This window comes from Verrucomicrobiota bacterium (assembly GCA_034440155.1).
Lineage (GTDB): Bacteria > Verrucomicrobiota > Verrucomicrobiia > JAWXBN01 > JAWXBN01 > JAWXBN01.
In genome coordinates this window covers 1-41461 of sequence record JAWXBN010000120.1, presented here as the reverse complement: position 1 = coordinate 41461, position 41461 = coordinate 1, and the positions used below count along the sequence as shown (strand labels likewise).

General features: G+C 50.1%; 37 protein-coding genes. 13 read left to right on the top strand and 24 right to left on the bottom strand.

Features of this window, described 5'->3' with window-relative positions; all coding sequences use genetic code 11:
* The first annotated feature begins 161 nt into the window (after window positions 1–161).
* Genes SGI98_12450 through SGI98_12440 form a run of 3 tightly spaced genes read left to right on the top strand, consistent with a single transcriptional unit; the run spans window position 162 to window position 2276 of the window.
* Complete coding sequence (locus SGI98_12450; GenBank protein ID MDZ4744212.1) at window positions 162–629, top strand: hypothetical protein; 468 nt, start codon at window positions 162–164, stop codon at window positions 627–629.
* A gap of 7 nt (window positions 630–636) precedes the next feature.
* The gene (locus SGI98_12445) at window positions 637–1299 is read left to right on the top strand and encodes a hypothetical protein (protein ID MDZ4744211.1); all 663 of its coding nucleotides are present in this window, start codon (window positions 637–639) and stop codon (window positions 1297–1299) included.
* Between the two features lie 29 nt (window positions 1300–1328).
* A complete protein-coding gene (locus SGI98_12440) occupies window positions 1329–2276 on the top strand; it encodes a TraB/GumN family protein (protein ID MDZ4744210.1) in 948 nt (315 codons plus the stop codon).
* A gap of 19 nt (window positions 2277–2295) precedes the next feature.
* Here the strand turns inward: SGI98_12440 and SGI98_12435 are convergent, their stop codons facing one another.
* The 4 genes from SGI98_12435 to SGI98_12420 are packed head-to-tail and all read right to left on the bottom strand — an operon-like array spanning window position 2296 to window position 5093.
* Window positions 2296–2802 (bottom strand): hypothetical protein, encoded by a 507-nt coding sequence (locus SGI98_12435; protein ID MDZ4744209.1) that lies wholly within the window; start codon window positions 2800–2802, stop codon window positions 2296–2298.
* A 16-nt stretch (window positions 2803–2818) separates the two neighbouring features.
* Window positions 2819–3238, bottom strand: coding sequence for an acyl-CoA thioesterase (locus tag SGI98_12430; protein MDZ4744208.1), 420 nt, complete (start codon window positions 3236–3238; stop codon window positions 2819–2821).
* Window positions 3239–3249: 11 nt separating this feature from the next.
* Window positions 3250–4179 carry a uracil-DNA glycosylase gene (locus tag SGI98_12425; GenBank protein MDZ4744207.1) on the bottom strand — a complete coding sequence of 310 codons (930 nt, stop codon included), beginning with the start codon at window positions 4177–4179 and terminating at the stop codon, window positions 3250–3252.
* Window positions 4176–5093, bottom strand: a complete 918-nt coding sequence (locus SGI98_12420) for an RluA family pseudouridine synthase (protein MDZ4744206.1) — start codon at window positions 5091–5093, stop codon at window positions 4176–4178. The genes SGI98_12425 and SGI98_12420 overlap by 4 nt, the downstream gene beginning before the upstream one ends.
* A gap of 56 nt (window positions 5094–5149) precedes the next feature.
* On the opposite strand from SGI98_12420, the gene SGI98_12415 reads away from it, so the two are divergent.
* Both SGI98_12415 and SGI98_12410 read left to right on the top strand, forming a co-directional pair.
* A complete protein-coding gene (locus tag SGI98_12415; protein ID MDZ4744205.1) occupies window positions 5150–6961 on the top strand; it encodes a serine/threonine-protein kinase in 1812 nt (603 codons plus the stop codon).
* Between the two features lie 5 nt (window positions 6962–6966).
* Window positions 6967–7452 (top strand): DUF4149 domain-containing protein, encoded by a 486-nt coding sequence (locus tag SGI98_12410; GenBank protein MDZ4744204.1) that lies wholly within the window; start codon window positions 6967–6969, stop codon window positions 7450–7452.
* Here SGI98_12410 and SGI98_12405 read toward each other — a convergent pair.
* From SGI98_12405 to SGI98_12380, 6 genes are all read right to left on the bottom strand, one after another.
* Window positions 7385–7972, bottom strand: a complete 588-nt coding sequence (locus tag SGI98_12405; GenBank protein MDZ4744203.1) for a transcription termination/antitermination NusG family protein — start codon at window positions 7970–7972, stop codon at window positions 7385–7387. The genes SGI98_12410 and SGI98_12405 overlap by 68 nt on opposite strands.
* Window positions 7973–7975: 3 nt before the next feature.
* Window positions 7976–8497, bottom strand: coding sequence for a hypothetical protein (locus SGI98_12400; protein MDZ4744202.1), 522 nt, complete (start codon window positions 8495–8497; stop codon window positions 7976–7978).
* Window positions 8498–8561: 64 nt separating this feature from the next.
* Entirely contained in the window at window positions 8562–9929 is a 1368-nt protein-coding gene (locus SGI98_12395; protein ID MDZ4744201.1) for an MBL fold metallo-hydrolase, read from the bottom strand.
* Complete coding sequence (locus SGI98_12390) at window positions 9929–10318, bottom strand: VOC family protein (GenBank protein ID MDZ4744200.1); 390 nt, start codon at window positions 10316–10318, stop codon at window positions 9929–9931. Before SGI98_12390 ends, SGI98_12395 begins: the two co-directional genes overlap by 1 nt.
* A gap of 38 nt (window positions 10319–10356) precedes the next feature.
* Complete coding sequence (locus tag SGI98_12385; GenBank protein ID MDZ4744199.1) at window positions 10357–10713, bottom strand: tetratricopeptide repeat protein; 357 nt, start codon at window positions 10711–10713, stop codon at window positions 10357–10359.
* Window positions 10714–10784: 71 nt separating this feature from the next.
* On the bottom strand, window positions 10785–11888 hold the full coding sequence (locus tag SGI98_12380) for a fatty acid desaturase (GenBank protein ID MDZ4744198.1): 1104 nt from the start codon (window positions 11886–11888) through the stop codon (window positions 10785–10787).
* A gap of 225 nt (window positions 11889–12113) precedes the next feature.
* Here SGI98_12380 and SGI98_12375 point away from each other — a divergent pair, with 225 nt between their 5' ends.
* Complete coding sequence (locus tag SGI98_12375; GenBank protein ID MDZ4744197.1) at window positions 12114–13019, top strand: AraC family transcriptional regulator; 906 nt, start codon at window positions 12114–12116, stop codon at window positions 13017–13019.
* Here the strand turns inward: SGI98_12375 and SGI98_12370 are convergent.
* Genes SGI98_12370 through SGI98_12360 form a run of 3 tightly spaced genes read right to left on the bottom strand, consistent with a single transcriptional unit; the run spans window position 13016 to window position 18119 of the window.
* Window positions 13016–14503 carry a deoxyribodipyrimidine photo-lyase gene (locus SGI98_12370; protein MDZ4744196.1) on the bottom strand — a complete coding sequence of 496 codons (1488 nt, stop codon included), beginning with the start codon at window positions 14501–14503 and terminating at the stop codon, window positions 13016–13018. The genes SGI98_12375 and SGI98_12370 overlap by 4 nt on opposite strands.
* Window positions 14504–14526: 23 nt before the next feature.
* A complete protein-coding gene (locus tag SGI98_12365) occupies window positions 14527–16239 on the bottom strand; it encodes a hypothetical protein (protein MDZ4744195.1) in 1713 nt (570 codons plus the stop codon).
* A gap of 5 nt (window positions 16240–16244) precedes the next feature.
* Window positions 16245–18119, bottom strand: a complete 1875-nt coding sequence (locus SGI98_12360) for a hypothetical protein (protein MDZ4744194.1) — start codon at window positions 18117–18119, stop codon at window positions 16245–16247.
* Between the two features lie 80 nt (window positions 18120–18199).
* Between SGI98_12360 and SGI98_12355 the strand changes: the two genes are divergently transcribed.
* Window positions 18200–19135 carry a GDP-L-fucose synthase gene (locus SGI98_12355; GenBank protein MDZ4744193.1) on the top strand — a complete coding sequence of 312 codons (936 nt, stop codon included), beginning with the start codon at window positions 18200–18202 and terminating at the stop codon, window positions 19133–19135.
* 674 nt (window positions 19136–19809) lie between these two features.
* The gene (locus SGI98_12350; GenBank protein ID MDZ4744192.1) at window positions 19810–20523 is read left to right on the top strand and encodes a PEP-CTERM sorting domain-containing protein; all 714 of its coding nucleotides are present in this window, start codon (window positions 19810–19812) and stop codon (window positions 20521–20523) included.
* A gap of 500 nt (window positions 20524–21023) precedes the next feature.
* On the opposite strand, the gene SGI98_12345 is transcribed toward SGI98_12350, so the two are convergent.
* On the bottom strand, window positions 21024–23231 hold the full coding sequence (locus SGI98_12345; GenBank protein MDZ4744191.1) for a RecQ family ATP-dependent DNA helicase: 2208 nt from the start codon (window positions 23229–23231) through the stop codon (window positions 21024–21026).
* A 72-nt stretch (window positions 23232–23303) separates the two neighbouring features.
* Window positions 23304–23678 carry a carbonic anhydrase gene (locus tag SGI98_12340; GenBank protein MDZ4744190.1) on the bottom strand — a complete coding sequence of 125 codons (375 nt, stop codon included), beginning with the start codon at window positions 23676–23678 and terminating at the stop codon, window positions 23304–23306.
* Window positions 23679–23855: 177 nt separating this feature from the next.
* On the opposite strand from SGI98_12340, the gene SGI98_12335 reads away from it, so the two are divergent.
* From SGI98_12335 to SGI98_12325, 3 genes are all read left to right on the top strand, one after another.
* Window positions 23856–26999, top strand: coding sequence for a response regulator (locus SGI98_12335; GenBank protein MDZ4744189.1), 3144 nt, complete (start codon window positions 23856–23858; stop codon window positions 26997–26999).
* Between the two features lie 118 nt (window positions 27000–27117).
* On the top strand, window positions 27118–27357 hold the full coding sequence (locus SGI98_12330) for an AbrB/MazE/SpoVT family DNA-binding domain-containing protein (GenBank protein MDZ4744188.1): 240 nt from the start codon (window positions 27118–27120) through the stop codon (window positions 27355–27357).
* Window positions 27357–27761, top strand: coding sequence for a type II toxin-antitoxin system VapC family toxin (locus tag SGI98_12325; protein MDZ4744187.1), 405 nt, complete (start codon window positions 27357–27359; stop codon window positions 27759–27761). Before SGI98_12330 ends, SGI98_12325 begins: the two co-directional genes overlap by 1 nt.
* Before the next feature lie 92 nt (window positions 27762–27853).
* Here the strand turns inward: SGI98_12325 and SGI98_12320 are convergent, their stop codons facing one another.
* On the bottom strand, window positions 27854–28300 hold the full coding sequence (locus SGI98_12320; GenBank protein MDZ4744186.1) for a hypothetical protein: 447 nt from the start codon (window positions 28298–28300) through the stop codon (window positions 27854–27856).
* A 22-nt stretch (window positions 28301–28322) separates the two neighbouring features.
* On the opposite strand from SGI98_12320, the gene SGI98_12315 reads away from it, so the two are divergent.
* Window positions 28323–29114 (top strand): HNH endonuclease, encoded by a 792-nt coding sequence (locus SGI98_12315; protein ID MDZ4744185.1) that lies wholly within the window; start codon window positions 28323–28325, stop codon window positions 29112–29114.
* Window positions 29115–29213: 99 nt separating this feature from the next.
* On the opposite strand, the gene SGI98_12310 is transcribed toward SGI98_12315, so the two are convergent.
* The 6 genes from SGI98_12310 to rpsU form a co-directional block, all read right to left on the bottom strand.
* On the bottom strand, window positions 29214–31118 hold the full coding sequence (locus SGI98_12310) for a 3'-5' exonuclease (GenBank protein ID MDZ4744184.1): 1905 nt from the start codon (window positions 31116–31118) through the stop codon (window positions 29214–29216).
* Window positions 31119–31338: 220 nt separating this feature from the next.
* Window positions 31339–32292: an EamA family transporter gene (locus tag SGI98_12305; protein ID MDZ4744183.1), complete on the bottom strand. Its 954-nt coding sequence runs from the start codon at window positions 32290–32292 to the stop codon at window positions 31339–31341.
* Window positions 32293–32312: 20 nt separating this feature from the next.
* Complete coding sequence (locus tag SGI98_12300) at window positions 32313–33620, bottom strand: CCA tRNA nucleotidyltransferase (GenBank protein ID MDZ4744182.1); 1308 nt, start codon at window positions 33618–33620, stop codon at window positions 32313–32315.
* On the bottom strand, window positions 33598–34596 hold the full coding sequence (locus SGI98_12295; GenBank protein MDZ4744181.1) for a lysylphosphatidylglycerol synthase transmembrane domain-containing protein: 999 nt from the start codon (window positions 34594–34596) through the stop codon (window positions 33598–33600). The genes SGI98_12300 and SGI98_12295 overlap by 23 nt, the downstream gene beginning before the upstream one ends.
* On the bottom strand, window positions 34593–35507 hold the full coding sequence (locus SGI98_12290; protein MDZ4744180.1) for a TIM barrel protein: 915 nt from the start codon (window positions 35505–35507) through the stop codon (window positions 34593–34595). Before SGI98_12290 ends, SGI98_12295 begins: the two co-directional genes overlap by 4 nt.
* Window positions 35508–35608: 101 nt before the next feature.
* Window positions 35609–35800: a 30S ribosomal protein S21 gene (gene rpsU / locus SGI98_12285; GenBank protein ID MDZ4744179.1), complete on the bottom strand. Its 192-nt coding sequence runs from the start codon at window positions 35798–35800 to the stop codon at window positions 35609–35611.
* Between the two features lie 351 nt (window positions 35801–36151).
* Between rpsU and dnaE the strand changes: the two genes are divergently transcribed.
* Complete coding sequence (gene dnaE / locus SGI98_12280) at window positions 36152–39799, top strand: DNA polymerase III subunit alpha (GenBank protein ID MDZ4744178.1); 3648 nt, start codon at window positions 36152–36154, stop codon at window positions 39797–39799.
* Window positions 39800–39806: 7 nt separating this feature from the next.
* On the opposite strand, the gene SGI98_12275 is transcribed toward dnaE, so the two are convergent.
* Both SGI98_12275 and SGI98_12270 read right to left on the bottom strand, forming a co-directional pair.
* Window positions 39807–40907 (bottom strand): dienelactone hydrolase family protein, encoded by a 1101-nt coding sequence (locus SGI98_12275; GenBank protein MDZ4744177.1) that lies wholly within the window; start codon window positions 40905–40907, stop codon window positions 39807–39809.
* A 56-nt stretch (window positions 40908–40963) separates the two neighbouring features.
* On the bottom strand, window positions 40964–41461 hold a 498-nt coding region (locus tag SGI98_12270; GenBank protein ID MDZ4744176.1), incomplete at its 5' end, for a hypothetical protein.

The following is a 41461-nucleotide window of genomic DNA, read 5'->3' as shown; positions in this document are numbered from 1 at the left end:
TGACTCCTTTGTTCCGGTGTCATTTCTTTTGAGTCAACGTTCTTTTTGACCCCGCCCACCTTCCCTCTCCCCGGTGTCATAACTTATGAGGCAATTCGCGGGGGCGAATTCTTCATTATTTCGACTTGTTCAAGGAGGTGGGAAGTGTTAGCTTGTCCCCCGTGTTAGACGCATCCACAGCCCAACCCCAGTTTTTCGATATCAACGATAAATCCGCCCTTGTCTGCATGGATAATATGGAGTGGCAGAATGTCATCCTCGGGGCACTCACTGATCTGGGCTTTAAAATCCACACGGGAGTCTTTATTGAAGACATTATTAATAAAATCCAAAGCCAAACTTATAATGTGGTGGTGATCGCGGAGAATTTCACCGGGGCGAATCTTGAAGATAACCAGATCCTGAAAGTTTTCCAGAAAATGCCCATGAGCCAAAGGCGTAATCAAATGATTGTCCTTGTCGGGGATTCGATTTCCTCAGCCGACCGGATGAGCGGGTTTATTTTTAGTGTAAATCTCACCGTGTTTTCGGGTGATTTGCCCCAGTTCCAGACCCTGATTAAACGGGCCTTGATCGAGCAAGAGGAGTTCTACCAGTCTTACGCGGCAGTATTAAAAGAAAAACGATAAAGACTCCATGCTGCCGCCCGTCCTCCGTTTGATTCTCGATGGGCCACAGTCGCACGCCACTAATATGGCGGTAGATGAGGCTTTACTGAGTCAGGCCCTCCAGCCAGTCCTACGGGCCTACGAATGGGACCAAAAATGTGTGAGTATCGGTTATTTCAGTAAAAAAGCCCAAGTCCCCCCCGGCGTTGATTTTGTCAGGCGCAGTTCAGGCGGGGGCATCGTCAGCCACGGGGATGACTTCACCTTTTCTGTGGTTTTTCCGGTGGCGCATGATTTTGCCCGGACTAGTGCGGAAGAGGCTTACGAGGGGATCCATGATTGCCTCAGGTGTGCTCTGGAGGAGGTGGGGGTGAAATGTGTGCTGGCCGATTGTTGTGTGAAAGGTGGCACGGGGGAATGTTTTGTCGGATATGAGAAGTATGATGTATTAGCCGGTGGTGTGAAAATAGCGGGGGGCGCCCAGAAGAGGACATCAAAAGGGTTCCTCCATCAGGGGAGTGTGCATTTTGCCGGGGAGAGGATGAGTCTGGCCCTTGCCTTGTCGAAACAAATTGCGCGGCGTTTTAGTCTGGAGATCAGAGATTCCTCACTGACACCCGCCGAAAAATCGATGGTACAGGATTTGGAAAAATCGCGGTATGCGAATCCTGCTTGGAATGATAAATTTTAAAATCATGATACATGGTGTAAGATAATCCTATGTTAAAGAATTTGAATCGACTCGGACTGGTCCTGACACTTTTAATGGTTTGTGCCCCTGTGAATGGTGCCGGCACAGACGCCGCTCCGACAGATGGGACGAGTAAACTCGCCGCACCCCAAATGAATTTTATGCGGATCGCGACCGAGGGAGGTCGCCGTCACCTGCAAATGTCCGTCACGGAGTATGAGATTCACGAATACAAAGCCCGTATCACATTTTATGCGGCGGTGCATATTGCTGATCCTGAGTTCTACAGCTTTTTACAAAAAAGCTTTGAAAAGTATGATGCTGTATTAATGGAAGGAATCGGGGCGGGTGATAAATACGGGACACGCTCACTCCGGACTCCGCCCTTTCCGGCAAATCTCCTTGCCCAGCAGGAGTCCAAGCGGGCGAGCGTCGAGGAGGTCCATGATTTGTATGACGCACTTGCCACGGGACTCGGCCTCAAAGGGCAGATGGATGAAATTGATTTCCGGAAGCGAAACTTTGTTTATCCGGATATGAGTTATCAAGAGCTTGAAAAACACCTCGACACGGCCGGGGTGGATTACCTTTTGCCTGAGGAACAATTCATCCGCCCGGTGATCCCGATGCTCCAAGGATTTGTCAGAGGAGTAAAGTCCGGTAAGGAAGAGTCCTCCGTGACCCGCAATATCATCAAGAATCTCATGGCCGAAATGATTATCCGTATGGACCTAGATGCGGCCTTGGCCGGTGAGGATGATGTCGCGAAAAAAAGGCGCGAGTATTTCAGGATTATTCTGGAGGAAAGAAATCAGAAGGTGGTCGAAGCGATTGAAACTGCCTTAAAGTCCGGGAAAAAGAATATCGCCGTTTTTTATGGGGCGATGCATTTGCCCGGTATCCAGGAAAGCTTGATCAAAGATTTCAAAGCCAAAGAAACGGGTAAAGTCTGGGTGAATGCCTGGAAGTTGAATTAGCCCAAACAAATTGCGCCCGTTAATCGCCCATGAGATTAAGGTAATCGGTTTCGTTTTTAAGCGGGAGGAAGTCGGGGTCTTTTTGGGCGAGGCCACGGTATTGTGGATCGAGGTCAATCGCGGACTCCAAGAGTGTGATTGATTCGGCAAATTGTCCCAGCTGCGCTTGGTAACAGGCGAGGTTATAATGGATGAGGGGTTCCTTAGAAAACCGGGTGAGGGAATCTTCGAGGATCCTTTTGGCTTCCTCCAAGGAGTGTGCCCGACGGGTCGCGTAAGCCAGTAAAATAGGGTATTCCTGCGAGTCCGCGCAATTTGCTGCGTATTGGCGCAGGTGCTCGACAGACCGGGGATATTCACCGAGGGCATTTAGGATCTGCGCCCGGAAAAGGATCAGTCCCGTGGTTTTTTGCTCGAGGGCATTTACCTGATCGAGCTCGGCCAAGCTGTCTTCGTGGAGTCCGAGCTCATGGTAACCGAGCGCGCTTTGGACATATTTTTGAGTTTCAAATGAAAGGGGGTCCATAGGGGGGGGGATCCGGTTATTCCTTTGGGCTAAAGAATCCGACCCAATCTTTCGGTGCCGGCAGGACTTTACCCTCAGGCATTTTCAAGAGGGCCAGGGTTTGATAACAACGGATGATTTTTTTCCCGTCGGTAGGTCTGAAAATCTCTGTGGTGATGTAGAAACGGACACGGTCGGCGCCCGAGAGTGTCGAGGTAATGGTGAGGGATTCGCCGAGTTTAGCCGGTTTGATGTAGTCGATTTCCGTGCGCACGACGACGGCGAAAATATTTTCTTCGGCACATGTCTTGATATCGTGGCCCAGCTGGGCGGCGAGTTTTGTGCGCGCATATTCCACAAAACGTAGGTAAGCGATATTATGCACGACCCCCCCGGCGTCAGTGTCGTAGAACATGACTTCGATCAGGCCATTGTAGAGGGTGTTTGAGGAGTCCATAGGGGTTTGGGCTAAAGGGCGTTTAAAAAGTAATTTTTTTGTTTTTCGGAAATGGGCATTTCGAGCTTTTCCATGACAATCATGAGATCCTCCCAAGCTTTTCTTTTTTCGGCAATTCCTGAAGGTCCCGCTTTCCTGAGCAAATAACTCGGGTGATAGGTGGGCATGGTAGGAATACCCCGGAAATCCAGCCATTTCCCGCGCAATTTGCCTATCCCGGTGTCCAGGCCCAAGAGTCCTTTGACGGCGGATGAACCCAAGGCGACAAGTGCCTTTGGCCGGATGATGTCGATTTGGGAAAGGATATACGGACGGCAGTTCGCGATTTCATCGACGGTGGGCGGGCGATTCCCTGTCGACCCTGCCGGCATGTCGGGACGGCATTTGAGGATATTGCCGATATAAATGTCATCCCTCTGGAGGCCCATGGCCTGGATCATTTTAGTGAGTAAGTGTCCCGCCCGGCCAACGAAGGGCTCCCCTTGTTCATCCTCATCGGCCCCGGGGGCTTCGCCGACGAACATGAGTGCCGCATGGATCGTGCCGGTACCGAATACAGCCTGTTTACGGCTTCTGGCTAGGTGCGGGCAGATTTGGCAACTCAAAACCCGTTGTTTTAATTTTTCGAATTCGATTTCCTTTTCACCCGGGGGAAGTATGGGGCCAAATGTTTCGGCGGGCTCCGGTGATTTCGGAGTCGGGGCAGTGCCCGCTGTTGTCTTTGAAAGGGAAGGAGGGGTGATGCTGGTTTTTAACTCCGGACGCGTGGTGTCCACAGGGAGGGCGGAGGGTGTGCCTGAGGCAGGCGCCGGAGCTGCCGGGGCGAGGGAAAGGGATTTCAGCGTCGCACGCGAGACTTCCACATGTGTTTCACCTTCGTTTTTGAGTTTCTGCAAATAATCAATGACGGCATCGACACCGCGGGAGAAAGGTTCGCTCATGACAAGTCGCCTAATATAGTCAAAAAATCTCCCGGCAGTGGAGCGATAAATTCCAGCTTTTTTCCGGTGCGTGGATGGTCAAAAGCTAGCCGGAAAGCGTGAAGCATTTGCCTGTCGGGATTTGCATAAGGATTATTCAGCTTGGCTTTCCCGTAGAGCTTATCGCCCAGGACCGGGTGGGATTGTGATGACAGGTGGACTCTGATCTGATGGGTGCGCCCCGTCGATATCCGGCACTCCAAGTAGGAATAATGGGTGAATCTTTTCAGGACAGAGACGTGGGTGAGGGCGTTCTTACCGCCGGATTGGGCGATCGCCATTTTCTGGCGGTTATTCGGATGCCGTCCGATGGGCAGGTCAATATCGAAACGGTCAGGATTTACCCGGCCCCAGACCAAGACACGGTAAACTTTTTCGAGGCTCCGGGATTGGAAGGCCTTGACCAGGTTTTGATGGGCCAGATCGTTTTTGGCCACGATCAGGCAGCCGCTGGTGTCTTTATCGAGCCGGTGGACGATGCCCGGTCTTTCGACTCCCCCGATTCCGGATAATGATTTTCCGCAATGGGCCAGCAGGGCGTTTACCAAGGTGTGTTCCCAATTTCCCGCACCCGGATGGACCACCATGCCGGAGGCTTTGTTAATCACGATCAAATCAGAGTCTTCATAGAGGATCTCCAGGGGGATAACCTCCGCCTGGATAGAAAGGGGCGTGGGATCAGGGATTTTTGTGCAGACACGGTCTCCCGTGGAGAGCATCCGGCTGGCCGTGCAGGGTTTGTCATTGATCGTGACCAAACCCTGTTTGATACATTTCTGGAGAAATGAACGGGAATAGGGGATTTTCGAAGGTAAGAAGATATCCATTCTTTGCCCCCCTTGGCCTTGCTCGACGATGATTTCGAATATCTTCACTTTTCTCCAAATAGATGATTGTACGACACAGGTGCAATTGTTAGCTTATTTCCTACATGGCGCAACACGTTACTGAAATAAATTGTATCCAGTGTAATACCTTGCTGTCGGTGGAAGGGATCGAACCCCTTTGCCGGGTGGCCTGTCCGATTTGTAACCACGAAAACCTCGTACCTTTAATCATCGCCAACTATAAAATCATTTCCATTATCGGAGCAGGTGGACAAGGAACGGTCTATCGTGCCGTAGATACATCATTACAGCGTGTGGTCGCGGTAAAGCTCCTCAAGGTGGAGCTGGCTACTGACCAGCAGTTTATTACGAATTTTGCCCGTGAAGCACGGGCGGCAGCCATGGTGACCCACCCGTATGTGGTGCAGATTTATTCATTCGGTGAGGATGAGGGGCAATATTACCTAGCCATGGAGCTCATGGAAAAAGGTAATCTGGACGAGAGGATCGATAAGGAAGGGCGGATCACTGAGATAGATGTCCTCCTGATCGGCGCGCAAATTGCATCGGGCTTGCAGGCGGCATTTGAGAAAGGCTTGATCCACCGGGATATTAAACCGGGGAATATTCTTTTCGACGATCACATGCAGGCAAAGCTCGTGGATTTCGGTCTGGCCACAGTCGTGGGGGGGAATACTTCCCAGGAGATTTGGGGTACACCCTATTACATATCCCCGGAAAAACTCAGCGGGGGACAAGAGGATTTCCGCAGTGATATCTATAGTTTAGGGGCGACACTTTTCCATGCTATCGCAGGTCGTCCTCCTTTTGAAGGGGAGGATGCTGCGGAGATCGTCTCGAAGCATATGAAATCCCAAGCAGTGTCTTTACACGCTTTCGCCCCGCATGTAGCTGACGAGACGGCTTATGTGATCAATAAAATGCTCAATAAAAACTCGTATGAACGTTATAATAGTTACGACGAGCTCATCCAGCACTTGAACTACGCACGGGAACAAATCGAGCACCGTTTCCAAAATCCCTTGGCGACTGTCAAAGCAGATTTTAAATTAAACGACGAACTCGATAAAAATCCTTATATATTATGGGGGGTTATCGGAATGTTTGTTATTGTGGTCGGGTTGATTGCTTTTGTCGGGTTGAATTATAAAAAACTTTTCGGAATTGAATCCCCGACAAGTGAGGTCAAACCCTTGATGGTGACGCAGAGTAAAATAAATGCCGAACAACAGGAAACCTGGGATAAATCGAATCAATATCTTTCCGAAGGGCAATTTGCCGAGGCTTTGGAGGAGCTTGGACGATTACAGGCCCAATTACCCGTTGATCCGGCTAATCCCATTTCCCAGTGGATACCACTCCAGATGATGGCTGCTGGTTATGGCTTGGCCGATCAATCCAAAGTGGATGCCCTGATCAAAACGTATAATGCCGGCAACGAGGCGACCCTTCCCTCAAAAGTCACCATGCCAAACCTGACGAGGGAAATGATTAAGGCAGTGACCACGCGGCGTCCGGTCCAGGACGAGAATAACTGGATACTCCAACAGAATAAGGATATCGCACACATGAGCGCCTATTATCTGGCGATGAAGGCGCTGGCTGTATCAAATTACGACAGGGCTCTGGAGCTTTTTAAATTGTCCCGTACTTTTCCGGTGAATGAGGGCTGGATGAAAGAGATCGATAGTTACGGCAAAAAATTTGAAGCAGATTCCACCCTCTTTGATTCAATCAAGAAAAAGGCTGCGGCAGTCTCTGATGCCGATTCTGCACAAACTGTATTGTCTGAAATCAGAAGTGCCAGTACCAAGGTAAAATTCCCCGCTTTTGTCGATGCCCTACAGGCATTAGAATATGACTTAAAAACAAAATATCCTGCGGCCACTCCCTGAGACCAATGAAAACAAAGGCTGCACAATTCTTTTATTTAGTTTTGGCCTGCTTGGTCACAGGCAGCGGGTTGTTCATGAGTTTTATTGTGGCTCCCGTGGTTTTTTCCAAATTCCCTAAAGAAACGGCCGGGGAGATTACAGGTTCCCTTTTTCCGGCTTATTTTGCGGTGCAAATCCTCTCACCCGCCCTCATTCTCGTGATTCTCGTTTTGGTGTTACACAAAAGAATTTTGTTCCAGAAAATGACCTTGTTATTTTGTTTTTTACTGATGTTCTCAGGGCTCGTGAATTATTTTTATATTCTGCCAAAGGCCAAGGCTTACCGGGTGGATCCGCTGCGGAAGGAGGAATTCCGCAAAGTGCATGGGCAGAGTATGATATTAAACCTAGTGGCGGTTATCTCATCGCTGGGGATGGTCTGCCTTATTCCGAATGTATTGTCAGGCCTTCAATCCGGGAAGAGTCCCCTTCCTCGGATAAAGGATGAATAAAACGGGCCGTGACTTCGCGGGTGGGAACTTCGACCTCCATCGGGCGGCCTAAGAACTCAAAAAGAATCCGTATCCTGTCCTTAGCAGGGATCAGAGACGAGACTAAGGCCCGGCAGCTTTTGAAAGCCCCTTCATTAATCGTTACTTCATCACCGATCTGAAAGGATGACTCCACTTGCTTGATTTCGGTGGTGCCGATATGGAGCCGCAGCTCCTCGATAATCATCGGGGAGACTGTCGCGTATTTCCCTCCGAAATGGACGATACCAGACACCCCGTGGCCGCTTCGGATCATCGTCAGTAGCGGGGCCGGATCAAACTGGGCAAAGATATAACCCGGGAAAAGAGCCTCGACAAAAACCCGTGCGCCCCGGCTCGTGGCTTTGCGGTATTGAATGCGCGGGGCAAACACCTCCACCCCGGAAATGGTTTTGAGGAATCCCGCGGCAATATGCTCATGTTTATTCTGCGTTCTCAGGCAGAACCAAGGCAAATCGTTTGTAAAATTAAAGGCGACCATGGTTTAGACCTTGAGAAATTTTAAAACCCAGGGCATGAGTTTGCCTGCCCTGCTGTGCCAGCCACGAAGCCTCTCGATTTTGTGTTGGTAGAATTTTCTTTCCTGCGCGGGGGCTTCTTTGACCAGTTGATCCAGGCGGGCCAGTTTTGATTCGGCCCCTTCCACATGGGGTTGGAGCTGTTCCTTGAGGAATCCGGATACTAGCTTTTTGAGCTCTGTCTCGGGGGTGTAATGGTCCCGGCGGTCTCCGGGGATATAAACCGCACGCACGGCCCCGAAATTTCGGAGTTCCTTGAGCCCCTGGCTCGTGGCTCCTTTGCTCAGGCTGAGGCGGTCCATAATCGTGTCCATGGCCAGTGGGTCTTTGGAGATGTAAAGGAGACCATAGATTTCCCCCAGAGATTTTGGTAATGCGGCCACCTGGGCGAGTTTGACAAAAACCTCCACTACTTCTTTTTCGAGGTCGCTTAAGGCAATGCGGGCACGCTCGACAGGAGGAGGGGTGATTCTGTTCAGGGCCGCCATGACCCTGAGCCTATCAGTTTATTCGATTTGTTCAATAAAAAATGAACAAAATATTCCCAGCCGGTTAGAATTCCAGGCGTTTGGTATTTTCGGGAAGGGTCGATGGTAAACCGTTGGCCTTAAGTTCCTGCTCGAACCATTGAAGGGAGCGCAGGTCGCCGTGGACCAGGATGGTATTACGCGGTTTGAGCGTCTTGATGAGTCCCATGATATCATTCCGGTGGGCGTGGGCCGTGAAATCAAATTGATCTACATGGCAAAGGATGTCTTGGGGTTTGCCTCCGGCCTCACCGAGGATCACGGGTTGTTTATTTTTTGATGCCTTTAAAAGTATGCCTCCCGGGGTTTCGGAATCGACGTAACCCACAAAAAAGATGGCGTGGTCGCGCTGGGTAATAAAATATTCCGCCGCCGTATAAGCAGGAGTCATTTCCGTGAGCATGCCCGCTGAGATGGCGAAGATCGTGGGGCGATCGGTTTTCCACCAGGTGGTGCGGTCCCGGGGGATGATCTCCGGCTGGAAATGCTCAAAAATCGAGAAGGAATCCATCAGCCGGGTTTCATGTTCCCGGTATAAGTCATAAACCAGTGAGATTTGTTTACCCATGCCCCCGATCATGACCGGGTAATCCGGCAATGCTCCGGAGGTCATGAGTGTCTGCAGGATGCCGATGACTTCCTGTTGTTTACCTAGGGCGAAACACGGCAGTAAGACATTGCCGCCTTTCTCGAGGATTTTGTTCAGGGCTTGTGCCAGTCGTTGGATCTCCCCTTCACGGTAATTTTCCCCGCTTGAGTCCGTGAGACCGCGGGTACCCTCGATGATTAATGTATCCAGAGGGCCGACCCCGGACAAGTCAGCCTTTTTCATGAGCGATTGATCGGCGAGATTAATATCGCCCGAATAAAGCACGCGTTCGTGACCCGACTCAAAAAGAAAGGAGGCTGAGCCAAGGACATGCCCTGCATTGAGGGGGGTTACCTGGATTACTTCGTTCCGCCCCCGCCTCTGGAGGTCCCAAGAGCGATTCATGCGTAGTGGCCGCCATGATTTTTCCTGACGGTCGATCTCCCGGTGAGTGAAAAGGGGATAGTCAGTGATCCCGCTCCTCTGCCTTTCTTTCATCATGATATTGCAGGAATTATGCAGCATGATCGAGGAAAGTTCGGCGGAAGGTTCCGTCATATATACTTCAGCCGATGGGAAGATGCGTTGGGCCACGGGTAATGCCCCCAAGTGGTCCATGTGACAATGGCTCATGAATATATAGTCCAGATCATCGGCATCCGGAATATCGAACCTGGGCAGGGCTTGTTTTCCGTCTTTTTTAGGATGCAGCCCGCTGTCCAAAAGGATATTCACCCCTGACATCTCTAGGAGATAACAATTTGACCCGATTTCATTTCCGCCAGTGAGATTTGTGAAATGCATTAGGCAACGACCGCTTTTTGGATGATTTCGACTTCATAACCCTCCGGGGCATCCAGAAAAGCGAAGATTGTCCCTGTGGAAGATTGTGTCGGGCCGTCAGAGAATTGATAACCCTTGGCATTAACCTCTTTTTCAAAGGCGACGATATCATCCACATTAAAAGCCAGATGGGTCAGGTCGGCTTGGACTGCGACGGGGCCACTGGCGGGGAAATAACATAATTCGATTAACTCTTCGCTATGCGGGGCTTTCAGGAAACATAACTCGGAGCCGCGTGGGGATTTATGGCGGTGGGTCTCGATCAGGCCTAATGCATCTTTGTAGAAGTGAACGGTTTTTTCCAGGTCATTGACGCGGTAACGCGTGTGATTGAGTTTTGTCACGGGCATGGGATGATCCTTTGATTAAATATTTTTTTTTAACTTTTTTAAAGTTCGGCTAAAGGGAAATGTTCCCCGTCCTGGGCGACTTTCCCGCCCCAAGAGATGACTTTTGCTTTGGCCCCGGCCATTTCGGCTTTTTCAATATTCCCATCTTTATTATAGGCAAGGGAGAGGGTGGTCCAAGTTACTTGGGTATTTGGGTCTAGGTGGGCGGCCATTTTAGCGGCTTCCACTGCCTCTTTGGGGCGGTTGGTTTTAATATAAGCCATGGCAAGGGATTGCCATCCGTCGATAAACCCGGGATTTAACTCCACGGACTGGCGGTAAAGGGTGGTTGCCTGCTCCAGATTTCCTACGGCCACTTCGCCATTGGCTTCGTCGTAAAGTTCCTCGTAATTCATTAGTGCGCAATTTGCACGGGATTACGGGCTATGTCGATTTTTTTTCTTCCCCAGAGCGGGCGGGGATCGGCTTACGCGGTCAAAGAGGCCTCATTTTCCAGAACTAGGTCGTCCACGAATTCTCCTTTGCTTTGGGGAAGGCGGGGAATGAATTGATAAGAGGGATCGGTTTTTGTTTTTTTATGGATGTCGAGGATTCCTTGCCAGGTCGCCCAAAGGCCGTGCGGGGCGGGAGGCAGATCGTGCTCGATGGCCTTGCGCAGTTTGGGCAGGTTATAAAAAGGGACTCCGGGATACATGTGATGCTCGATGTGGTATTGCATATTCCAGTAAAGGAAACCCGGGAGCCAGGAACAAGTGTAAGTGCGGCAACAGAGGCGGAAGTCGGGAACATTTGGGGACATACCATAATGTTGGGGCGATCCACATAAAAATCCCAGCCACGTGCAATACATTGAGCCGAAGTTAAAAACGAGGATCAGAAACCAATTCCCCGTGGCGATAAAGAGGGTGGCTAAAACAAGGTGTCCAATCAGCTGGAACCGGGCCCAATTTGCATAGTCCTTGCGCATTTTTTTATCTTCCTCTGGCAGGACGAAATTATTCCAATCCCCGTCCACAATTCCCTTTGCCCGGCTTATCGTTGCTTTAATGATATTGTAGGGGGTGCGGGGATCGATGGCGAGGATGCCTAACCAGAATGGCCAGTTGCGGAAGTTAAAAGACTGCGGAAGCGTAACCTCCCCGTCGTAGTCACTATGTACGGTGACTTGGTGGTGTTTGACATGGCTGGGGCGGAACCAAATAGGGTCGCTCCAGCTGAGGAAGGAATAAACCTTAAGGAAAAATTCATTCCATAATTTTGATTTGAAGGGGGTCTTATGGCAAAGCTCGTGAATAGCAACCAAGCCCAAAAAGGGCCCTTGGGTCCCGTGGACAAAAAGAGCCAATAAGAGGAGGGGGATAGCCCAATACCAATTGGTCATTTGGATATTCAGGAATGCCGCGTATGCCAAGAGCCCTGTGGCGATAAAAAAGCCGAGTTGCAAGCCGACTTGCATGAAGCCATGCCAGTTATCTTGTTTTATGAGTGCGCTCATGACCTTTTTATCGACCTTGGTCCTGTACCAGTTGATTTTAGCGTTTTTTTGGTATTTTGGTTTAATCGTTTCCATAGAATAGTTTTTTTAAAAAAGAGTGTTTGTTTAGTGAAAAGTTTTTCGGTGCGGAGTTTAGCCCAAAAGACAGATGATCATTTGGCAGCAGGATGAGAAGGCACCCGCGTCCGGATTTTTGGAGTGTATTTGGTTCATGGTTTTTTGAGGGATGATACAAGATATAATCAGGAAAATTTTTTGGAATGGCAAAAATACTCAAAAACATATATAAAATATTCATTAATGTCAAAATCTCCCTCTACGATTAAAAAAAGAATCCCCGAGTTTGATATCCAGACGTATGGAGCGGGAATCGCTCTGTACCAGCCGGGTGATGTTTTCGGGCCCCATCTTTTCACGAACTATGAATTTGTCTGGATTATGGAGGGAGACGTGGTTTGGGAGGTCGACGGGATAAAATATAAAACGCCGGAGAATAGCCTTTGCTTGATGAAACCGGGGACGGTGCAGTCGTTTTTTTGGGATGAGAAAAAGCAGAGCCGCCATGCCTACTTTATCTTTTCATTTGCGCACGGACGTGAATATTTCCCCCCCGATAAGGATATCCCTCTGATCCGTACGATGGAGGAAAATGATATTTTCAAACCTTTTTTCCGGCATATCCTCTGGATGATTGGTCAAGGCGACAAAAAGAACCCAAAGCAAATCTCAATGGCAGTGACATATCTTATGGCACTTTTTATCTCGGGGGTGGCTGATGCCGCCGAGGATGTCGGGCAGGCGTATCCTGATGCGATCATCTCGACCTTGCGTTATGCCCGCCGCAAATGGGAGGATGGGGTTTTGCATTTGCCGAGCTTGGAAGAGCTCGCCAGGCATTCGGGTGTTTCACGGGCCCAGCTTTACCGGCATTTCATGAAGCATTTCGGGATGGGGCCATTGACGGCGATCCGCCATATCCGCCTCGAGGAAGCATCCTTGCGCCTTGTTCGTAATACACACAATATCAAACAAATTGCCGAAGAGACCGGGTTTTCAAGTGCCTACCATTTTTCAAAAGCCTTTAAGGATGCCTATGGTCTCTCCCCTAAAGATTTCAGGAAGAGGGTTCTTTCAGGGCAGACGGTCAGGCCACTGCCGAAGCTCGTCCAAGTCCGCCATATGAAACGGATTTTGCTGGAGAACTAAACCGCGCGACCGTTTTTGCTGGCTTTTTTGAAGCGTTCAAGGGCGATAAGCCGCTCCCGGTCGTGATCAACGATGGGGAACGGGTAATCTTTGCCGATCGTGCAATTTGCTTCCACTTGAACGGATAAAGAAGCTTCCCAAGGGCAATGAATATATTTGTCAGGCAATTTGCCCAGTTCGGGACAATATTGACGAACGAATGTCCCCTCGGGGTCCCACTTCTGACCTTGGCTCACGGGGTTAAAAATGCGGAAGTATGGCTGACCATCCGCCCCGGTGCTCGCACTCCACTGCCACCCCCCGAGATTCTGGCTCAGATCGTAGTCGAGTAACTTGCGTGCGAAATAACGTTCCCCCTGTTTCCAGTGGATATGCAGGTCTTTAGTGAGGAAACTCGCTGTAATCATGCGTAAACGATTATGCATGAACCCGGTCTGGTTCAGCTGGCGCACCGCTGCATCCACAATGGGGTAACCCGTCCGGCCTTCGCACCACGCCGCAAATTGCGCGGCGACCGCCGTGTCTTGATCCGGATCGTTCCATTCGACAGACTCGAATTCCGGGCGGAAGGCGTGCTGCTGGGTTTTAGGGAAAAAATGAAGGATGGCGTTATAGAATTCCCGCCAGACGAGTTCATCCACCCATTTTTTTGCGCCCGCACTGTCACGGGCGAGGGCGGTGCCGACGAGTTCACGAATCGAGAGGGTGCCAAAACGAAGATGGGTCGAGAGGGTGCTGACCCCTTTTTTGGCTGGCCAATCACGCAGTTCCCCATAACGGTCGATCCGGGCCAGAAATTCCGTAAAAAGTTTTTGTCCTTCAGCAGTTCCTCCCTTGAGCTGGAGGTCAGTGGGCTCGAACCCGATGTCATGGAGTGTATTGTAAGGGCTGCTCTCGGGGAGTGATTGAATAGGAGCTAAGGCATTCGAGAATTTTTCCAAGGTAGGATAAGCCTTTAGGAAAAAACTTTTATTTTCATCAAGCTTCATATACCAAGCATTTTTATAAGGGGTATAAACCCGCTGGGGTGTTCCAGCCTTGGTCAGGACTTCCTCCTTCTCAAAGATGACATGGTCTTTGTAAGAGAAAAATGGAATTCCGGCGCCCGTACAATATTCCCGGATATGTTTGTCGCGCTTGATCCGGCGCGGTTCATAATCATGATTTGTGTGGATGGAGAGGATTTTGCCTTTCTGCGCAAGTTGCGCGAGGAATGCCGGGACTGCCTCGGAGGCCTTTCCATAACGGACAACAATTCCGCTGTGGTGTTTTTTGAGGGTTTCCGTCATTTCTTGGATGGATTGCCAGATGAACTCCACCCGGCGGTCGGCGCGGTCGGGTAATCGGTCGAGTATCTCCCGGTCGAAGCAGAAAAATGCGACACAATTTGCCCCGGCCTTTGAGGCGGCACGGAGTGCATGGTAGAAAGCGGCATTGTCATACAGGCGTAGATCGCGCCGGAACCAGCAAACAGTAAAATCCATAGTTTCCAAATTAACGTGGATTTTCACTTATGCAAATTGCCTGAGGGCAAGTATGATTCATCCCGGATTTTATAAATCAGAATATTCGGAGAGGGTGCACCGGCCTGTTTTTGATACCAAGGGCTGGACTCGATCGCGCTGAGTAATGACGGGCTGATCAGGTTTAATCCCGCTGGCATGTTTTTGGGGATGGATGCAGATGGTACGGTAATAAAATAAACTGGGCGTTTGGCTTTGATTTGCCTGAGTAATCTGGGCAGGTCATTTTCACCGAAGTCATAAGAAAGGATAAGGGTATCCTGAGCCCGAGCAGATTGATTTTGGAGCAGGTAATAATTCAAGGTACTCCGGCTCAATGATGGCACCGAGCAACCGACCATAATCCACCGCTTTGCACATTCAGGCTGGGCGGCGGTCATATTGATTAACTTGATGATTTCCTTTTTCTTTTCGTCGCTGCGCTCGAGTCTCAAAGGGTATTCGCCTACCCCTTTTGACCCAGGATATTGATTAAAGGAATAGGCTTGGATGTAGATGTATTGGATGAAAAACAAGGCCAGCAGGCAATAGGCGGGGAGACGGCCCTTGAGGAAGTACACAAATCCTGCAATCAAAAAGCAGGCATAGGGAAGGATAGGTGTCAGGAAACGGCTCATTTCATTGGCCTGTGAAGAGTGGGTCACAAGCGCGAATAAAAAGGAGGCCATACTCATCATCCAAACTCGAAAAATAGGAGAGGATGCCGGGGATTGATGGTTTTTCCAGCGCTTGTGGAGTCGTGACTTTATATTTTTACGCTGGAGAAAGATCAAAATGATAACGAGCAAAACAAAGATGATTATCGTATTTCCGGTGAAGTAACATTTGCCAATGGCATTCAACCAAAAGCCTGTTTTATCCAGGAAAGATCCGGCTGACCCGTAGATAGCACCCGTTTCTGCCTGAGCGGTGATCTGGACAAATAACCATAAACTTTCGAGATTTTTGGTTATCCAGAAAGCACCGAGGAATCCGGTTAAGACCGTAAATATCATCACGGCATAATCAAGGGCGTAAAGCTTTCCTTGCGACCATTGCCGGGGGTTTCTACGAATGACCGAAAATAAATGATACGCAATAGAGATGAGGGGAATAATCGAATAAACAGGGAAAGTGACTTTCATCAGGCATCCCCAGAGGGTGGCTGCGGCGGTGTGCCAGAAAATGCGGCGGATGGGCCATTGATCCATGCGGCTCAAGATATAAATGAGCCAGCATACGGCCATCATTTGGGGGGCCTCCACCAAAAACTGCTGGTTCATCCCGAGAAAAAGCGGGCTGGCGGCGACGATCAAAGGGCAAAGGAAGACCAGAGGTTGGTTTCCGGGGAAAAGGGTGCGGGCGCTCGACCAGATAAAATACAGGGAAATACCCGATATCAAAATGATGATGGTGAGGAAGACATGATCATGGTTTCCCGTGAGGTCGCCGAGGGGTGTAGCAAATTGCGCAAGCCAAGGAAGTCCTGGCGTTTTCAGGCGCAGGGTCAACATCATGGCATCCCACCAGTCTAAAGGGGAGGTGATGAAATATTTCCAGAGCCAGATCGAATAATACCCGTAGTCAGCCTGGTCCCAAGGCCATACCCTCCGGTCAAGACAAACCCAAATCCATGGAGGCAAAAGTAGGAAAAAACAATAAACAACCCCGGTTTTTTTTGTGATGGAAATATCCGGCGGTTGTCTGAGCGGGTGCATGCGGTCTAGGTATAGGGCATGAAGGAGGAAAGTACCGTAGGGGGAATATCCTGTAGTTTATAATCCTTCGCAGAGACAAACATCAGGGACTGTTCACCCTTGCCGATAGTATGACCTTCCGTATCCACGATCTGGTGCTCCATCGTGACGAATTTCCGATTGAAACCCGAGACACGGATTTTGACAAAAACTTTCATGAATTCTTTGGTCTCGCGCACGAACTTGTGGTTGAACTCACGGGTCAGGATGAAATACTCCGTATTCTTAACATCGAACTCCGGCATGACATAGGCAAAGAAAAGCTCCCGTGTCTTACCCACCCAGATGGCGTAATACGCAAAATAGACATTACCCACGGAATTTGTGTCCGAGTAAGTCGTGGTGAAAGTGTAGCAGAACCATTTCCCGTCGAAGAATGTCGATGAACCGGGTGTGCCAACGGGTGTGACGACACCGGTATTGACGGGGGCGGAGGGCGTAAGAGTCTGGGTGGCCAAGGTAGCGACCTCCTTGGAAACGTTCTCTTTAAACTCCACGAGTTTATCTTTCATTTCCCCGATCGGGATCAATTGGTTTTTCGCCACGAGGATCAATCCGACAACCAGTGGCAGGGCCGAGGCCACAATCATCAGCCAGGCATGTTGACCCCCGCTAAAGTAGCCTAGGGCAAAAATCGCTATGGCCACTAATCCAACGGAGAAAACCGGCATCAGGGATTTCTGCAGGTGGAAATTATTATAGATGGAAGCAAAAAAGATCACGGTGAACCCCACAAAAAACGTGGCGTAAAGAACTATGAAATATTCCAGCTCGAAAGGGGGAATATCCGGGACGAGGTTTGGCGCCACTGCCGTAGTGACCCCCGCGATCCCAGCGAGAAGAGCGAGGGGAATCGGTGAGGTGAAAAGACTTTTTGGAAGGAAATTTAACAGGATATTCTGGCTGGTTTTGATATTTTCCGAGAGGTACCACTTTGTGGCTAGGTAGGCGCTGTCCAAGGTCGATATAATCGCGAGAGCGATGAATCCGAGGTAACACCACAAGCCAAAGGCCAAAGAACCTTTGGAGTTAGCGACAAAATAGGAGGTGATTATTGATTTCGCCTCCACGAGTCCGCTGGACATGGGCGGGATAAAGTCCGCACCCATTTGGGATTTTACCCAGAGGGCCAGGAGTCCGTGGAGAATGATTAACCCGAAAAAGATGATCCCGCCACCGATGTAACATTTGAAGATCGAGCCACCCTCCCGGTGGATCTGGATCGCCCGTTGCCACTGCTGCAGGTCCAGCCATGGCCCCGCCATCAGCCCGATGACAATCGGGATAATGTAACTCAGGTAAAAGACCGTATTCAGCGGGTAAACCCCTTCGGAAAAACTTCCAGAACTAAAGGCATCCGAGTCAGGCATGACCCGGAAGAGGTAAATAGCCCCTAAAAGCAGCAGGATCACCAGTAAATAAATCCCGTGAATGAATTTTATCCCGGCAATGTCGAACTCGTCACCCACCCATAAGGCGATTCCTAAAAAAAGAATGGCGACAACGATCAGAGAGACTTGCACCGGCAGGATGGCGTATTTGAGTAACGCAAAAACACAGAGCGCGACCGCGACGACCTGGTAAAAGAGGAAAATGCCCCGGAATTTTTTTGAATGTTTGATGAAGGTATTAGAGAAATTATCGGCTGACCCCTCCTTTTTGGCGATCTTTTGGGTGTAATATCCGAATAAGATCAACCCGAGGGAATTCGGGATCACAAAACCCAAAAGGCCACCAAGCCCGAACATAATGCTGATTTGCACGGAGAAAAAGAGGCCAAGTCCCCATAACCATGACAAAGCGATAGATGATGACCAAAGAAATCCATTAAATTTTCTCATAAGAAGACTGTATCATTCCTAACGCCTCTTTTTCTGTCAACTCGCTTTCAATTATTCTATCATTCTGTTTTAATCGGTCGATGGACAAAAATTCAAAAATCTTTGTAGCCGGACACCAAGGATTAGTGGGTAGTGCCTTGGTAAAAGTGCTTAAAGGTGACGGATTCAACAACTTGCTCCTCAGGACAAGGGAAGAACTCGACCTAATGGATCAAAAGGGAGTTTTCGACTTTTTTTCACAGGAGAAACCGTCCTATGTCTTTGTGGCGGCCGCAAAAGTCGGCGGAATCAATGCAAATAGCTCTTATCCCGCCGATTTCCTCTACATGAATCTCCAGATCCAGAATAATATTATTGAAGCTTCCTACCGCAGCGGCGTGGACAAATTGCTCTTTTTGGGTAGTTCCTGTATCTACCCTAAAAAACCCCAAATCCCCATCCGCGAGGAAGAGCTACTCTCCGGGCCGCTCGAACCCACCAATGAATGGTATGCTATTGCCAAAATCGCAGGCCTCAAAATGTGCCAGGCCTACTGGAAACAATACGGGTGTAAATTTGTCAGCGTCATGCCGACGAATCTCTATGGCCCGGGGGATAATTATGATTTGCAGAATTCCCACGTGCTCCCGGCCATGATCCGGCGTTTCCATGAGGCGAAAACCGCTGGCAAGGATTCCGTGACCCTCTGGGGGAGCGGTTCACCCAAAAGGGAATTCCTCTACAGTGAAGACCTCGCCCGTGCTTGTCTGGTAGTGATGGAAAAATATGAGGTAAATGAAACGATTAATATCGGGTGTGGTGATGACATGACCATTAAAGAGCTCGCCGAGACGGTCGCATCCGTCGTGGGGTTTGAGGGACGGCTGGAATGGGACACGACCAAACCAGACGGCACCACGCGCAAATTGCTCGAAAGCTCGAAAATCTTCGCCCTCGGCTGGGCTCCTTCCGTCACCCTGCGCGATGGTATCGCCCTCGCCTACGAAGATTTTTTGAAGAGGTTTGCCCGAGATTAAATCAACCCTGTCGACCGTCGTGATAGGGCAAGCGACCACTCACTTGCCACGGGCGGGGGAAATTCACCACGAAGGTCACGAAAGGCACGAAGGAGCAGGGGGAGGCGGAAGTTAAAAGTCGAAAGGGGGGGTGCAGGAGGCGGAGTTTTTTTCCCGACTGGAGGGACAAGCTTCCGCTTGTCCGAGACTCAGGGACAAAACCAGAATTTGTCACGGTCTCTGTCGCCCTATCAACTGAGCACCGATCACCTCGCACCTAGAATATCCTGCCCTCGGGGTTCCCGCCATGCCGTTCGAGAAAATCTCGACCATCCATATTCCCTCTTCTCTATCCCTTCGTGATATTCGTGGTGCAAATTGCTCCAGACGGCATTCGGCAATGGGGCTTGATCGGCCTACAACTGAGCACCGAGCACCGAGCACGTATCAGGGCATCAAATCAGATGAAAATGATCTTCTGGATAGGTTTTTGTTTGGAAAATTAATTGGCTTCTTTGGCCGCTTTAGAAAAAGATCATAACCACAGGGGTTATTTTCTTTTTTTGTATTTTTCAACCCGTTCGGTTTTACCGGTGCGCGGTTGTCTGAGCAAAAGGAAGCAGACTGGATCCTTGTTTAAAAGATCGGGATAGAGAAACAAGGGACAGCTAAATACTTAAAAACCATCCAAAAATATGAAACTTAAAAACACACTCCTCAGTACTCGCCGCATGCTTTCCATCGCGGTGATGGCGGCAGCCGCCCAAGCATCAGCAGCGGTCGTCTATAACGACATTAGCATCATCGATTCGTTTGGGACGACACCTTTAGTCGGCGCGCCAACGATCCACACCTTCAGCGTCCCTAACGCGGATAGTTTCTTGATCGCCAAATTCAACTTCGGCGGTATTAGGAATGAGAACTTCTATCAATTCAGTGGCTCACCCACCCGCACGTTTTTGAACCGCAGCATCATCAACAGCCTCTACTATGCACAATCCCTGAGTGTCGGGCAAATCTGGAGCGACTTTGCGATAATCGATGAAAATCAATGGGCAAACGCTTCCTCACTAACCACTACAACGTTCGCAACTCCGGGCACTGCGACCGACTTGCGCGCAGACCCGACCTATATCCCGTTCTATGTCTTGGACAATACGGATAATCAGAAAAGGTATGGATACATCAAGCTGGCTACGACCCAGAGCGGATCCGGTGCCGGGGCGACTCTCACGCTGAACCTCGAGGGCTGGGCCTACGAGACCAGTGCCAATACATACATCGCCATGGGAGCGGGTGCAGTTCCAGAACCCTCGACATACGTAATGATGGCGGTGGGACTCGTGATGAGCGCCTACGGCCTGAAAATCAGCCGCCACAGAAAAAAACAAGTTCATTGTAATGAGTAATGAGTGCTAGGTGGGCAGAATGTGTAGGGCAAGTGGCCCTCACTTGCCACGGGCGGGGAAAATCACCACGAAGGTCACGAAAGGCACGAAGGAGCAAGGGGAGGCGGAGTTTTTTTCCCGACTGGAGGGACAAGCTTCCGCTTGTCCGAGACTCAGGGACAAAACCAGAATTTGTCACGGTCTCTGTCGCCCTACAGAAAAAGAGTTTCTCGCGAAGGACGCAAAGTTTTTTTATGCACGGGGAAATTCACCACGAAGGTCACCAAGACCACGAACGAAGATGTGATAGGGTGGGTCGAGAAAATCTCGACCGTGATCGAGGGAACTCGGGGGGTGGGATTTGTCCGTTCGGCCCGGACGCGGTGGATCTCGGCCCTCCAGTCGGGGAAAAAACTTTGCGTCCTTCGCGAGAAACTTCCCGCCAGAGGCAAGTACTCAAAGCTTTTTTCCTTCGCGGCATTTGTGAAGAGCGCGGGGATTTGCGTAAACAGGAGTGAGTATTATACGGGTCGGTAACGCCCGTGGGCGGCGAGGGTGCATTTGATTTCCATGTAGGAATAGTCTGGGAGCAATTCTTTGACCGAGCGCAGGGTGGTGACTTCAGACGGGGCTTTGGCGAGGATGATGCCTTGGCGTTCGAGCGGGACGAGTGAGTCGATACTCAGGCCCGGGGCTTTTGTCGCCAGCAGGCGGGCCATGTGATCCTCGATCGTCGTCAGGTTCATATCCCTGATTTTAGCGATTTGCGCGAGGGTAGACCCCGTTTTGAAAAGGCGGAGGGTCTCCTGATAAGTGCTCCCGGCCGGAGAGACTGTTTTTTTAGTGGCAGGGGTTTTACCAGTGGAGGCCTCGGGCAATTTGCTGCGGGAAGGAGCTTCGTGGAGTGAGGGCCAGCAGAGGCGCGGGGTGGTCTTGCCGCGCATGACGGATTCCCCATCGGGGGTGAGGTTGACGACGGGGTATTGGCCACCGGAGCTTTCGATGAGTCCGGCTGTTTTGAAGGTATCAAAAAGGTTATGCAGATAATTTTTAGAAAAACTTTTCAGGAGTCCGTAAGTGGACAATTCATCGAGGCGTGCGTCGAGGACTTCCTTCGAATGGCTGCCCATGAGGACCTGGATAATCCGTCCGGCCCCGAAACGTCCTGCCCATGATCCGTCCTCTTGGCGAGTGCACATCCGTGCCACAGCACTGAGAGCTTTGCGGGTGGTTTCGGTTTCTGTGGAGGTGCCCTCTCGGATGACCTGGACGCGCCCAGAGGCGCAGACGTCGCATTGGCCACAGGGCTCGGTATCGCGTTCCCCAAAATAATCGAGGATGAATTGCTGGCGGCAGACACGGGAGTAGGCGATAGCGACCATTTTATCGAGCTTGGCAAAATCGCGGGCGGCTTTGACCTTGAGGGCTTGGTCATCGAGGTCGAGGGCTCCGGCGGTGGTCTCCGGCTTGAGGAGTTTTGTCCCCTTCACGCGCTGGCCGGGAATGTCGTAACGCTCGATATACCCCCGGCGGTCGAGGAGGGCCAGAGCGGAGCCCAGGGCCATGTCATTTTTCAGGTTCGGGATTTTTTCAGCCATGTCGGCAAGGGAGAGCTGGACATCATGGCCGGGCTGGGCGCGTAGCCAGATGTAAATATCCCGGATTAACTCAGGAGAGGGATTTGCGCCCTCGATAAAAAACTCCTGCGTGCGGGTATCGGCGTAGTTAAAGAGTAAGACACATTCGCTGGGTTCCCCATCGCGGCCGGCACGCCCGACCTCCTGATAATAAGCCTCGATACTACCGGGGATGTCGAAGTGGGCGACGAAACGCAGGTCTCCGCGGTCGATGCCCATGCCAAAGGCATTTGTCGCCACGGCGATCGGGACCTCGCGGGAGATGAATTTCTCTTGGGCGGCTCTGCGTTGCTCATCGGGGAGTCCGGCATGGTAAGCGGTGTGAGCGATGCCTTCGTTATGCAGATGAGCGGAGATTTTCTCTACATTTTTGCGGGTGGCAGCGTAGATGATGCCTGTTTTACGTTCGCTGGCGAGTTTTTCGATGGCTTTGAGTTTCTCAGCGACGGTGTCTGTATCGACGATCGACAAGCTCAGATTCGGACGCTCGAATCCAGCGATGAATTCCGCAGGTTCCCGCAGTGCAAGTTGCTTCACGATATCACTGCGGACATCGGGGGTGGCCGTCGCAGTCAGGGCGACGATGGGCGGGCGGCCGATCTCCTCCATGGCCCGCCCGATGCCGAGGTAATCCGGGCGGAAATCATGGCCCCATTGGGAGACGCAGTGTGCCTCATCGACGGCGACGAGGCTGAGCCGGACACTTTTGAGGGCATCGACAAAGCTGCGGTGGCGGAAACGTTCCGGGGCGATGTAAACGATTTTGTATTCCCCGCGGATAATGGCATTGATACGGTCGCGTTGTTCGGCGGGGGTCAAGGTGCTATTGACCAGGCAAGCATCGATGCCGCGGCGGGCGAGGGCATCGACCTGGTCTTTCATCAGGGCGATCAAAGGGGAAATGACCAAGGTGAGTCCTTCGAGCATGAGAGCGGGGAATTGGTAACAGAGGGATTTACCCCCGCCGGTGGGCATGACTACGAGGGTATCACGGCCGGAAAGGACAGAAGCGATGATCTCCTCCTGCTCATCGAGGAATTGACGGAAGCCGAATCGTTTTTCGAGGGTTTCGTATGCGAGGGGGGTGAGCATGGTCTGGTGAATGAGGCAGCTTTGGATTGTCGCCCCGGTGCGTTTTGCCGGGTTCGTTGATTGTATTTTTTTTTAACCCTGTGGTCCGGGTTGATCCAGGCGTTTGAGGGCTTGTTCATTGACGGCGGGGAGTCCCTCAGCCCGGCTGACGGTCATGTGCATGTCGCGGAGGTGACCGTCTTCGAGCCCGTAGATCCAGCCGTGGATGGTGAGGTCCTGATCCCTGAGCCAGGCATCTTTGACGATGGCGATATTCCGGTGGACAAAGAGTTCCCCAGGCATCAGGCCGACGATTTCATTAGCCGGGACTCGGCTGTCTGAGCAGGCGATCCAGAGGTATTCGGGGGATTGCTGGCGGGAGAGTTGCTCCAAAAAAACGGGATGTCCCCGGGTGATCGCCTCCGCCCATTGGCGGTTGTTTTCGAGGAGTTTTGTCAGATCATCCATTGTGGGTGCAAATTGTTTAGGGGTTAATAAAAAAATCAGGGACAGGTGTGATATAACCGGAAATCGGGTCTACCCAAAAGAGTTTTTTTAGGGGGGATCAGCAAGCTAATAGAACACAAAAGAATGTTGGCAGGATCAGGGCATGGTGTTAGCTTGTAAAACTTCCCCCCCCCCCGTATGCCTAAAATACTTACGCAAAAACTCCTGCCTTGGATGAGGCGCAGCCCCTTCTCGATTGGGCTCATCGGGGGGGTAATTGTATTCCTGACTACGACAGCGGGAATCCTGAATATCTACCAGAGTGCGCTGAATGCCCGGATGCAATTCACCCGGGCGAACCTTGTCCAGGTCGCGGCATACTTGGCGCAGGAAATTAATCCGGCCCTGATCGGGAAGCTGGAAAATCCGGCCCGATTCAAATCTCCAGAGTACATGGCTGCGATTGAACCCATGCTCAAAGTCCATAAATTCAGTAAAAATATCAGTTACATGTATGTTTGCGGGGTTAAGGATGGGAAAATCTTTTTTATTCTGGATACGGCACATTTCCCCGATCGTATCGAGTCGAGTCGGAAGCTCACAGCCTCCACCCTTCTGCAAGATTATCAGAAGCCCCCTCCGGAAATCATGGAGTGTTTCCAGACTGGCACAGTCCTTACGACAAAAAGCTTTTACCATGACGAATACGGCACATTCCTGAGTGTATTTGCCCCGGTCAAAGACCCATCCGGACGGATCGTCGCGGTGCTCGGGATGGACGTCGATCGTGCCGATTATAATAGATTGATCTCCCCGCTGAGGAAGATGATGTACTCGGGTATCATGATCGCTACATTGATCAGTGCCGTGACAGCGTGCCTGATCGGATGGCTCTCCTCGAAATCAATCAGCCTCTACCGCAGGCTCGGGATGGAGCAGGCCCTTATCGTCAAGGATCGTGAATTAATCGGCGCTACACTCAATAGCTCGGCTGACGGGATCATGACCTTTGAGTCGATCAGGGATGAGTCAGGGGGGATTATGGATTTTAAAATCCTGCTCGTCAACGATGCCGCCGCCCGGCTCACTGGACAATCTAAGGATCAGCTCGTGGGCGCGCGGCTCCTGTCCCGGTTCCCGGGCATTAAAACCGAAGGCCTCTTCAAAAAATACTCTAGGGTAGTGGAAACAGGACAGCGGACGGATTTTGTCCATCAATACATCCACGAAAATATCGACAAATATTTCCACACCGTCGTGACCAAGCTCCATGACGGATTCGCCGTGGCTTTCACGGATATTACCGAGTCCAGGCGCATGGAGAAGGAAATCAAGGGCATCCAAGAACGCTGGGAGCTCGCTCTCGCCGCCAATCAAGACGGGGTCTGGGACTGGAATCTCCTCGATCATACCGTATTTTTCTCACCCCAGGCGATGGAGATGATCGGGTATCCCCCCTCCGACCAGCCCATGCCGATCAAAGAATGGACAAAATTCATCCATCCTGACGACTGTGCCAAAGTGGAGCATGATCTCCAGCTGCATTTAAAAGGGGTCACACCGATATATCAGAATGAACACCGCATCCGCCACGAGGATGGCACCTATATCTGGATCCTTGACCGGGGGAAAGCCCTCGTGGATGAGTCCTCTCAACCGGTCCGTATGGTCGGGACACACACGGATATTACCGCGAGCAAATCGCTTTTAATCGAGCTGGCACAGGCGAAGGATGCCGCTGAAAATGCTGACAAGGCCAAAAGTGAATTCCTCGCTGTCATGAGCCATGAGATCCGTACCCCGATGAATTCGGTCATCGGTTTTGCTCAGTTACTTGCCGACACACCCTTAGAGAAACAGCAGAAGGAATTTGTCGGCAATATCGTCTCCAGTGGTGAATCACTGCTGACGCTGATTAATTCCATCCTAGATTTCTCGAAAGTCGAGAGTGGTACCCTCGATCTGGAAAAGAGCCCCTTGAATCTCCATGATTTGATCGAAGGGGTGCTGGACACCGTTTCAGCCACTGCCTCCCAGCAGGGTACGGAGACGGCCTACGCCCTCGCCCCGGATATGCCGGAGTGGTTCATCGGAGACAGTCACCGCCTACGCCAGATCATTTTGAATCTCGTGAGTAATGCCGTGAAATTCACCACAGGAGGATCGGTAGTCGTCTCGGTAGCCTATGATCGTGGGGGGACACCCGAGAGTCTGCCTGTGAGAATCGCGGTCAAAGACACTGGGATCGGTATGACTCCCGAAACGGTCTCCCGGCTCTTTGCACCCTTCACCCAGGCCGACTCTTCCACGACTCGGCGTTTCGGGGGGACAGGTTTAGGACTCGCGATCTCACGGAAATTCGCCCGGTTGATGGGGGGCGATATTTTCGTCGAGAGCACTCCCGGTAAAGGCTCGACTTTCACAGTGTCTATCCCGCTTTGTCCTGACCATTCCCCTAGCGAGAATAATGATGCCACTACGGAAATATACCAGGCCTTGTCAGGGAAAAATATCCTCATTGTGGATGATCTGGAGATGAATCGCCATTTGCTCTCCCGGATATTGAGCCATTGGTCTATCGGTAGCTTGTTGGCGGCCTCGGCCAGTGAGGCCATGGACATCCTCCAGTCCCCGCCGTGCCGGATTGATTGTGTCATTACTGATATGATGATGCCGGAGATTAACGGGATCGAGCTTTCCCAGCGGATAAAAAATCTGCCCGCCGCAGCCGGAATCCCTTTGATCCTCTTATCCTCCGCAGGGGATAAGTCCGACGTTATTAGGGATAATAAATCCCTTTTTGTGGAAACCCTTTCCAAACCCGTCCATTACCGCAGCTTGATGAATGCCCTTTGTAAAGCCTTCGGCATCGCCCTGCCCGGCGATGGATACATCAAGACAGGGGATCGGATGAATGAGTCCTCCTTGAGAATTACTTTTGAGGGTATGGGACTCAAAGTCCTGCTCGTGGAGGATAATTATATTAATCAAAAAGTCGCCTTGATCATGCTCTCGAAAATGGGCCTCGATGTCACGCCCGTTACCGATGGTAGTGAAGCCGTCGAGAAAATCCTCTCGACGCCTTTTCACATTATCCTGATGGATGTGCAAATGCCCGGTATCGACGGATGGGAAGCCACACGCCAGATCCGTGCCAAATGGAAAAAAGAAATGGGTAATCCCCCCTACATCATCGCCCTCACGGCAAATGCCCTCGTCGGCGACCGGGAGAGATCCCTCACCTCCGGCATGGACGACTACCTCTCCAAACCCGTGAGATCCCAAGACCTCGCCGAGGCGATCGAACGCTACCGCAAGCATGCTTTGATCCGACCCGCATGAGGATGATTGAAGGGGGAGCGTGCGGTGCTGATATTATTATTTACACAATGTTGTATAAATTTTATTAATCCTACATTTATATCATTGACTTACAAACTAATTTAAGTAGTATTGAATTATGAATGTAATAATAGATGAAGTTTCCTTTTCGATTAAAGGTCAAATTGTTATTCCTCGGCGGTTAAGGAAAGAGTTTGAAATTGAGGAAGGTACGAGGGCTTATATTCAATCTACTTCCGAAGGTATCTTGATAAAACCTTTAACTAAAGCTCACATTAAACGCATGAGGGGCTCATTAAAGGGCAAGGGTGTTTTGAAATGTCTTATTGAAGATCGTGAGAGTGAGAGGGAAAAATAATGGCTGCAAAAGTAATCGATAGTTGGGCCTTAATTGCGTTTTTCGAAGATGAAAATGCTGCGGAAGAAGTCGAAAAAATCCTCAATCTTGCGTCTGTCAACCGTTGTAAACTTTTTATGAGCGTCGTGAATTGGGGAGAAGTGTATTATAGCACAATGAGAAAAACATCACGTGAAGTAGCTGACAAGGTGGCCGGGCAAATAGCTTCACTGCCCATCGAAATAGTAGGAGTCAGTGAAGATTTGGCTATGGTAAAACAGGCATCGCTTTATAAGGCATCTTATAAAATGTCTTATGCAGACTGTTTTGCAGCGGCATTGGCAAAAGAGAAGAAAGCTGAATTAATCACGGGTGATCTAGAGTTTAAGAATGTTGAAAATGAAATTAAAATCAACTGGTTGTAATAAAATTACCAGAATTGATCAGTAAAAGGGGGTCTAGGAAGATCGCTCAGGTATCTCAAAACCCGTAATGTCTGACGTCCCATTTGCGCAATTCACACAAGGTAAATGGAATTTTCAAAGTCCTGATCAGGGAGTGGGCAAATGAGTGGGATATTCATATCTAGAGCGATTTTCATGAAGTCATTATTATCAATCTTACCTAATAAGGAAAAACTAATGCAATTTGCACAAGATGGTCCAAACTGTTCTTCCAAAATATAAGGCCAAGGTTCATCAATCATCTCGAAGTTGATATAATTACATGACCATTCTTCAAATCTTTTAGTCACATTCATGATTACCCACATAAAACCATCTCTTCCTGAAAATATATCACTGATGCAGAAATTCTCGTCCGTATCCTCCATTTGATTTGCTTGAATCCATAATGAAATGGCCGCGCCAAAAATAGCAGCAGGATCAGGGTTTGCTGGTTCTGATATGTCGACAATATCATTACTTTTTGATTCACAGAATATGATTGTCGGATTAAATTCCATACCAACCTCCTAAAAATATTTTATGATTGACCGAAAAAAGTGGACAAGAGATGAGCTGATGGTTGCTCTAAATATCTATCAAAAGCTCAATTTTGGTCAGTTTGACAGTAAGAATCCTGTCATCACGCAAATTGCTCAAAAAATGGGGAGAACCCCAGGCTCTTTGGCTATGAAGCTCAGCAACCTTGCCTCTTTTGATCCCGCACTCAAATTGCGTGGAATCAAAGGGCTCTCTAGTGCGAGTAATTTGGATAAGGAGGTTTGGGAGGAATTCCATCACAACCTCAATCAAATGGTGCCCGAGAGCGAGGAAATGGTAAGAAAGCTTCTGGAGGTCGATTCTGATAGTGAATTGGAGGTTCTGCCGAAAGTTGGAATTAAATTGAAAAAATCGCCACCTAATGGCCCGACAGATACCATAACAAACGTAAAGGTAAGGCGAGGCCAAGATTATTTCAGGCAGGCCGTTTTGAATAACTACGGTGAAAGATGTGCTGTTACAGGTCTGCCCATTAGGGAGTTGTTGATTGCTTCGCACATTTTGCCTTGGGGAACGCATGAAAAGGAAAGATTGAATGTGAGTAACGGCATTTGTTTGTCTCGACTCCATGATGCCGCTTTTGATCGAGGGTTTATCTCCTTTGATAAGGATCTGAAAATGGTACTTTCTCTCAAAATTAAATCTTGTTTGCCGCAATCTAGTGTTGAGGTCAATTTTTGTGCGTTTGAGGGCAAATCTCTTGCTTTGCCTGATGATGCTATTTTGCCTGATGAAACATTTCTTACTATTCATCGAAAAATGTACATTGAGTGAACGGACTTAACCACAGACGATGAGTCGAATTTTCTGGCTTGATGCAATTTGCTCTAGAGGAAGGGAATAACCAGCAGGTGTCAGCCTTGAGCTGTGCTATTACTTCATCTTTTCAAGGGTCTCGGTCAGGGGGGATTTGCCGGTGTAAGTGATGGTGAGAAAATCCTCGGGGCGGGTGAGGGCGACGTAGAAAAGGCGATTCTCATCCTCTTCCGAGAGTCCGTCATACTTGAGGAATGGCATTTGATCAGCCCAGATGACTATGACGGCGCGGTATTGGAGGCCTTTGGCTGAATGGATTGTCTGGATTTTGAGTCCATCGGAGCAGACCTGTCCGCGCAGGGTATAGTCATGTTTATTGGATATCCATTTTACGGGGCAGACTTCCGTGAGGGATTGAATCAAATCTTTCATGTGTCCAATATCAGGCTTGGTCGAGCCGTCAGGCGGCACAAAGGTATCGGAACATTTTCGGTAAAGCAGGGCGATATTTTCCGGGCGTAGGGGTTTGTTGATTTTCTGGCCGTCCCATTCACCCCTGAGCAAATTGCGGACGATCTTGACGATTTCCGCTGTTTCATCCGCCCTCGACTGAAAGGAATCATAAAGGACGGGCATAAATCCCGTTGTCCGGACTGAATTAGCCGGATCGACTTTAATGGCTTGGACACCCTCATCTTCATTAATCTCTTCGGCGAGTGCAAATTGCGCGGCGAGGCGGACGATTTCGGTGGAGTTCCGGTAATTACGGTTGAGGCGGAAACGGCTGGAGATTGTGCGTCCGACGGCCTTGATGCCGATAGCCGACCAGTTGATCTTTTTCGTTTTGTAAAGACCTTGTGCGCCATCACCGACAATAATCAAATCCCCGTTGTCGGGGTCTTTGAGTGCTTCCCGGGCGCACTCGAACCAGACAGGTTCAAAGTCTTGGGCTTCATCCACAAGGATCGAATCAAAAAAGCGGTAATCGCCTTGGCGTGAGCGCAATTTGCCCAGAAACCGTTTTCCCATCTGCTCGCTGTTTTCGGAGGTCAGTTTATTGCGGGTGACTCCATTGATGATGGCCCAGGCGTCAAAGTGAGTGACGCGGATATTGGAGTGTTCTTTGAGCGTGAATTTTAAATAAGCCGAAAGGGCAAAATTATAACATAAAAGGAGGATATTTCTTTTTGGGTCTTGGCCTGCGAGAAAACGAGCGCGGGAAATGAGGATGGCCGTTTTTCCTGAACCAGCCACGCCAAAGATGATGCGGTGGCCTTCACCAATCGAGCGGGCATACCTTTCTTGGTCTGCGTCGAGGATTTTGAGGTCATAAGCTGTAATCGGATGAGAGGAGGAGGATTCTTCAATGATCTTATGGACAGGGGGATTGATCCGGATTTCCGGGTGAATAATCATCCGCAAAATGTCCACTTGAGTCTTGTCCAAACGCGGAAAAGGCCAAGTGGGATCAAATCTCCGGGAGAGGGCTTGGCTGAGCTGGGTGCCATTCCATTTCTCCCATTGATCGAGATCATCAGCAGTAATGACGATTTCTGGGGGGAAGACCCGGTCGAAATCGGGGAATTTGCCTTTCGCTTTATCCAGTGCAATTTGTGTGAGGACAGCAATGTGGCCGAAGGGGAAGATAAACTTATTTGAATACTTGCCTCCTTTTTGAAGGAGTTGGCCAATGTCGAGGGATTGTTGGCATTCACCCTCTAGTCTCCACATATAATTCCGTGCCTGAGTGAGGGGATGTTTGTCAGTTTTAGGATGCCCATATTGTTTATGGGTAATCTCTTGGGGATTCATTTCGAGCAAATTGCCCAGATACCACCCTTTCACTTCAATAATCATGATCCCGAGGTCGGGGGCAATGACCACAAAATCGGGCATACGGCGGTTAATACGGGGTTCATAATAAACCAGATAATCTTCAGGCAATTTTTCCAAGAGGGCAAAAACCTTTTTTTCACCGACTGTCGCATTTTGCGGGAGACTACTGGGAATCATGTTTGCCATTTTTGACCTTTTCTATGTGTGTAAAAGTTAATAAAGACTGGTGTTTCTGTCATCATAATAAGTAATTTTTTTTAAAATTTAAGATGAACAATGGTTTAAACCATAAATTAAGAATCAATAGTCCAGGATTAGTGCCTAATGATTTCTTAATTGTGAAATATTTTAAAAAATGAGTTCGATGCAGCTCATGACCGTAGGTTGTAGGTCCGGTTTTCTCTCCTTATTCTCCGGCGATTGTCCCTTCTTTTTTGAAGAGGCGCAGGAAGCTGCGGTTGCTTTTGGGAGAACCTGCTGAGACGACGGTAAAGACGGCAATAATAACAATGATCGCGCCGATCAGGGAATGGATCGGGAGGTGTTCATGGTTTAAGGTGACACCGAGAAAGACGGCGATGACGGGATTAATATAGGCGTAAGTCGAGACTTTCCCGATCTCGACGTGACGGATCAGGAAGTTATAAGACGAGAAACCAATCAGTGAACCAAAGACGATCAGGTAAGTAAAAGCGAGGAGGCTTTTTGTCGAGGCTTGGGAAAAATGGAATGTGGTGTGATCCCCCTGGATGAAAGCTAAGAGCAGAACGACGACACCCCCGGCCAACATCTGGCAGGCGGTAAAGGTGAAGGGGTCATGCACTTTAATATTCCGAATGCGCACCGAGGCGTAGGCCCAGAGTGCAGAGGATATCAAAGTCACAAAGGCACAAACAATTTGCACCGGGCGCCAACTGGCTTGGTGGGGGCTCAAGAGGAGATAGATGCCCGCAAAACCGAAAATGATCCCGGCGATCTTCACGGCAAAAACCCGGTCCCGTTTATGGTGGTGAAGAGTCAGGAGGAACATAAACAAAGGAACTGTCGAATAAATCAACGCGACAAAACTGCTGTCCAGATACTGGACGACGGTTGTCCCGACGGCATTCCCGCAAGGCACCAGGAGGATACCCGTAATGATCGCCTCACGGAGTTCCACCCGCGAGGGACGAGCCCCACCGATCAAACGGCTCCACAGATAGAGGATAAATCCCGCTAGGGCGAAGCGGCTGCCACTCAGTAAAAGAGGGGGCAGGGTTTCTACAGAATATTTCATCCCCAGGTAGGTCGAACCCCAAATGAGATAAATGGCGCAAAACGCCAAAATGATTTTGAACTTCATGGCATTCGGATGACTCATGATGGGGAGAAAAGAATATATTAGTGTCCCTGTGCGGCTTTTGCAAAGGCTAGGGCTTCCTCGGGCGTGAGCAATTTGCATTCGAGCTGCAGGTCTGAGATTTCGTCGAGGATTCTGCCCATGGCGGGGCCGGGGGCAAACCCGATAGCCATGAGGTCGCGCCCGCTGATCAAGGGTGGTGGAGCAATTTGCGCGGAGCCGTACTCCTCCTCCTTGGCGAGCAGAAATTCGTAATTGTCGAGTTTACGGTGGCTGGAGAGACAGTCGGATTTATGCAGGCAGAGTTCATCCGGGTAAGTCGGGCGTGCCATCATGCGTTTGAGCGTGGAGCTTTTCATCTTCCGGACATCCTTGAATTGCATGTGGTAGAGCACGAGATCGTGGACACTCGAGATGAGGGCATTGGAGGCTTTCAAACGGCGGAGGATCTCCACGGCGAGGTCCGCACCGCGTTTCTCGTGTTCATAATGATGAGGAATACCTTGCTCATCGAAGCTCAGGCACAGGGGCTTTGCGATGTCATGGAATAGAACTGACCAGGCGAGTGCGGGTGAGGGATCCTCAAGGGAATCGAGCATCAGGCAAGTGTGTGTCCAGACATCACCCTCGGGATGCCATTGGGGTGGCTGGGGACAGTCTACCATGGCCAAGGCCTCGGGAAGGATGAACCCGAGCAAATGGCTCTGGCGGAGGAGGTCGAGCCCGTGACCCGCCCGTGGGCCGGTGAGGATCCGGGTCATTTCCTCGCGGATACGCTCTGCGCTGACAGTGGTGATCTGTGGGGCGAGCTCCTGGAGAGCATCCCATGTGGTGGGATCGACTGAAAAATCGAAGCGATTGGCAAAACGGATACAGCGCAAGAGGCGGAGTTTATCCTCGTTGAAACGCAGGGCAGGCTCTCCAATCGCCCGGAGCATTTTGCCCGCGATATCGGCTCGGCCATCCACATAGTCGAGGGTTTCGCCCGTCAGGGGATTAAAGAAAAGGCCATTGATGGTAAAGTCTCGGCGGCGAGCGTCCTCTTGGGCTGTGGTGAAATGCACGGACTCGGGGCGCCGTCCATCGGCGTAATAACCGTCATTACGGAATGTGGCGACCTCGGTCGGGATGCCTTCATCGATGACGAGGATGACCCCGTACGAGATCCCGACAGCCTCGGTACGTGGAAAAAGGGACTGGACTTCGGAGGGAGTCGCACTTGTGGCGACATCATAGTCATGGGGAATGATTCCCATGAGCATGTCCCGTACGCAGCCACCTGCGAAATAAGCGGTGTGGCCGGCGTTTGCCAGGGTGTGAACGATCCTAGTCGCGTTTGGCCGGTTCATGATGTTGCTTGTAGAAAATGTAAATCAGTCCACCGGGCAAACTGATGATCAAACCGACGATAAAACTCATTAATCCGATACTCAGAGCGGCGGCGGCGGCGATGCCCTGATGGACGGTCAGGAACCGGACATAGAGGCCTTCACGTACTCCGAGACCGCCGGGCGTGACGGGAATCGAGATCAGGAGATTGATCATCGGTACGATAAAAAGGAGTTCCCTCAGTGATGTGCCATCGGGGACAAAGGTCAGGGCCAGAAAATAAGTCGAAAAGACACCTGCCAGATGGACGGTAATGGAGATAAAGAGAGACTCAAAAAAGATCCGGGGATGGTGGGCATAAATCTGGTAGGCATCCACGAGCTCGACACATTTTTCACGGAAAGGAATTTTCGAGAGGAGCCAGCCGATAAAAGGGACTCTTTGGGGGAGGGAACGCCATAATCCGATGACCATGACGGATAGGCAGCCGATCATGATCAACGTCGCAGCGTAGACAACAGTCCTGGTCTTCGGTTCGGAAAAAGCCTCGTGGATATTCAAGATCAGCATAGCCCCGAAAAGGATGAAAAGCCCCATGAGCCCGATGAGACGGTCGACGACGATGGACATCAGCACACTGGTCTTTTTTTCAGGAACCCCCTTGATGGCGTAAATGAGTTTAATCAAGTCCCCGCCGGTACCTCCGGGCATGAAGTTATTAAAAAACGCGCCGATCCAGTTAATACAAAGCGTATGGCGGATCGTGAAATAGATGCCTTGGACGGTGAGCAGGAGTTTCCACCGCACGGAGGTGATAAAGATCATATAGAAAGCCAGGAATACGGACGGGATCAGGTAAAGATAGTTTGCTTGTGCCAAGGTCTCCGGCAGGTCCCGCATGGACTCTTTATTCCTCTGGTAAATCATGAAGAATATCGCGAGGGCAATGACGACCTTAATCAAAGTCCAGCTGAGGGATTTTATTTTTTGTTTCATTTCGGTTTGATTAATCTCTCAAGGATTTCACGGCTCGCGACCACGTCTTCCGAACGAGTCCGGGGACTGAGCTCGATGACCTTGATGGCATCTTTTGCAAGATAAGGAGCTAAAATCCCAAAGTCGATATTTCCTTTGCCTACCGGCTGATGATCCTTATCGGGTTTGATGACATCATGAATATGCCATCCAGCCCGGTAGGAGTCGGTGAGTGCCAAAAGATCGGTGTGCCTCATGAACCCAAGGAAATCCCGGGATTGGGCGTGCCCCGTATCATGCCAATAACGCAGGGTGCTTCCTTCAAAATGCTTAAACAGCACGGGCAACTCGCGTTCAGACGGGATTTCCTCGTAAAGGTAGCGGGTTTCAGCCCCGAGGATGATATTTTGCTGGGCGGCGTACGCGACGATAGGTTCGAGGGTTTGGATCATGGAGTCCCATGCACCCACGATTTTTTTCTCGCGTTCCATCACCGAGCGGAGCTTGATTTCGGCGTATTCCTTAGAGTTTTTCTTTTCCTGTTTGTAGAGGGCGACGAGTTGCTCGGTGTAGTTTTTCATCGGGACGATGCCGAGGTGGAGGACGACGGCTTCCGCATCGAGGCGTTTGGCGAAATCGATGGTTTGGCGTGTTTGCCGGATGGCACTGGAGCGTTCAGTCGGGCTCCGGCCTGAAAAGAGGAAATGATTTGGTGCGGCATCATGGACACCGGCGGGCAAGGGGCAGAAATTATGGAGGCTGCGGATGCGGATGAGTTTGTCTTTGTGGGCGCGCAAGATGCCTTCCACGAGCGAGAGTTTTGTACCGTGGCCGAGCTCCACAGCCTCGAAACCCAGATCCTTGATCTGTTCGAGCATTTTCCCGCCGTCATTGTGGCGGTGGGAATTCCAGCATGTGGAAAGGGAAAACATGGTCAATATAGATAAAGGAAACCGTTTATCTGTGCAATCCTGATACAAAAAAAAGCCCCGGTGATTTACCGGGGCTTTTAAATTTGTCGTCCGGTGAGGGACTAGAGCCTATTCATTCCAATCATCATATTGAAACGGGCTGTTTTTTCTTTGCGACGTTTTTTGTCCCCGGGCTTCTCATAGAAGCGGCGGTTACGCACATCACGCAGAGTACCTTCGCGATCGAGTTTCTTTTTTAAACGACGCAAAGCTTTATCAATTGTCTCACCTTTTTTTAGTCTGATTTCTGGCATAATGTTATATTCACCCCGCTTTCTCTTATATTTAAGGGAGGTGAATATTGGCAATTCTTCCCCCTCTGGTCAATGATCTGGTTGATATTTTTTAATATTGACCGTTATGATAATTATAAAACATTGCATTAGAGCTTCTTATTAAGAATTTCCTACAGGAGTAATCATGATTGAAATTAAGTAAAAACACATAAAAAGCGGGGTGCGTATTCATATTTCAGGGTGATAAATCATTCAAACAGGACGGAAATCATTGTCGTCTAGTTGATCCGGGTCGGGTAGATTTTTTCTATCTGAAAGGATGAACTCAAGTCTTGTCCATTTTGGTTTCAGGATTAGGATTTTAAATCCATGGCCACTCCTTTTGCACATCTTCATCTTCATACCGAGTATAGTTTACTCGATGGATTTGTGCGTATTCCGGATTTGATGAAGAAAGCCCGTGCGCTGGATATGCCTGCTGTGGCGATTACCGACCACGGGAATATGTTCGGTGTGGTGGAATTTTATCAAGAGGCCCAGAAAGAGTTTAAGTCCGCCCAAGCAAAAAATCCGGACAAAGAGATCAAACCCATCAATCCGATTATTGGTTGCGAGGTGTATGTGGCCCCGGGGGACCGACGAGAAAAACAGGCGACCAGCGGACGTGATGCCTCTTCCCATTTTACTCTTTTGGCGAAGAATGAGGAAGGTTACCAGAATCTCGTCAAACTCGTGAGTGCGGCTTATTTGGAAGGTTTTTATTATAAGCCCCGCATCGACCATGAGCTTCTGGAGAAACATTCAAAAGGGATTATTGCTTTGAGCGGGTGTTTCAAGGGGGAGATATCCCAAGCGATCCTGAATGGTAACGAGAAAAAAGCGCGTGATCTAGTCGGAAAATTCAAGAATATCTTTGAGCCCGGTGACTTTTACCTCGAAATGCACAACCATTTGCGCGACGAGAACGCGCAGGTCAACCGTTCCCTCGTGCAATTTGCGCGGGAATTCTCCCTGCCACTGGTCGCCACGAATGATGTACACTTTCTCGAGCGCAGCCATCACGAGGCACACGATGTCCTGATCTGTATCGGCACCGGGCACAATCTCAGTGACGAGAAAAGATTGCGGTATTCACCCGAGCTTTATCTCAAAAGTGGAGATGAGATGCTTTCGCTTTTTGCCGAGCACCCGCAGGCCGTGAGGAATACCCTGGAGATTGCCGAAAAATGCGATGTGAAGTTTGAATTCGGCAAAAATAAGTATCCGAAATACAATCCCCCGGGAGGCTTGAGTGAGGAAGAATACTTCCGAAAACTTTGTTATGAAGGTTTCGAGAAACGTTACGGGTTTGATTACCGGTATCCGGACAGGGCTGATGAGGGCAAAATGTCCCACAATAGCCGCGGAGAAAAGGTTCCTGCTAAGGTTTTATCCGACCGGCTGGTTTATGAGATCGGAGTCATTGAAAATACAGGGTTCCTAGCCTATTTCCTGATTGTTTGGGATTTTATCCATTGGGCAAAGACCAATGGGATCCCCGTGGGGCCTGGGCGTGGTTCCGCCGCCGGATCGATGGTTGCCTATTCTATGGGCATTACCGATTGTGACCCGATCCGGTTCGACCTTCTTTTTGAAAGATTCCTGAATCCAGAACGTATCTCACCGCCCGATATCGACGTGGACTTTTGCCAGACGGGTCGTGAGCGGGTCATTCGTTATGTCCGCGAGAAGTACGGCGAGAAAAATGTCTCGAATATCATTACATTCGGCACGATGGGGGCAAAGTCTGTCGTTCGTGACGTGGGCCGGGTCATGGGCTGGACCTATGGCGAGGCTGACCGGATCGCGAAAATGATCCCGACAGAACTGAATATTTCCCTGAATAGCTACGAAAAAAACGGCAAAAAAGTCGATGGGGCCATTGATAAGAATCCCGAGCTCAAACAAGCCGTCGAAAACGAGGCGGCGACAAAGGAACTCTGGGAATACGCCACCTTACTGGAAGGCATCTCGCGTAATGCCGGTGTGCATGCAGCCGGCGTGGTCATCGGAGACCGTCCTTTGGATGAATACATCCCGTTGGCCCGTGATGCCAATGGCCAAGGTGTCGTGAGCCAATATCCGATGGGTCCGCTCGGGGAACTGGGCATGCTCAAGATGGACTTCTTAGGGCTGAAAACCATGACGGTCATCCAGGATGCCATCGACCTGATCAAATCAAATCGGGGCCTTGATTTACAAATCCTCGATGTCCCTCTCGATGATCAGAAAACTTTCGACATCCTCAATAAAGGGATGTGTTCGGGGGTATTCCAGCTGGAGTCCGGTGGTATGGTCGATCTGTGCCGTCAATTCCAGATCGTCAGTGTCGATGACCTCGTCGCTTTGATCGCCCTTTATCGGCCTGGTCCGATGGCCTTGATCCCGGATTATATCAAATACAAGAAAGGCGAGGCCGAAGTCGTTTACGCCCATCCGCTACTGGAGCAGGTCTGTGCCGATACCTTTGGCATCATGATCTATCAGGAACAGGTCATGAAAGCGGCTTCTGTCCTCGCCGGTTACACCCTCGGGGGCGCGGATATGCTCCGCAGGGCCATGGGCAAAAAAGATGTCGAAAAAATGAAGCAGGAACGGGCGAAATTTGTCGAAGGCGCGAAAACGCTCAACGATATTCCGCAGAAAAAGGCCGAAGAACTCTTTGATTTGATTGAGAAATTTGCCGGTTACGGCTTTAACCGTTCCCACTCGGCGGCATACGGCCTCGTGAGTTATTGGACTGCCTACCTGAAGGCGAATTATACCGTGGAATTCATGGCGGCGGTGCTTTCAAATGAAGTCAATAACACAGACAAGATCGCCTATTATGTGAATGCCTGCCGCGAGTTGAATTTAAAAATCCTGGCGCCGGATGTGAATGGCAGCGGGTCGAAATTTAGCGTGGAAAACGGGCAGATCCGTTACGGGCTGTCCGCCGTGAAAAATGTCGGTGAAGTCGCCGTGGAAGCGATTATCAAGGAACGCGCTGAAAACGGGGCATTTAAGGATATTGAAGAATTTTGCGAACGGGTTGATTTGCGTGTGGTGAATAAGAAAGTGATCGAAAGCCTTGTTAAATGTGGTGCTTTCGACTCCATACGGACAGGTTCACGCCAAGGCCTTTTCTTGTCGATCGATATGTATCTGGACCGGGCCGCCTCCCACCAGCGGGACAAGGCCAGCGGACAGAATTCACTTTTCTCCCTCATGGATGAAGGGGTGAAAGAGACTTTTAAGGGAAAGAACAATGCGGACTCCCTGGAGGAATGGCCGACATCTGAGAAGCTCGGGTTTGAAAAGGAATTACTCGGGTTTTATGTGACGGGACATCCGCTTGATGAGTACCGCGCGACGATAGCGTCCCTGTCTTTGAATTCGATCCTCGAGATTGCCGACCTCCCCGACCGCAGTTTTATCCATGTGGCGGGCATTATCGCTTTAGCAGACAAGAAACTCAGCCAGAAAGACGGCCGCCCATGGGCGATTATCCAGCTCGAGGACCTCACCGATGGCATGGAGATGATGGTTTTCTCCGATACGTACGAAAAATGCGCCCTGCAATGTAAAGCCGGTGAAGTCGTCGTCGTGGCAGGAACAATCGATGCCCGTGAGGAACGCCGCAAATTGCGCGTGACAGAGCTTTTTTCACTGAAGGATGCCATGCAACGTTTTGGCAAACAAATCATCGTGCAGGTAAGGGCTACCGCACAATTTTCGGATAACCTGGGCAAATTGCGCGGGCTTTTCAGTGAGTATCCCGGGCGTGTGAATGTCCTCCTGCGTGTGGATCTGGAATCCGGTGACCGTGTCTATATCGAGACGGATGAACGTTTCAGTATCAATCTCGCCCCTGAATTCTGCACCCGACTCGAGTCCATCGTCGGCAAGACTGGTTACTCCCTTAAAGGCAAAATCGACATCGCCCCGCCCCCCGATAAAAAGCCTTGGATGAAACGTAACCAGAAACCACAGGGATAGGATTTTTTCAGCCAAGGCAAAGGTGTTTGATCAGGAAATCAATGGGATGATCTTGGTGGTTAAATTCGTGGGCGCCGTCAAATTCGTGATATTCAAATGCTCCGGGGATTTTGAGTTTCTGATAAGTTTTTTTAATTTCAGGGGCGAGCCTTCGGGCGTGTTTGACATCAAAAAGCTCATCTTTTTTCCCGACTTCGATATAGAGGGGGCGAGGGCAGACGAGCCGGGCGATTTCTGTGTCGAGAAAAGTATTCCCCGAGTTTAACCATGTCCAGTCCGGCCAATCTACGATGAAACGGTCATTAAAAAAGCAAGAGCTCGCAGCGGCCTTTATCCGGAGGTCGATGGCGGCTGTAAAAAGGGTGTAGAATCCCCCGTAGGAAAGGCCGATCATGCCGACTTTTGAGGAGTCGATCTCTTTGAGTGTAAGCAAGTGGTCGAGGGCGCGTTGGATTTTGAAAATTTCGAGTGCCGTGATGGAGCCACCCAGTTGTTTGAGCTGGATGTCGATTTTTTGGCGGTCATATTTCGGACCGAGGTTTTCTCCCCAGAGCAATATTTGCGGACAGAAAATAGCGAAACCTTTTTCGAGGAGCCGACGGCCCATATTGGTATAGTTCCAGTAAGGAAGGATTCCTGAAACATTCTCGGGTGCACCTGCCCCTCCATGCTGGAGAATGGCGAGGGGATAAGGCGCGGTGCAATGGTGGGGGGTGGCAAAAATCCCATAACAACTCACGCCGGGCATGACAGTGATATTCATGCGGTAAAAACTCCCGGCATCATCGCGGCCGATGAATTGTTTTTTGGCTCGGGGTGCCGCGAGTGTATCCGGGCGGGGTAAAAGGGGCCAACCGAGCATGCTTTGGAGCTGGGTGCGTCCTTTGCGTGTGGACTGGCGGTAGGCCGCCAGTGAGCGGGTGTCGGGTGAGAAAAACTTTTCGCGTACAGCGCGTGACTCTGCGCGGCGCCCTTTGATGAGAGCTTCTATTTCATCGAGTTGTTTTTGTCGATATGGTCGAGAATCGACAAAGTCCTCGGTGTGATACTTCTTACCCGGATATTTGTCCGCAAGAAAGGTGCGGTAGTCTTTGTGTTCTTTTTCCATACAAGAGGAGGACTATGTGTTTGCACCTCTCTGGTGTCAATATACTTTCAAGCGGGTCAAGAGAGAGTGATGAACTCCACCTCGGTGCGGAATTGTTTTTTGAGGTGTAAATTACCGAGCTGGTGATCGACCTCGTCGAGGAGTTCATCTTTACGGTTGACCGGAATTTTCCGGGGATGCAGGTCGAGGATGTCGAGACATGCATCGACGATGTCGAAAGTGCTGTCCTGATCGATTCTCTTGATCAGCCGGCGCAGTTGGGTCATGTAAAGGAGTGAAAGGTATTCTTCTTTCCGTCCAGGATTACCTGTTAGATCGTCGAGGTGGCGCTTCCATATTTTTCCACACGCGTTTTTTACTTTTTCACGCTGGGTGATATTGCCGATATTTTTGGTGAGTTCACGTGCAAATGCCTGATATTGGTCGATTTTTAGTCCGACCTCACTGCTGTTGACGGCTGCAAGGGCTGATTGGATAAACTGTTTTGTTTCGTCACCGAGGGCAAAACTGACCTCCCTGACGAGTTCGGAAAACAAACTTTCAGAGAAAAGGGT

What these genes read in the sequence shown, in the direction of transcription:
- SGI98_12305 (MDZ4744183.1), bottom strand. Translation starts at nt 32,292, where the DNA reads ATGAGTCATCCGAATGCCATGAAGTTCAAAATCATTTTGGCGTTTTGC.
- SGI98_12425 (MDZ4744207.1), bottom strand. Translation starts at nt 4,179, where the DNA reads ATGAGCGAACCTTTCTCCCGCGGTGTCGATGCCGTCATTGATTATTTG.
- SGI98_12310 (MDZ4744184.1), bottom strand. Translation starts at nt 31,118, where the DNA reads ATGGCAAACATGATTCCCAGTAGTCTCCCGCAAAATGCGACAGTCGGT.
- SGI98_12275 (MDZ4744177.1), bottom strand. Translation starts at nt 40,907, where the DNA reads ATGGAAAAAGAACACAAAGACTACCGCACCTTTCTTGCGGACAAATAT.
- SGI98_12290 (MDZ4744180.1), bottom strand. Translation starts at nt 35,507, where the DNA reads ATGTTTTCCCTTTCCACATGCTGGAATTCCCACCGCCACAATGACGGC.
- rpsU (MDZ4744179.1), bottom strand. Translation starts at nt 35,800, where the DNA reads ATGCCAGAAATCAGACTAAAAAAAGGTGAGACAATTGATAAAGCTTTG.
- SGI98_12440 (MDZ4744210.1), top strand. Translation starts at nt 1,329, where the DNA reads ATGTTAAAGAATTTGAATCGACTCGGACTGGTCCTGACACTTTTAATG.
- SGI98_12430 (MDZ4744208.1), bottom strand. Translation starts at nt 3,238, where the DNA reads ATGGACTCCTCAAACACCCTCTACAATGGCCTGATCGAAGTCATGTTC.
- SGI98_12410 (MDZ4744204.1), top strand. Translation starts at nt 6,967, where the DNA reads ATGAAAACAAAGGCTGCACAATTCTTTTATTTAGTTTTGGCCTGCTTG.
- SGI98_12330 (MDZ4744188.1), top strand. Translation starts at nt 27,118, where the DNA reads ATGAATGTAATAATAGATGAAGTTTCCTTTTCGATTAAAGGTCAAATT.
- SGI98_12445 (MDZ4744211.1), top strand. Translation starts at nt 637, where the DNA reads ATGCTGCCGCCCGTCCTCCGTTTGATTCTCGATGGGCCACAGTCGCAC.
- dnaE (MDZ4744178.1), top strand. Translation starts at nt 36,152, where the DNA reads ATGGCCACTCCTTTTGCACATCTTCATCTTCATACCGAGTATAGTTTA.
- SGI98_12365 (MDZ4744195.1), bottom strand. Translation starts at nt 16,239, where the DNA reads ATGCACCCGCTCAGACAACCGCCGGATATTTCCATCACAAAAAAAACC.
- SGI98_12315 (MDZ4744185.1), top strand. Translation starts at nt 28,323, where the DNA reads ATGATTGACCGAAAAAAGTGGACAAGAGATGAGCTGATGGTTGCTCTA.
- SGI98_12325 (MDZ4744187.1), top strand. Translation starts at nt 27,357, where the DNA reads ATGGCTGCAAAAGTAATCGATAGTTGGGCCTTAATTGCGTTTTTCGAA.
- SGI98_12385 (MDZ4744199.1), bottom strand. Translation starts at nt 10,713, where the DNA reads ATGAATTACGAGGAACTTTACGACGAAGCCAATGGCGAAGTGGCCGTA.
- SGI98_12320 (MDZ4744186.1), bottom strand. Translation starts at nt 28,300, where the DNA reads ATGGAATTTAATCCGACAATCATATTCTGTGAATCAAAAAGTAATGAT.
- SGI98_12405 (MDZ4744203.1), bottom strand. Translation starts at nt 7,972, where the DNA reads ATGGTCGCCTTTAATTTTACAAACGATTTGCCTTGGTTCTGCCTGAGA.
- SGI98_12355 (MDZ4744193.1), top strand. Translation starts at nt 18,200, where the DNA reads ATGGACAAAAATTCAAAAATCTTTGTAGCCGGACACCAAGGATTAGTG.
- SGI98_12295 (MDZ4744181.1), bottom strand. Translation starts at nt 34,596, where the DNA reads ATGAAACAAAAAATAAAATCCCTCAGCTGGACTTTGATTAAGGTCGTC.
- SGI98_12360 (MDZ4744194.1), bottom strand. Translation starts at nt 18,119, where the DNA reads ATGAGAAAATTTAATGGATTTCTTTGGTCATCATCTATCGCTTTGTCA.
- SGI98_12345 (MDZ4744191.1), bottom strand. Translation starts at nt 23,231, where the DNA reads ATGCTCACCCCCCTCGCATACGAAACCCTCGAAAAACGATTCGGCTTC.
- SGI98_12340 (MDZ4744190.1), bottom strand. Translation starts at nt 23,678, where the DNA reads ATGGATGATCTGACAAAACTCCTCGAAAACAACCGCCAATGGGCGGAG.
- SGI98_12415 (MDZ4744205.1), top strand. Translation starts at nt 5,150, where the DNA reads ATGGCGCAACACGTTACTGAAATAAATTGTATCCAGTGTAATACCTTG.
- SGI98_12375 (MDZ4744197.1), top strand. Translation starts at nt 12,114, where the DNA reads ATGTCAAAATCTCCCTCTACGATTAAAAAAAGAATCCCCGAGTTTGAT.
- SGI98_12390 (MDZ4744200.1), bottom strand. Translation starts at nt 10,318, where the DNA reads ATGCCCGTGACAAAACTCAATCACACGCGTTACCGCGTCAATGACCTG.
- SGI98_12435 (MDZ4744209.1), bottom strand. Translation starts at nt 2,802, where the DNA reads ATGGACCCCCTTTCATTTGAAACTCAAAAATATGTCCAAAGCGCGCTC.
- SGI98_12400 (MDZ4744202.1), bottom strand. Translation starts at nt 8,497, where the DNA reads ATGGCGGCCCTGAACAGAATCACCCCTCCTCCTGTCGAGCGTGCCCGC.
- SGI98_12380 (MDZ4744198.1), bottom strand. Translation starts at nt 11,888, where the DNA reads ATGGAAACGATTAAACCAAAATACCAAAAAAACGCTAAAATCAACTGG.
- SGI98_12300 (MDZ4744182.1), bottom strand. Translation starts at nt 33,620, where the DNA reads ATGAACCGGCCAAACGCGACTAGGATCGTTCACACCCTGGCAAACGCC.
- SGI98_12335 (MDZ4744189.1), top strand. Translation starts at nt 23,856, where the DNA reads ATGCCTAAAATACTTACGCAAAAACTCCTGCCTTGGATGAGGCGCAGC.
- SGI98_12370 (MDZ4744196.1), bottom strand. Translation starts at nt 14,503, where the DNA reads ATGGATTTTACTGTTTGCTGGTTCCGGCGCGATCTACGCCTGTATGAC.
- SGI98_12395 (MDZ4744201.1), bottom strand. Translation starts at nt 9,929, where the DNA reads ATGCATTTCACAAATCTCACTGGCGGAAATGAAATCGGGTCAAATTGT.
- SGI98_12350 (MDZ4744192.1), top strand. Translation starts at nt 19,810, where the DNA reads ATGAAACTTAAAAACACACTCCTCAGTACTCGCCGCATGCTTTCCATC.